Annotated in this window: 44 protein-coding genes (2 of these 44 running past the window's edge); 19 read left to right on the plus strand and 25 right to left on the minus strand. The window is 69.5% G+C overall.

Annotated elements, in window-relative coordinates; genetic code table 11:
- Positions 1–544, minus strand: partial view of a hypothetical protein gene (locus tag OCJ37_RS20645; protein WP_263111540.1) — the 5' portion only. It extends 89 nt beyond the left edge of the window; only the first 544 of its 633 coding nucleotides appear in the window; the start codon lies at positions 542–544; its stop codon lies beyond the left edge, outside the window.
- Positions 545–769: 225 nt separating this feature from the next.
- Between OCJ37_RS20645 and OCJ37_RS20650 the strand changes: the two genes are divergently transcribed.
- Both OCJ37_RS20650 and OCJ37_RS20655 read left to right on the plus strand, forming a co-directional pair.
- Positions 770–1,807 carry an SMP-30/gluconolactonase/LRE family protein gene (locus OCJ37_RS20650; protein WP_263111541.1) on the plus strand — a complete coding sequence of 346 codons (1,038 nt, stop codon included), beginning with the start codon at positions 770–772 and terminating at the stop codon, positions 1,805–1,807.
- A gap of 63 nt (positions 1,808–1,870) precedes the next feature.
- A complete protein-coding gene (locus tag OCJ37_RS20655; protein ID WP_263111542.1) occupies positions 1,871–2,359 on the plus strand; it encodes a DMP19 family protein in 489 nt (162 codons plus the stop codon).
- A 441-nt stretch (positions 2,360–2,800) separates the two neighbouring features.
- Here OCJ37_RS20655 and OCJ37_RS20660 read toward each other — a convergent pair whose 3' ends face one another.
- Entirely contained in the window at positions 2,801–3,676 is an 876-nt protein-coding gene (locus OCJ37_RS20660; RefSeq protein ID WP_263111543.1) for an aldo/keto reductase family oxidoreductase, read from the minus strand.
- A gap of 112 nt (positions 3,677–3,788) precedes the next feature.
- Between OCJ37_RS20660 and OCJ37_RS20665 the strand changes: the two genes are divergently transcribed.
- The gene (locus OCJ37_RS20665) at positions 3,789–4,685 is read left to right on the plus strand and encodes a LysR family transcriptional regulator (protein ID WP_263111544.1); all 897 of its coding nucleotides are present in this window, start codon (positions 3,789–3,791) and stop codon (positions 4,683–4,685) included.
- Between the two features lie 181 nt (positions 4,686–4,866).
- Here OCJ37_RS20665 and OCJ37_RS20670 read toward each other — a convergent pair whose 3' ends face one another.
- A complete protein-coding gene (locus OCJ37_RS20670) occupies positions 4,867–5,427 on the minus strand; it encodes a DUF6891 domain-containing protein (RefSeq protein WP_263111545.1) in 561 nt (186 codons plus the stop codon).
- A gap of 268 nt (positions 5,428–5,695) precedes the next feature.
- Here OCJ37_RS20670 and OCJ37_RS20675 point away from each other — a divergent pair, with 268 nt between their 5' ends.
- A complete protein-coding gene (locus tag OCJ37_RS20675; RefSeq protein WP_263111546.1) occupies positions 5,696–6,082 on the plus strand; it encodes a metal-dependent hydrolase in 387 nt (128 codons plus the stop codon).
- Positions 6,083–6,202: 120 nt separating this feature from the next.
- Here OCJ37_RS20675 and OCJ37_RS20680 read toward each other — a convergent pair whose 3' ends face one another.
- Positions 6,203–7,132 (minus strand): LysR family transcriptional regulator, encoded by a 930-nt coding sequence (locus tag OCJ37_RS20680; protein WP_263111547.1) that lies wholly within the window; start codon positions 7,130–7,132, stop codon positions 6,203–6,205.
- A 137-nt stretch (positions 7,133–7,269) separates the two neighbouring features.
- Between OCJ37_RS20680 and OCJ37_RS20685 the strand changes: the two genes are divergently transcribed.
- On the plus strand, positions 7,270–7,668 hold the full coding sequence (locus OCJ37_RS20685; protein ID WP_263111548.1) for a RidA family protein: 399 nt from the start codon (positions 7,270–7,272) through the stop codon (positions 7,666–7,668).
- A gap of 116 nt (positions 7,669–7,784) precedes the next feature.
- Here the strand turns inward: OCJ37_RS20685 and OCJ37_RS20690 are convergent, their stop codons facing one another.
- Together OCJ37_RS20690 and OCJ37_RS20695 are read right to left on the minus strand one after the other, a co-directional pair.
- Positions 7,785–8,147: a VOC family protein gene (locus OCJ37_RS20690; protein ID WP_263111549.1), complete on the minus strand. Its 363-nt coding sequence runs from the start codon at positions 8,145–8,147 to the stop codon at positions 7,785–7,787.
- Between the two features lie 216 nt (positions 8,148–8,363).
- Positions 8,364–9,005, minus strand: coding sequence for a TetR/AcrR family transcriptional regulator (locus OCJ37_RS20695; RefSeq protein ID WP_263111550.1), 642 nt, complete (start codon positions 9,003–9,005; stop codon positions 8,364–8,366).
- A gap of 87 nt (positions 9,006–9,092) precedes the next feature.
- On the opposite strand from OCJ37_RS20695, the gene OCJ37_RS20700 reads away from it, so the two are divergent.
- On the plus strand, positions 9,093–9,758 hold the full coding sequence (locus OCJ37_RS20700; RefSeq protein WP_263111551.1) for an O-methyltransferase: 666 nt from the start codon (positions 9,093–9,095) through the stop codon (positions 9,756–9,758).
- A 98-nt stretch (positions 9,759–9,856) separates the two neighbouring features.
- On the opposite strand, the gene OCJ37_RS20705 is transcribed toward OCJ37_RS20700, so the two are convergent.
- From OCJ37_RS20705 to OCJ37_RS20735, 7 genes are all read right to left on the minus strand, one after another.
- Complete coding sequence (locus OCJ37_RS20705) at positions 9,857–10,150, minus strand: hypothetical protein (protein WP_263111552.1); 294 nt, start codon at positions 10,148–10,150, stop codon at positions 9,857–9,859.
- 107 nt (positions 10,151–10,257) lie between these two features.
- Positions 10,258–11,715: a mannitol dehydrogenase family protein gene (locus OCJ37_RS20710; RefSeq protein ID WP_263111553.1), complete on the minus strand. Its 1,458-nt coding sequence runs from the start codon at positions 11,713–11,715 to the stop codon at positions 10,258–10,260.
- Between the two features lie 431 nt (positions 11,716–12,146).
- Positions 12,147–14,891, minus strand: a complete 2,745-nt coding sequence (locus OCJ37_RS20715) for a glycoside hydrolase family 3 protein (protein WP_263111554.1) — start codon at positions 14,889–14,891, stop codon at positions 12,147–12,149.
- A gap of 3 nt (positions 14,892–14,894) precedes the next feature.
- Entirely contained in the window at positions 14,895–16,583 is a 1,689-nt protein-coding gene (locus OCJ37_RS20720) for a glycoside hydrolase family 43 protein (RefSeq protein WP_263113756.1), read from the minus strand.
- Positions 16,584–16,618: 35 nt separating this feature from the next.
- On the minus strand, positions 16,619–17,878 hold the full coding sequence (gene manD / locus OCJ37_RS20725) for a D-mannonate dehydratase ManD (RefSeq protein WP_263111555.1): 1,260 nt from the start codon (positions 17,876–17,878) through the stop codon (positions 16,619–16,621).
- Between the two features lie 10 nt (positions 17,879–17,888).
- The gene (locus OCJ37_RS20730) at positions 17,889–19,877 is read right to left on the minus strand and encodes a sialate O-acetylesterase (RefSeq protein WP_263111556.1); all 1,989 of its coding nucleotides are present in this window, start codon (positions 19,875–19,877) and stop codon (positions 17,889–17,891) included.
- Positions 19,874–22,024 (minus strand): alpha-glucuronidase family glycosyl hydrolase, encoded by a 2,151-nt coding sequence (locus OCJ37_RS20735; RefSeq protein WP_263113757.1) that lies wholly within the window; start codon positions 22,022–22,024, stop codon positions 19,874–19,876. Before OCJ37_RS20735 ends, OCJ37_RS20730 begins: the two co-directional genes overlap by 4 nt.
- Positions 22,025–22,209: 185 nt before the next feature.
- Between OCJ37_RS20735 and OCJ37_RS20740 the strand changes: the two genes are divergently transcribed.
- Complete coding sequence (locus OCJ37_RS20740) at positions 22,210–23,334, plus strand: LacI family DNA-binding transcriptional regulator (RefSeq protein ID WP_263111557.1); 1,125 nt, start codon at positions 22,210–22,212, stop codon at positions 23,332–23,334.
- 26 nt (positions 23,335–23,360) lie between these two features.
- Here the strand turns inward: OCJ37_RS20740 and xylA are convergent, their stop codons facing one another.
- The gene (gene xylA, locus OCJ37_RS20745) at positions 23,361–24,701 is read right to left on the minus strand and encodes a xylose isomerase (RefSeq protein WP_263109531.1); all 1,341 of its coding nucleotides are present in this window, start codon (positions 24,699–24,701) and stop codon (positions 23,361–23,363) included.
- 521 nt (positions 24,702–25,222) lie between these two features.
- Between xylA and ttcA the strand changes: the two genes are divergently transcribed.
- The 3 genes from ttcA (at position 25,223) to OCJ37_RS20760 (ending at position 28,689) form a co-directional block, all read left to right on the plus strand.
- On the plus strand, positions 25,223–26,098 hold the full coding sequence (ttcA, locus tag OCJ37_RS20750) for a tRNA 2-thiocytidine(32) synthetase TtcA (RefSeq protein ID WP_263111558.1): 876 nt from the start codon (positions 25,223–25,225) through the stop codon (positions 26,096–26,098).
- Between the two features lie 117 nt (positions 26,099–26,215).
- Positions 26,216–27,124, plus strand: a complete 909-nt coding sequence (locus OCJ37_RS20755; protein ID WP_263111559.1) for a recombination-associated protein RdgC — start codon at positions 26,216–26,218, stop codon at positions 27,122–27,124.
- A gap of 785 nt (positions 27,125–27,909) precedes the next feature.
- On the plus strand, positions 27,910–28,689 hold the full coding sequence (locus OCJ37_RS20760; RefSeq protein WP_263111560.1) for a YgjP family zinc-dependent metalloprotease: 780 nt from the start codon (positions 27,910–27,912) through the stop codon (positions 28,687–28,689).
- 523 nt (positions 28,690–29,212) lie between these two features.
- Here the strand turns inward: OCJ37_RS20760 and OCJ37_RS20765 are convergent.
- Together OCJ37_RS20765 and hemH are read right to left on the minus strand one after the other, a co-directional pair.
- Positions 29,213–30,055, minus strand: coding sequence for an alpha/beta fold hydrolase (locus OCJ37_RS20765; RefSeq protein ID WP_263111561.1), 843 nt, complete (start codon positions 30,053–30,055; stop codon positions 29,213–29,215).
- Positions 30,052–31,011, minus strand: a complete 960-nt coding sequence (gene hemH / locus OCJ37_RS20770; RefSeq protein ID WP_263111562.1) for a ferrochelatase — start codon at positions 31,009–31,011, stop codon at positions 30,052–30,054. Before hemH ends, OCJ37_RS20765 begins: the two co-directional genes overlap by 4 nt.
- 166 nt (positions 31,012–31,177) lie before the next feature.
- Between hemH and OCJ37_RS20775 the strand changes: the two genes are divergently transcribed.
- The 4 genes from OCJ37_RS20775 (at position 31,178) to tatC (ending at position 33,685) form a co-directional block, all read left to right on the plus strand.
- Positions 31,178–32,080 carry a lipid-binding SYLF domain-containing protein gene (locus OCJ37_RS20775; RefSeq protein WP_263111563.1) on the plus strand — a complete coding sequence of 301 codons (903 nt, stop codon included), beginning with the start codon at positions 31,178–31,180 and terminating at the stop codon, positions 32,078–32,080.
- Between the two features lie 76 nt (positions 32,081–32,156).
- Positions 32,157–32,384: a Sec-independent protein translocase subunit TatA gene (gene tatA / locus OCJ37_RS20780; RefSeq protein ID WP_179570189.1), complete on the plus strand. Its 228-nt coding sequence runs from the start codon at positions 32,157–32,159 to the stop codon at positions 32,382–32,384.
- 15 nt (positions 32,385–32,399) lie between these two features.
- Entirely contained in the window at positions 32,400–32,948 is a 549-nt protein-coding gene (gene tatB / locus OCJ37_RS20785) for a Sec-independent protein translocase protein TatB (protein ID WP_263111564.1), read from the plus strand.
- Complete coding sequence (gene tatC, locus OCJ37_RS20790) at positions 32,945–33,685, plus strand: twin-arginine translocase subunit TatC (RefSeq protein ID WP_263111565.1); 741 nt, start codon at positions 32,945–32,947, stop codon at positions 33,683–33,685. Before tatB ends, tatC begins: the two co-directional genes overlap by 4 nt.
- 203 nt (positions 33,686–33,888) lie before the next feature.
- On the opposite strand, the gene OCJ37_RS20795 is transcribed toward tatC, so the two are convergent.
- The 3 genes from OCJ37_RS20795 to OCJ37_RS20805 form a co-directional block, all read right to left on the minus strand.
- Positions 33,889–34,788, minus strand: a complete 900-nt coding sequence (locus OCJ37_RS20795; protein WP_263111566.1) for a BPSS1780 family membrane protein — start codon at positions 34,786–34,788, stop codon at positions 33,889–33,891.
- Positions 34,789–34,835: 47 nt separating this feature from the next.
- Positions 34,836–35,585, minus strand: coding sequence for a glutamine amidotransferase (locus tag OCJ37_RS20800; RefSeq protein WP_263111567.1), 750 nt, complete (start codon positions 35,583–35,585; stop codon positions 34,836–34,838).
- A gap of 142 nt (positions 35,586–35,727) precedes the next feature.
- Positions 35,728–37,548: a GspE/PulE family protein gene (locus OCJ37_RS20805; RefSeq protein ID WP_263111568.1), complete on the minus strand. Its 1,821-nt coding sequence runs from the start codon at positions 37,546–37,548 to the stop codon at positions 35,728–35,730.
- A gap of 75 nt (positions 37,549–37,623) precedes the next feature.
- Between OCJ37_RS20805 and glyQ the strand changes: the two genes are divergently transcribed.
- Entirely contained in the window at positions 37,624–38,532 is a 909-nt protein-coding gene (gene glyQ / locus OCJ37_RS20810; protein ID WP_263111569.1) for a glycine--tRNA ligase subunit alpha, read from the plus strand.
- Positions 38,533–38,691: 159 nt separating this feature from the next.
- Entirely contained in the window at positions 38,692–40,941 is a 2,250-nt protein-coding gene (gene glyS, locus OCJ37_RS20815; RefSeq protein WP_263111570.1) for a glycine--tRNA ligase subunit beta, read from the plus strand.
- 735 nt (positions 40,942–41,676) lie between these two features.
- Here glyS and rep read toward each other — a convergent pair.
- Positions 41,677–43,653, minus strand: a complete 1,977-nt coding sequence (gene rep / locus OCJ37_RS20820; protein WP_263111571.1) for a DNA helicase Rep — start codon at positions 43,651–43,653, stop codon at positions 41,677–41,679.
- Positions 43,654–43,786: 133 nt separating this feature from the next.
- Between rep and OCJ37_RS20825 the strand changes: the two genes are divergently transcribed.
- On the plus strand, positions 43,787–44,407 hold the full coding sequence (locus OCJ37_RS20825) for a thymidine kinase (RefSeq protein ID WP_263111572.1): 621 nt from the start codon (positions 43,787–43,789) through the stop codon (positions 44,405–44,407).
- 265 nt (positions 44,408–44,672) lie between these two features.
- Complete coding sequence (locus tag OCJ37_RS20830) at positions 44,673–45,428, plus strand: SEL1-like repeat protein (RefSeq protein ID WP_263111573.1); 756 nt, start codon at positions 44,673–44,675, stop codon at positions 45,426–45,428.
- A 450-nt stretch (positions 45,429–45,878) separates the two neighbouring features.
- Here the strand turns inward: OCJ37_RS20830 and OCJ37_RS20835 are convergent, their stop codons facing one another.
- From OCJ37_RS20835 to mutM, 5 genes are all read right to left on the minus strand, one after another.
- Positions 45,879–47,483: an OpgD/OpgG family glucan biosynthesis protein gene (locus tag OCJ37_RS20835; protein ID WP_263111574.1), complete on the minus strand. Its 1,605-nt coding sequence runs from the start codon at positions 47,481–47,483 to the stop codon at positions 45,879–45,881.
- A gap of 298 nt (positions 47,484–47,781) precedes the next feature.
- Positions 47,782–48,747 (minus strand): DUF4380 domain-containing protein, encoded by a 966-nt coding sequence (locus OCJ37_RS20840; RefSeq protein WP_263113758.1) that lies wholly within the window; start codon positions 48,745–48,747, stop codon positions 47,782–47,784.
- Positions 48,748–49,296: 549 nt separating this feature from the next.
- A complete protein-coding gene (locus OCJ37_RS20845) occupies positions 49,297–52,143 on the minus strand; it encodes a serine/threonine-protein kinase (protein ID WP_263111575.1) in 2,847 nt (948 codons plus the stop codon).
- A 19-nt stretch (positions 52,144–52,162) separates the two neighbouring features.
- Positions 52,163–52,729, minus strand: coding sequence for an ECF-type sigma factor (locus OCJ37_RS20850; protein ID WP_263111576.1), 567 nt, complete (start codon positions 52,727–52,729; stop codon positions 52,163–52,165).
- A gap of 69 nt (positions 52,730–52,798) precedes the next feature.
- The gene (mutM, locus tag OCJ37_RS20855) at positions 52,799–53,611 is read right to left on the minus strand and encodes a bifunctional DNA-formamidopyrimidine glycosylase/DNA-(apurinic or apyrimidinic site) lyase (RefSeq protein ID WP_263111577.1); all 813 of its coding nucleotides are present in this window, start codon (positions 53,609–53,611) and stop codon (positions 52,799–52,801) included.
- 513 nt (positions 53,612–54,124) lie between these two features.
- Here mutM and OCJ37_RS20860 point away from each other — a divergent pair.
- Positions 54,125–57,671, plus strand: partial view of an RHS repeat-associated core domain-containing protein gene (locus tag OCJ37_RS20860; RefSeq protein WP_263111578.1) — the 5' portion only. Its footprint extends 1,130 nt past the window's final position; only the first 3,547 of its 4,677 coding nucleotides appear in the window; its start codon is at positions 54,125–54,127; the stop codon falls past the right edge of the window.

The raw sequence follows: 57,671 nt of genomic DNA on the forward strand, positions 1-57,671 counted from the left end.
CCGCGCCGCGCTCGAAATGCCAACGGCCGGGGCTGCCCAGGCGCGGCGGCGCGATCCACTGCGCGGCGAAACCGGCCTCGACCAGCGCCTGCCTGTACGGGCCGAGCGGCTGCGTGCAGTGCGCCGCCGCGGTGGATGCCGGCGCGAACGCGAAATCCAGCCGCGACGGCGGCAGCCCATCGGCATCGGCGACCGATTCCAGCGTGTAGCGGCCGCCGCCGGCCACGGGACCGGACGCGCTGAACGCATGCGCCGTGTCGCCGGCGTCCACGTGCAGGCCCGCATGCGCGGCGATCTGCGCCGGGGTCAGGTCCTGCTTGCCGCCGATCGCCAGGATCAGCCGCACTACGCCCTGTGCCAGTTGTTCTGGCGTCATCTCCGACATGGCCCGCTCCTTTGCAGTGGTAATCGATGGGGAATGGGATTGCGCACCGGCGCAGGCGGCCAGCAGCGCCGCGGCCAGCACCACGGCGCCGCGCCGCACGCGCCGGCCGCCGGCAGGTGGCGACAGCGGGCCGATGCCGTTGGGGGAAACAGGGTCCATGGTGCGCCTCTCCTTTGAATGCCCGTCGCGGGGGACGCGGCCGGGCATGGTGGCGGCGATTGTAGCCCCCGGGTCCGCGCAACGCAGCCGATCCGGCCGCGCCCATGGCGGTGCGGTTCCGCCGCCGCGCGGCAGCGGCGGGCGTGCGGCCGCGGCACGCGCCGAGGTGAAGAACCACGCCCCGCGCAATGGCATCATCGCCCGACATCACACAGGAACCTCCCGATGCGATTCCCGACCCGCGTCCTGCTCGCCGCCGCCGTGCTGGCATTGCTCGCCTGTTGTGCGAAGCGCCAGCCGCCCGCGCCGCGCTTCCCGGTCATCGGCCACATCACCGCGTTCGACCCGGCGTTTGGCGAGACGGTGGCGGCGGATGCGCGCATCGAGCGCATCGCCGAGGGCTTCACCTGGGCCGAGGGCCCGGCCTGGGTCCGCGACGGCGGCTACCTGCTGTTCAACGACGTGCCGCAGAACACCATGTACCGCTGGTCCGAGCGCGACGGCCTGTCGGTGTTCCTCAAGCCCTCCGGCTACGCCGGCCCGCCGCTGGACGCCTTGCGCGAAGCCGGCGCCAACGGCCTGCATGCCGAAGCGTCGGGGACCGTGCTGCTCGCCGATTCCGGCACCCGCGCGGTGGCCCGGCTCGATCCGGCCACGCGGCGCAAGACCCTCCTGGCCAGCGCCTACGACGGCCACCGCCTCAACAGCCCCAACGACCTGATCCAGCGCAGCGACGGCGTGGTGTTCTTCACCGATCCGCCGTACGGGCTGAAGGACGGGGACGCATCCCCGGTCAAGGAACTGCGCTTCAACGGCGTCTATCGCCTGGACACCGACGGCAGCGTGCACCTGCTCGACGACAGCCTGAGCCTGCCCAACGGCATCGCCCTGTCGCCGGACGAACGCACCCTGTACGTGGCCAACTCCGATCCGGCGCGGCCGATCTGGACCGCCTACACGCTCGACGCGCGCGGCAACGTCACCGGCAAGCGCCTGTTCGCCGATGCCTCCGACATCGTCGGCGACGCCAACCCCGGCCTGCCGGACGGCATCGCGGTGGCCAGCGACGGCCGCCTGTTCGCCACCGGCCCCGGCGGCGTGCTGGTGTTCGCGCCCGACGGCCGCCGCCTGGGCCGCATCGAGACCGGCGGCCCCGTCGCCAACTGCGCCTTCGGCGACGACGGCCGCACCCTGTACATGACCTCGCACAAGATCCTGGCGCGGGTGCGGGTGAAGGCGACGGGGCTGGGGTTTGCGCCTTAACCGACCTACGGGCTCCCGCCCGTCCATTCAAGCCGCCTCGCGGCCAACGCAGACAGTGGGTCTATGGAAATCATGCGATTCGCGGATGCAGCAAAGCAGGACGATCCCGCAGAAGCGGTCTTCATGGCTGCGCACGCCCTGGTCTTCGACAAGGGCGACGGAATCACGGAGCATATCGATCGCCTCTCTCCTGAAGCGCGCCTCGTTTACTTGCTGTGGTGCTTCGACGGAGAGGTCCATAATGGCGGCTTCGACCAACTTTTCACAAACTCGCTGGGCAATCATTGCGTCGAGATCCTTGGCCACTTGCAGACCGTAGGCGCGAGCAAGTCTCACGCCCTTCTGTCCAAGGCAGTTTCGTGGTTTCCGAACGCATCGCCATCCGGCGACCGGCGGGTCAGGTGGTCGCAACGTGAATCCTTCTCTGACACGCCTGAGTACGAGGCGGAGATGGACAGGCTGGATGCCGAGTTCTACAGGTACGAAGACAATCTGGGTTCGCTGCTGAACTCGTATGTGGCCCAGCACCCCGATGCGTCGATCAGAGCTTGATCGATTCGGGCGTTCGCCTCTCCGGAGGCATTGCATGGCGTGCCTTGATGTCCATTGCGCCCTGCCAGACGAAAATGTCGCCGCTCTTCTCTAGGCAAGGTAACGAACGCCTGGCCGTCGTCCAGGAAGAGATCGAGGGCGCTATTTTGAGCAGCCTAGAACCTACGTCCCCTTTTCCCATCGGGAGAAGGTGGCGCGCAGCGCCGGATGAGGGTACGTCCGACGGAGGAATTTACATGATGAATCCCTACCGCGGCGGGCATCCGCAAGCGGACACGCTCCGATCCAATGTGTCAGCTGCCGTGATGCCTGCCGCTTCGTTTGTCGCGGCTGAAGCCGCTCCTACAGGAAACAGGCGTCACGGCCTCGGTACGATCACCGAGGCCTTTCGCGCTTCCTGACCGACGTGCGCTTGGCCAGAGCCACCGTCAACGACCGCCGTCAGCCGCCCTCTCGGCCGATCCGATCCAACGCGGCCAGCGCGTCGTCCGACAACGACAGTTCCGCCGCCGCCAGGTTCTCCCGCAGATGCGCAACCGACGAGGTGCCCGGGATCAGCAGGATGTTCGGCGCGCGCGCCAGCAGCCACGCCAGCGCCACCTGCATCGGCGTGGCGCCAAGCGCCTGCGCGATCGACGAGAGCGAGTCCGACTGCAGCGGCGTGAAGCCGCCGAGCGGGAAGAACGGCACATAGGCGATGCCGTCGCGGCCGAGCGCGTCGATCAACGCGTCGTCGTCGCGGTGCGCGAGGTTGTAGTGGTTCTGCACGCATACCACCGGGGCGATGCGCCGGGCTTCCTGCACCTGCGCGGCGGTGGCGTTGCTGATGCCCAGGTGCCGGATCAGCCCACGCTGCTGCAGTTCCGCGAGCGCGGTGAACTGTTCTCCGATCGGGCCCTCGCTGGGCGCGTGCACGTCGCCCATCACCCGCAGGTTGACCACATCCAGGACATCCAGGCCGAGGTTGCGCAGATTGTCGTGCACCGCCTGGGCCAGCTCGGCGGGACTTTGCGCCGGCAGCCAGGAGGCGTCGTCGCCACGCACGGCACCGACCTTGGTCACGATCGTCAGCCGCTGCGGATACGGTTGCAGCGCCTCGCGGATCAGCTGGTTGGTGACGTGCGGCCCGTAGAAGTCGCTGGTGTCGATGTGGTCCACGCCCGCGGCCACCGCCTCGCGCAGCACCGCCAGCGCCGCGGCGCGGTCCTTGGGCGGGCCGAACACACCCGGCCCGGCCAGCTGCATTGCGCCGTAGCCGATGCGCGTCACCGTGCGGTCGCCGAGGGAAAAGGTGCCAGCGGTCGAAAGCTTGCTCATGATTGCCTCCAGAAGGGGTGGGCCCAAGCCCGGGTGAGGCCTGCACTGTAGGCGGCGCGCCGATGCGCGATAATCCCGTCGAATCGGTACGGGCTGTGCGGAATCCCGAACAATGACCACGGACCTGCAGGACCTCTTCGCCTTCCTGGCGGTAGTGCGCGCCGGCGGCTTCCGCGAAGCCGCGCGCGCCAGCGGCAGCTCCGCCTCCAGCCTGAGCGAGGCGGTGCGGCGCCTGGAAGCCCGGCTCGGCGTGCGGTTGTTCAACCGCACCACCCGCAGCGTGCTGCCGACCGAGGCCGGCGCACGCCTGGCCGAGCGCCTGGTCCCTGCGCTCGGCGAAGTGGAAGCGGCGCTGGACGTGGTCAACGGCTTCCGCGACCGGCCCAGCGGCACCCTGCGGCTCAACGTGCCGGGCGTCGCCGCGCGCCTGGTGCTGCCGGCGATCGTCACCCCGTTCCTGAAGGCCTATCCGGAGATCAGGCTGGAGGTGATCGTGGAGGACAGCTTCGTCGACATGCTGGCGGCCGGCTGCGATGCCGGCATCCGCTACGACGAGCGCCTGGAGCAGGACATGATCGCGGTGCCGATCGGCCCGCGCGTGCAGCGCTTCGCCACCGCCGCTTCGCCCGAGTATCTCGCCGCGCACGGACGGCCGCAGCACCCGCGCGACTTGCTGACGCACGCCTGCCTGCGCGGCCAGTTCGCCAGCGGCGCCATCCCGGCCTGGGAATTCGAACGCGACGGCGAAGTCGTGCTGATCGAACCGAGCGGCCCGCTGCTGGTACGCCTGGGCGCCGCGGTGGACCTGGCCATCGACGCCGCGGTCGGCGGCCTGGGCGTGATCCACCTGTTCGAGGACTGGCTGCGCCCGCACCTGGACAGCGGCGCGCTGGAGCCGGTGCTGGAACCATGGTGGCAGAGCTTCAGCGGCCCCTTCCTGTACTACCCAGGACGCCGCCACCTGCCCGCACCGCTGCGCGCGTTCGTGGATTTCATTCGGACGCCGTGACCGCGGAGCAGGCGGCGGTGCCACGACGACGCTCGGCATTCGGAATGCATCGCCAACCGCTGCTCTCTGCTCCCTGTAGGAGCGGCTTCAGCCGCGACCCGCCTCACCGACAATGCCCAGCGCACCAGACGAAGGCGCGCCATCCTGCATCCCCCACGACTTGCAAGAAAACTACCAGCTACTAGCGAAACCGCCGCAACCAAACAAACCCAGGCACCGCGATCCGGGTCTTCGACGTCCCATCCCACGCCAACACAAACCCCGCATCCACCAACGCCGCAGCGACCCTCTGCCCAACCGCAAGATCCGCATCCGCCCCACCCTGCAGATCGCCGAACGCAATAAACAACCCACCACCATCCACAGCGCACTCCACATCCTGCCCGTGGTAGAAACAATAGCCGTGATACTGGCCCTCCGGCGCCTCCGCCACCGCCTCGGTCACCTCGGTGTGGCCATCGGACATCGTGTAGCCGGCATTCGCCAGCGCGCAGATGCCCGCGTCGTGCAACCGATAGAACACCGCATCCAAGCGATCGCAATCGGTCTGCGCCGGCCAACCCTGCTCCGCCTGCTGCTTGGCCTGCCACTGGCTGCCGACCGCGGCACGCAGCATCGGTTCGTCGCAATCGTCTTCCAGAATGTCGTCGAGCATCTCCTCGCGGATCTCGGACTCAGAGTAGTAGCCGGACCAAACCCACTTCCGGATTGAATCGAGGACATACGCATCGGTCTCGTTCACGCTCGCTCCTTTGGAGGCCAGGCACTTGCCTGGCGCGCACGTCGATTCCTTCGATGGCACGACAGCGGCAGGCAGGCGACTTCACCACAGGATGGGATCATGAGACAGTCCTTCCGAGATCACGAGCTCGGCATACGGTTTTACCTCACATCTTAGGTCCGCGACCGAAATGCCCTTCACACCCATACATCTCGGTCCAGGACTGGCATTCAAGGCCGCAGGAGGGCGCCATTTCAGCTTTATGGTGTTTGGCGGCTCGCAAGTCCTCATGGACATCGAGCCTCTGATTGGAATCCTGCAAAACAAGCCGATCCTCCACGGCGTGACACACACACTGTTCGGCGCCATGGTCATCGGCAGCCTAGCGGCGGCCACTGGCAAACCCGTCAGCTCAGCCGTGTTGAAACTTCTCAGGATTCCCCACCCGCCACTCACATGGACTGCCGCAGTGTCGGGCGCGTTCGCCGGGACTTACTCCCATATCGTGCTTGACGGCATCGTGCATTCGGACATCATGCCTCTGTGGCCACTGGTGTCAGGCAACCCGTTGTTTCGCGTCGTTGACATCGATCAGCTTCATATCGTTTGCCTGCTCGCTGGCGTCATTGGCCTTGCGTGCCTCGGGCTGAAAGCGGCGTTCAAGCAGCGGACCTGAGGGCATGAAAGCGTTGAGCCGCAGGAAGATCACAAAACGTGGCCAGAGGAAATATCCAACCTCAGGCGCACACTCCTCCTTCTTGCGTTCTTCAGCTTTTTAGCTCGACCGCAGCCTTTCTCACCCTTCCGGCGGATGCCGAACAGGCGCATGCACCGCCATCAGCGCCGCGATCCATTCGATGAACACGCGCAACTTGGCGCTGACATGGCGGTTGGGCGGGAACGCGACGTACAGCGGCATCGGCTCCAGCTGCCAGTCGGCGAACACCGGTACCAGCTCGCCGCTGGCCACGTGCGGCCTGGACATGTAGTCCGGCAGCCACAGCACGCCCATGCCCGCCAGGCCCGCGGCGAGGTAGGCATTGCCGTCGTCCACGGCCAACACATGGCGGCCTTGCACGCTCAGCCGCTCGCCGTCGCGTTGCATGGCATAGGCGATGACCTTCCTGCCGCGGCTGGCGCCGGTGAAGCCGATGATGCGGTGGTGCGTGTCCTCCAGTTCGCGCGGATGCGCTGGCGCGCCGGCGCGCTCCAAGTAGGCCGGGGCGGCGAACACGCCGGCCTGCAGTACGCCGATAAGCCGAGCGCTCAGCGATTGCTCACTGAGCACGCCGCCGCGCACCACGCAGTCCACGTTCTCGCCGATCAGATCCACATGGCGGTCGCTGACCCCCAGGTCGAGCTGGATCTCCGGGTAGCGCGCGTGGAACGCCGGTAGCGCCGGCACCAAAATCAAGCGCGCCAGCGGGCTGGGCACGTCCACCCGCAGCCGGCCGCGTGGCGCGGCAGCTGCGCCGGACAGGCTGGTTTCGGCGTCGTCCAGATCCGCCAGCAGCTGGATCACGCGCTCGTAGAACGCCACGCCATCGGCGGTCGCGTTGACCTTGCGCGTGGTGCGATTGAGCAGCTTCACGCGCAGGCGCGCCTCCAGCTGCTGCACCGCTTGGGTGACGCTGGCCTTGCCGACGCGCAAGGTCTCCGCCGCCTTGGTGAAGCTGCCGGTTTCGACCACGCGCGCGAAGGCCAGCATCGCCTCGAACCGATCCATCCATGCTCCAGTGACGTTGGGATTGTTTGGATTCTACAAACAGTGATGCGGCGATGCGTCAGTTTATCCGCCGGTATCCTGCGCGTACCGTCTTGCCATCGTCATGACTGGCCCGCGCGGGCCGAGGAAGAAGACAGATGGCCACACGCGACGTTGTTTTTCCGCAGGGGCGACAGGCCCTGTACGAGCGCAATCGCTATTCGCCGGCGGTGCGTGCCAATGGCTTGCTGTTCGTGTCCGGACAGGTCGGCAGCCGCGAGGACGGCTCGCCCGAGCCGACCCTGGACGCGCAGGTGCGGCGCGCCTTCGACAACCTCAACGCGGTCCTCGCCGCGGCAGGTTGCACATTCGATGACGTGGTCGATGTCACCTTCTTTCTGGTCGACCCCGAAGCGACGTTCGACACGGTCTGGAAGGTCTTGCCCACGTATTGGGGCGAGGCCCCGTATCCGACCGTGACCGCCGTCGGCGTCACCTGGCTGTATGGGTTCCAGTTCGAGATCAAGGTGATCGCGACATTGCCCAAGGCGCAGTAGCAGGCATCGCGGTCGTGGTGGACCCGGCTGCGCGGCCTTCGCGCCACAGCCGCTTCAGTGCCGCCCGACCCTTGCCGTCATACCAACGCGGGCTAGCGTGGCGGCGGCGACCATGCTCAATCCTCTGCCGGCCACTCGCGAAAGTTCACGCACACCGTGGTCTTGTCCAGCATCGCGAACTCGCGCGATCCCCAGGGCCTGGGCGCGACGGTGTTGCAATTCGGGTGCAGCAGATGCGGCACGCGTGCGGACATTTCCGCGAAGATCGCATCGACATCGTCGGTGTCGATGCTGAGCTCCGGACGATCCTTCGCCGCCCACTCGGGGTTCTCGACCAGATAGGCCTTGGCGCCGTCGCGGGCGACGACGGCCATCGTTGCGTCTTGGTATTGCACGGCAAAGCCCAGGCCATCGACGAAGAAGTCGAGTCCGTCCTGCAGCTTGTCATAGAAGATCTTCGGGATGAGGTTCTTGAACATTGGCTACCTGCGTTGATGGGGGTATTTCAGCAAGGCAAGCACTGCCGCTCTACATCGGCACGAGCGCTTGCCGCCTATCACCGGGGCGTCTTCGGCTAGAGCAGCATATGCGGTCCGGGATACCTCGACCAAGCGTGTCCGCCCGCGCGGACAGGGCCCCGGTGCGCTGGCAGTGCTGCACCAGCGTTCGCAGCCGTTTCCGTGGGCCGCTCACGGCTATGCTGCAGGAGGCGACGCGAGCCGTTGCAGGTAAGCGCAGAACATGTCCGCCATGGCGTCGGCATAGGCGCGGATCTGCGCGGCGCTACGCGGCGTTTCCGAAAACTCCTTGGCCCCTGCGCCGAGCGTCGTCTTGATCAGATTGCCGGCCAGGGTGCGGGTGGCCGCCGGCGCATCCGGCAGCACCTCGCGCATGAAGCGTCGCAACGTCCGCTTTCCCGAGGCGCGCGCCTGCTGCGCCTCGGGCGCGTCGCGGTACAGCGGTGCGGCGGTGGCAAGCGCCGTGCGCATCTGCGCCTCCTCGCATTCCGAACGCACGAAGGCGTGCACCAACAGGCGCAACCGGTCCAGCGGCGGACGCTGGGTGTCCTCGAGGATGCCGCGCAGCAGGTCGCTGGTCTGCCGCCATTCGTCGCTCTGCAGCCGGAACAGGATCGCCGCCTTGTTCGGGAAGTACTGATACAGCGACCCGATGCTCACCCCGGCCTTCTCGGCCACCCGCGCGGTGGTGAAGCGCTGCATTCCTTCCTTGGCCAAAACCTGAGCTGCCGCTTCCAGGATGACCGCCACGAGCAGGTTGGAGCGCGCCTGTTGCGGCTGTTTTCTCGGGGAAATCCTGGTTTTCCGACGATCGTTCATGCGGCGGGCCAATGCGAATAGCGAATGTGACGGATCAGTCGCATTCTATTCCGGTCCGATGACGGACGCACAAAACGGCAACTATCGATGAGCACCCTGACCACTGCACCGCTCGCTCCCCTGCTCGACCACCTGTTCGATGAGGCCGCCGCGACGACGGCGACGGCGATGTCCGCATTCGCCGAAATCCCGACCGAGGAGCGGGAGCGCCTGATGCGCAGCAAGACCGACTACGTGGAGTTCTACAGCCGGCTAAAGGATCTGCCGCTGGCCGTCTCGCGCGAGACCGGCACGCTGCTGTACATGCTGGCGCGCAGCTGCCGCGCGCGCGCGATCGTCGAGTTCGGTACCTCGTTCGGCATCTCCACCCTGCACCTGGCCGCGGCCCTGCGCGACAACGGCGGCGGCCAGCTGATCGGCAGCGAATTCGAGCCGTCCAAGGTGCTGCGCGCCCGCGACAACCTGCGCGCCGGCGGCCTCGACGACCTGATCGAGATCCGCGAAGGCGACGCCTTGCAGACGCTGCGCAGCGACCTGCCCGCCAGCATCGACCTGCTGCTGCTCGACGGCGCCAAGGCGCTGTATCCGCAAGTGCTGGCGCTGCTGGAAACGCGCTTGCGGCCCGGCGCGCTGATCGTCGCCGACAACGCGGACTACAGCCCCGAGTACCTGGCGCATGTGCGCTCGCCCGACGCGGGCTACCTGTCCATCCCGTTCGCCGAGGAGGTGGAGTTGTCGATGCGCATCGGTTGATGCCGCTGCGCTGCGCACTTTCGAGAACGCATCGGTGCAGACGCGATGTTGATGCACGATCGAACGGCCCGGCGGCGCCGGCCTGCTAGAGCGGATGCCTAGCCAGACAGGTTTGTCCAGGTCTTGAGGCCCAGGTAGGCAACGAAGAGCAGCACCACGGCCACGATAATCGCGCGCGACCTGCGCCCCGCTCGCTGATGTTGCGCAACGCGTGACGCGAGCAACGGCGCACTCTTGGCCTGCGTCTCTTCGATGAGTGCATCGGCGCGCTGCGATCCTTCCTCGAGCGTCAGCCTGCCCGCGTCGATGTCGTTGGCGATGGCGTCCAGCTGACGGATCAGGTCCTGCTGCAACCGATCGTACCCGTCGTTGGTGCCGTCTGGTCGTGCCATTGGTATGCTTCCTTGCGCTTGAATAGGCCGCGCGGCGACGTCGCGCCCGCTGGACTGCATTGTCTGCAAGACTATGACAATACAGACGCTAGTGAGCAACAGCACCGTTACGCGAGCGCCTGCTGCACCTCTGTCGGGCTGGCGTCACCCAGCGCAGCGTAGGCACTTCGCAACGGCCCGATGAAACGCGTCTCCCCCGATAGCGGCGCGAACACCGTATCCAGCGCGAGGAACACGCCCACATCATGCTCGGCATCGCCAGTCGCGCTGCGCCCGATCTCGCTCAGCACCTCGTGCATCGGGTCCACCAGCGCCACGCCATCGCGCGCCTGGCGCCGCACGAACTGCATCCACGCCGCGACCGGCAGGCACAGGCGGTCGATGCGGCGGCCGGCGGCCAGGGCGTCGGCGATGGTGCCGAGCAGGCGTACCGGGATTTTTTGTGAGCCATCCCAGGCGATCTGCGCCAGGCGGTGGGCGATGGTGGGGTTGCGGAAGCGGGCGAGGATGGCGCCGGCGTAGTGCTGCGGGTCGAAGCCGGGCATCGGTTGCAGGGTGGGCGCGATGTCCTCGCGCATCAGGGTCTCGACGAAAGCGGCCAGTTGCGGGTGGCGCATGGCGTCGGCGACGGTGTCCAGATTGAGCAGCGTGCCCAGGTACGCCAGCGCGGAGTGCGGGCCGTTGAGCAGGCGCAGCTTGGCGCGGTCGTAGCCGGCGATGTCGTCGCTCAGGGTGACGCCGGCGCGCTCGAAGGCGGGGCGGCCGTTGCAGAAGCGGTCTTCGATCACCCATTGGCTGTAGCGTTCGCGCTGGACCGGCCAGGCGTCGTGGCAACCCAGTTGCGCGGCGACGCGCTCGCGCAGGGCGTCGTTGCTGGCCGGGGTGATGCTGTCGACCATCGAGCGCGGGAAGGCGGCTTCGGTCTCGATCCAGGCGGCCAGTGCGGGGTCGATGGTGTGGGCGAACTGCAGCACGGCGCGGCGCAGCTTGCCGCCGTTGTCGGGCAGGTTGTCGCAGCTGAGCATGGTGTAGGGCGCCAGGCCCAGGCGCAAGCGTTCGCGCAGGCCGGCGACGAGGTAGCCGATGGCGCTGCGCGGGGCGTGCGGGGCGGCGAGGTCGTGGACGATGTCCGGGTGCGCGAGGTCGAGATGCTCGCCGGCCAGGCAGTAGCCCTTTTCGGTGACGGTGAGGGTGACCAGGCGCACCGACGGGTCGGCCAGGCGCGCGAGGACGGTGGGTTGTTCGTCGCTTGCGCACAGCACTTCGCGGATGGCGCCGATGATGCGCAGTTCGGGGTGCTCATCCAACAGGGCGAGGGTGTAGAGGGCGTCTTGCGGGCGCAGCGCGTCGCGGACCTGCGGGCTGTGCAGGGAGACGGCGCTGATCGCCCAGTCCGGTTCGGTCGCGAGCAGGTCGTCGATATAGACGGCCTGGTGGGCGCGGTGGAAGGCGCCGGCGCCGAGGTGGACGATGCCGATGCGGGTGCGGTCCAGGACGTAGGTTGGGCTGGCGATGGCCGGCGGCAGGCTGGTGAGCGTGGCGGCGGTGAGGCGTGAGTTGGTCACGGGGGGTCCAGGAGGATTTCGGTCTGGGGCATGGTCGGTGAAGCCGTCGCGACTGAAGTCGCTCCCACAATGGAGTTGAGGGGCTGGTGGCTGGTCGGTAAGGCGGTCGGGGCTGAAGCCCCTCCTGCAGGGAGCTGAAGCGGGTTGGTGGCTGGTCGGTAAGGCGGTCGGGGCTGAAGCCCCTCCTACAGGGGAGCTGCAGTGGGCTGGTGGTTGGTCGGTAGGGTGGTCGGGGCTGAAGCCCCTCCTACAGTGGAGCTGAGGCGGGCTGGAACTTGGTCGGTGAGGCGGTCGCGGCTGAAGCCGCTCCTACAAGGGATCGCGTGGGTCCGGTGCATGGTCGGTGACGTGCCTGGGGCTGAAAGCCCTAGGCCTTCCGCAGCCACGGCTTCGGTGGTGCGAGCGTTGGCTGCCCGCACCACCGATGGCGGTCACTGGCGCGGCGTTGCTTTCGCTGCGGACGACGGCTGCACGCTGAAGCGCTGGCGCGCGCGCACGTCGGCGCTGGAGGCGCCGACCTGCAGTTCGTAGTCGCCCGGGTCCACCACGTAGGCCTTGCGCGCTTCGTCGTAGACGCGCAGGTCGGCCTGCGGGGAGATGGCGAAGCGCACTTCGCGGGTTTCGCCGGGCTGCAGGGCGATGCGCTGGAAGCCGCGCAGTTCCTTGCTCGCGCGTTCGCGCTTCGGCGCCAGCGGTTGCAGGTACAGCTGCACCACTTCGTCGCCGGCGCGCTTGCCGGTGTTCTTCACCTTGAGCGTGGCGTGCAGGCTGCCGTCGGCCTGCACCTTGCTGCGGTCCAGGCGCAGGTCGGAATAGGCGAACTGCGTGTAAGACAGGCCGTGCCCGAACGGGTACAGCGGGGTGCCGGCGAAGTAGCGGTAGGTGCGGCCGCGCATGGCGTAGTCGTCGAACGCGGGCAGCTTCTCGTCCTCCCTGTAGAAGGTGACCGGCAGGCGGCCGCCTGGGTTGGCGTCGCCGAACAGGGTATCGGCCACGGCGCTGCCGCCGCGCTGGCCGGGATACCAGGCCAGCAGGATCGCCGGCACGTGCTGTTGCGCCCAGTCGATGGCCAGCGCCGAGCCGGTGGTCAGCACCGCCACCACCGGCTTACCGGTGCCGTGCAGCGCTTCGAGCAGTTCGCGCTGCGGCTTGGGCAGGCGCAGGTCGGTGCGGTCGCCGCCGGCGAAGCCGGGATAGTTGACCTTCATCTCCTCGCCTTCCACGTCGCCGGTCAGGCCGCCGACGAACACCACCACGTCGGCGCGGCGTGCCGCGTCCAGCGCCTCTTCCAGCGGCGGCCTGGCGCCGGGCTGGCGCCAGGCCAGGCGCACGCCGGCATCGCGCTCGCCTTCGTAGTACTCCAGGCGCAGGTCGTAGCTGCGGCCGGCTTCCAGGCGCACGTCGACGCCGTCGGCGTGCAGGCGGTCGCTGGCGCTCCAGCGGTCGATCAGGCGCTTGCCGTCCAGGTACAGGCGCACGCCGTCGTCGGCCGCCGTTTCCAGGTGGTAGGTGCCGGTGGCCGGCGGCACCAGCTTTCCGCTCCAGCGGATGCTGAAATTGTCCGCGGGCACGGCCTGGCCCGGCCCGGCCTCGCCGCGGGCGAGCAGGTTGTCGGTGGGCGAACCGCGGTCCCACTTGAAGCCGATCTGCGCGTCCGTCCGCACCAGCGCCGGGGTACCGGACAGGTCGCGGTTGCGGAAGTATTCGCCGCGCAGGCCGCGCTCGGGCGAGTCGGCCGACGGGCGCAGGTACTGCGGTTCGATCAGCGGCGTGGCGGCGGGGTCGTCGCGGCCTTCGACCAAGTCGGCGCCGCGCGCGTATAGCACCTCGGCGTCGGGCGCGGCCTCGCGGATGCCCTGCAGCACGGTGACCGGCGCGGCGGGGGTGCCGTAATAGTTGCCCAGCAGCGCCATGGTGTCGTCGGCGGTCGGGCCGACCACGGCGATGCGTTTGACCTTGGCGCGCGACAGCGGCAGCACGCCGTCGTTCTTCAGCAGCACCAGCGATTCGCGCGCGGTGCGCCGGGCCAGCGCGTCGTGTTCGGGCGACTGGTTGGCCGAGATGGGAATCCGCGCCCAAGCCAGTTTTTCCGGCGGATCGAACATGCCCAGGCGCATGCGCGAACACATCAGCTTCTGCAGCGCCTTGTCGACCTCGGCTTCGCTGATCAGGCCCTTGCGCACGGCGGCCGGCAGCGTGGCGTATTCCTCGCCGCATTCCAGTTCGGTGCCGTGCTTCACCGCCAGCGCGGCGGCCTCCTCGCGGGTGGCGACGATCTTGTGGTTCTTCCAGATGTCCACGATCGCCCAGCAGTCGGACACCACGTAGCCGTCGAAACCCCATTGGTCGCGCAGCACGTCGCGCAGCAGGAACTTGCTGGCGCTGGCCGATTCGCCGAACACGCGGTTGTAGGCGCCCATCACCGCATCCACCTTCCCTTCCTTGACCAGCGCTTCGAATGCCGGCAGGTAGGTTTCGTGCAGGTCGCGCTGCGACGGATGCGCGTCGAAGTGGTGGCGGTCGGCCTCCGGGCCGCTGTGCACGGCGAAGTGCTTGGCGGTGGCGTCGAGCTTGCGGTAGGTCTCGCCCTGCGCGTTCTTCGGCGCATCCGCGCCCTCGCCCTGCAGGCCCTGCACGAAGGTCACGCCCATGCGCGCGGTGAGGAACGGGTCCTCGCCGTAGGTCTCCTGGCCGCGGCCCCAGCGCGGGTCGCGGAAGATGTTGATGTTCGGCGACCAGAACGTCAGGCCCTGGTAGCGCGCATGCTGGTCCTGGCGCAGCGCCTGGTGGTGCTTGGCGCGCGCTTCGTCGCTGATCGCGGTGGAGACCTCGCGCATCAGCGGCACGTCGAACGTCGCTGCCATGCCGATCGCCTGCGGGAACACGGTGGCGCCGCCAGCGCGGGCCACGCCGTGCAGCGCTTCGTTCCACCAGTCGTAGGCCGGCACGCCCAGACGCGGGATCGCGGGTGCGGCGTTCTGCATCTGCGCGGCCTTTTCCTCCAGCGTCATCCGCGACACCAGGTCGGCGGCGCGCTGTTCGAAACTGCGCTGGGTGTCCAGGTACGGGGGCGGCGCCTCGGCGGCAAGCGCCACGCACGGCACGATGGCCAACAGCAACGCCAGCGTCGTGACGCGGCGCCGGCTTTCCTTGTGCAGCGCAGTCTTGGTGTGCATTGCCTACTCCTTGGTGGATCGGTCCGGTTCGCGGCGGGCGTACGGCCCGATGGTGGTGCCGGTGAAGCCGCCGGCCACGGCAGTGCTGAGCATCGCCGCATCGTCGTTGCGGCGCAGCCAACGCCAGTCCTGGCCGGCGGCGGCGAAGGCGAAGGCATAGCGGCCGCCGTCGCCGGCGATCTTCAGGCGCAGCGCGCCCTCGGCATCGACCGCGCTGCGCGCCAGCGTGGTGGTGCGCTGGCCGTCGCGCTTGTCGAGGAACACTTCGGCGCGCGCGCCGCGCCGGCGCACGCCGAGCACGTACCAGGCGTCGGCGTTCTGGAACGCGGCGAGCCCGGCGACCAGGCCCGGCTGCGCCGGTATCTGCACGGCGGTGCTGGCTTCGAAGCGCATGTGCTGCTGCCGGTAGGCCAGGAAGGCGGGATTGCCGACGCCATCCAGGCCTTGCGTGTCGGGCCGCAGGGTCGCCCAGCCCGGACGCGCGCGCAGGTCCAGCCATTCGCGCCTGGGCGTGCGCAGCAACAGCCAGCGGCGATCGCGCTGCGCCGCGTCGAAGCCGTCGCGCCAGGTGAAGTTGCCGCTCAGCGGTTCGGCGTCGGCGCTGGCGTCGGCGCGCGACCCGGCCGGCCCCGGCGCCACGTACGGGATCGGCTGCCCGGCAGGCAGGATCGACGGCCAACCGTCGCGCCACGTGACCGGCAGCAGGAAGGTCTCGCGGCCGGTGTTGTAGCGGTCCTGCGCGTACGGGCGGCTGGCCAGGAACAGCGCCCACCACTGGCCGTCGGTACCTTCGACCAGGTCGGCATGGCCGGCGTTGCTGATCGGGTCGGCGCGCTCGACGGGCAGGTCGCGCTGGGTCAGGATCGGGTTGTGCGGCGCCGGCACGTACGGCCCCCACGGCGTGCGGCTGCGCAGCGCCACCTGCGAATGCTGCGGACCGGTGCCGCCTTCGGCGCAGGACAGCACGTACCAGCCGTCGCGCTTGTACAGGTGTGGGCCTTCGATCCAGATCGGCTTGCTGGCCAGATCCACGCCGCCGTTGACCAGCACCTTGCGCGGGCCCACCGGCTGCATCCGCGCCAGGTCGAAGCGCTGCATCCAGATCGCGCGATGGCCTTCGTACAACGGCGCACCGTCCGGCGGACCGTTGTTGAGCAGGTAGGCGCTGCCGTCGTCGTCGAAGAACAGCGACGGGTCGATGCCGTCGATGTCCGGCAGCCAGTGCAGCGCCGACCACGGCCCGGCCGGATCGTCGGCGGTGGCGACGAAGTTGCCGCCGCTGTCCACCGCGGTGCCGACCACGTAGAAGCGGCCCTGGTGGTGCGCGATGCTGGCGGCGAACATGCCGCGCGATACGCGCAGGCCGTCGTAATCCAGCTGCTCGGCCCGCTCGACCACGTTGCCGACCTGCCGCCAGTGCACCAGGTCGCGGCTCTCGAACACCGGGAGCGCCGGGAAATAGGCGAAGGTGGAATTGACCAGGTAGTAGCGGTCGCCGGCGCGGGTGACGCTGGGGTCGGGATAGAAGCCGGCCAGCACCGGATTGCGATAGTGACCGGGCGGCAGCGGCGTAGCGAACACCGCATCGTCGCCGCGGTATTCGAACCAGTCGAAGGCGACCGTGCCCGTGTCCGCCGCTGACGCCGGCGCGCGCTGCGCCGACGCGGCCTGCATCGCCACGATGCCGAGCACCCCCCAGGCTAGTGCGCGTCCCCAGCGCATGCGCATCACCAGTCCCACATCGCGCCGTCTTCCAGGCGCGCGACCGGCAGTTGCTTGGGCACGTAGGGATAGCGCTTGGCCAGGGCCTCGTCGATGTCCACGCCATGCCCGGGCGTCTCGCCGCAATGCAGGCGGCCGGCATGGAACGCGTAGTCGTGCGGGAACACCGCGTTGGCCTCGTCGGAATGGAACATGTATTCCTGGATGCCGAAGTTCGGCACCCAGGTGTCGAAGTGCAGCGCCGCGCCCATGCACACCGGCGACAGGTCGGTGGCGCCATGGAAGCCGGTGCGCACCTGGTGCAGCGCGGCGAAGTCGGCGAGCCGGCGCACGTGGGTGATGCCGCCGGCATGGACGATGGTGGTGCGGATGTAGTCGATCAGCTGCTGCTCGATCAGGTGCTTGCAGTCCCAGATCGAGTTGAACACCTCGCCTACCGCCAGCGGCGTCACCGAATGCTGGCGGATCACCTCGAACGCGCGCTGGTTCTCCGCGGGCGTGGCGTCCTCCAGCCAGAACAGCCGGTACGGCTCCAGGTCCCGCGCCAGCCGCGCCGCCTCGATCGGGGTCAGCCGATGGTGCGCGTCGTGCAGCAGTTCGACCTCATCGCCGTGGTCGGCGCGCAGCTGTTCGAACAGCTTGGGCACCACGCCCAGATAGCGCGGCGTGGACCATACGGTCTCGGTCGGCAGCTCGCTTTCGGCCGGTTCGTAGGGCTTGCCGCCGACGGAAATGCCGTAGGTCTTCTTGATCCCGGGCACGCCGCACTGCGCGCGGATGGCGATGAAGCCCAGTTCGCGGAAACGCCCGACTTCGTCGCTGGTCTCGGCGATGTCGCGGCCGTTGGCGTGGCCGTAGACCAGCGCGCCTTCGCGCGAGCGCCCGCCCAGCAGCTGGTACAGCGGCATGCCGGCCATCTTGCCGAGGATGTCCCACAGCGCCACGTCCACCGCCGCGATCGCGGTCATCGTCACCGGGCCACGCCGCCAATAGGCGCCACGGTAGAAGAACTGCCAGAGGTCCTCGATGCGGCCGGCATCGCGGCCGATCAGGTTCGGCACCACGTGGTCCTGCAGGTACGACGCCACCGCCAGTTCGCGGCCATTGAGGGTGGCGTCGCCCAGGCCGTACACGCCGGAGCGGGTGACGATCTTCAGGGTGACGAAATTGCGCCCCGGGCAGGTGACGATGACCCGCGCCTCGACGATTTCGCGATCGCGGGCCGAGCCTTGGGCGGAAGTAGCGCTGTCGGAAGTCTGGGTCATCGCGGATCGCTCACGGGGAAGAGGCCGCCGCCGCATGGGCCGCGGTCGGGAGGGAGAGTTCGAACGGACCGGCCGGCAGCCCGGCGCGGTCGAACAGGGTGCACACCGGGCTGTCGGCCCAGCAATAGCGCACGCGGGTGGGCGCAACACCTGCAGGAATCGGCAGGCGCACGCTGCGGTCCTGCAGCTCGGCCTGCGCATAGCGGCAACTGCCGGGCGCCGCGCCGCACAGTTCGAAGCCGATCGGTGCGGCGGCGCTGTAGGCCTGCAATGCGCCATCGACGTCGTCGAAATCGACCACCAGCGCCGAACCATCGCGGCGCAGCGCGCGCGGCACCGGCCCGGACGGCGCCAGCGCCTGGCCGTAGACCACGTGCCGCGCCGCGCGCGCCAGGCGCCGGCCGAGTTCCTGCTTGTTGGCCGGATGGATGTCGTAGCGGTCGCCGATGTCGATCGTCACCGCCAGGCCGGCATGCGGGTCGGCGGCGACGAAGCGCCGTTGCGCCTCGCGCAGCTGCGCCCAGCCGCTGTCGCCGGGTTGGGTGGGCGGTGCGCCGAAGTTGGCCAGTTGCACCAGCAGCAGCGGCAGATCCGCGCCGAAGCGCTGCCGCCAGTCGCGCTGCCAGGCGTCGAGCAGCGCCGGATAGCCCGCCGCGTCGCCGGTGTTGGATTCGCCCTGGTACCACAGCACGCCGCGCAGGCCGACCCGGCCGAGCGGGGCGATCATGCCGTTGTACAGCGTGGTCAGGCCCGCCGCGGAGGACCACGGCGCGCGCGGCGGCGTGCCCAGTTGCGGCGGCACGATGCGGTACCGCCACCCGGCCAGCGCCACGCGGGAGCCGTCGCCCAGCTGCAACGCCTGCGCCTGCGCGCCGCCGAGCAGCCCGCCGCGGCGGTAGCTGTTGTACACGTTGACCACCACGGTGTTCTCGCCCGCGTGCAACACGCCGCGCGGCAGCGGGTAACTGCGCGCCTGGTCGGCGCCGTAGCTGCTGCCCACCGCCTGGCCGTTGACCCAGGTCTGGTCGAGCTCGTCCACCGGCCCCAGCGCCAGCGTCGCCGGCTGCCGGGCCTGCTCGGCGCTCAGCGTGACCGTGCCGCGGTACCAGACCATGCCGTTGAAACCGACCAGCTGCGGCACGCCCCAGTCGTCCCAGGCATCCAATGCCGGCGCCTCGCGCCAGTCGCCGCCGGCGTCGTCCGGCTGCCATGGCGCGCCGTCGCCGCGCGCGCGCCACCACGCTTCCCACAGCCGGCCCCAGCGCGGCGCCGCCTGCTGCGGGTCGGTGGCGTAGCGCGCCAGCACGTCCAGCGCCGCGGCGTTGCCGTCCACCTTGCGCAGCGCCGCGTCGCCGATCCACGCCTGCATCTGCGAACCGCCCCAGGAGGCGTTGATCAAGCCCATCGGCACGTCCACGCTCTTGCGCAGTTCGCGGGCGAAGTAATAGCAGGCCGCGGAGAACGCCCCCACCGTCTCCGGCGTGGTCGGCTGCCACGCGGCGGGGCCGCCGAACTGCGCCTGCGGGCTCGGGCTGGACTGCGCCGGCACCTTGAACATGCGGATCGCCGGCTGCCGCGCGTCGGCGATCTCGCTGCGCGTGTCCAGCGAACGTTGCACCGACAGTTCCATGTTCGACTGGCCCGAGCACAGCCACACGTCGCCGAGCAGCACGTCGTCCACGCGCTGCGTGCGGCCGTGCGCGGTGCTGGCCTGCAGGGTGTACGGCCCGCCGGCCGGCAGCGCCGCCAGCTGCGCCTGCCAGCGGCCCTGGCGGTCGGCGCGCGCCTGCACGCGCTGCTGCGCCAGCTGCACGGTCACCGTCTCGCCGGCCGCGGCCTGGCCCCAGACCCGGATCGGCGCATCGCGCTGCAGCACCGCATGGTCCTGGAACAGCGCATGCAGCAACGGCGCCTCGCCGGCATGGGCGAACGCGGGTGCGCACAGCGCCGCCAGCAGCAGGCGGCGCGCGCGCGCGACAACGGAACGGAGCGGCGTCATTTCGGATTCCCCGGTGCGTACGGAAAACGCAATGCCTGGTAGTACGACAACGGCTGCGCCGGCGCCGCGATACCCGGCGGCAACGCGCGCCCGGACACCTGCTGCCAGTAGGCGATGCTGGCATCGCGCCACCACTGCGCCTCGCGCTGCTGGATCGCCAGGAAATCGGCGACCTGCCGATGGCGCTGCGCATCCACGTACGGCGCCAGCCCGGACCAGGTCGCACGCATCCGCGCCACCTCGGCCACGCCGTGGTCGTAGCGGCCGAGCAGTTCCTCCCACAGCGGCCGGCCCGAGGCCATGCGGTGGTCCCACGGCACGTGGTGGAACCACAGCAGATACTGCTCCGGCACCGTGCGCACGTCGCCGAAGCGGCGCGCCAGCGGCGGCGCGTACTGCGCCACCGCGTTGCTGCCGCTGGCGCTGCGGTCGAAGCCGATGCCGTTGCGGTCGGCGCGGTGGTAGTACACCGGGTCCCAGTCCGGCCGCGCGCTGCCCGCATCCCACGGCGCCGGGCCATAGTGGTGGCCGCGGCCCATCAGGTGATGCAGGCCGAGCGGGGTCATGTAGTCGACCACCGCCTGGTGCGAGGCCATCATCATGCCGACCACCGGCGCGACCAGCGCCGGGTCGTTGCCGAAGCTCATCCTTACCCACTCCTCGGCGATCGCCCGCGCATCGCCCTGCGGATCCCAGGCCAGCCGCCCGAACGCGTACCAGTTGGCCTGGTCGAAGATCGAACCGCACCAGTTGCGGTCCGCGCCGATGTTGGCCACCCCGGCGATGCCGCTGAGCGCGTGCCCGTCCACCGCGCCTTCCACCACCCGCGCCACCGTCGCGCGCCTGCCGCGCCGCGTGTCCGCCTGCAGGGTTTCCTGGTACAGCGTGCCCAGGTAGGCCAGGTGGGTGGCGAAGCCCAGGTACTCCTTGGTGATCTGGAACTCCAGCATCAGCGGCGTCTTCGGCATCGCCCCGAACAACGGGTGGAACGGCTCGCGCGGCTGGAAGTCGATGGCGCCGTTCTTGACTTGCACCACCACGTTGGCGCGGAACTTCCCGTCCAGCGGCACGAACTCGCTGTAGGCCTGCTTGGCGCGGTCGTCCGGCTGCTCGTGCGAATAGACGAACGCGCGCCACATCACCACGCCGCCATGCGGCGCCAGCGCGTCGGCGAGCATGTTGGCGCCGTCGGCGTGGCTGCGGCCGTAGTCCTGCGGGCCGGGCTGGCCTTCGGAATTGGCCTTGACCAGGAAGCCGCCGAAATCGGGAATGCGCGCGTAGATCTCGTCGGCCTTGGTGCGCCACCACTGCCGCACCGCCGGGTCCAGCGGATCGGCGGTGGCCAGCCCGCCGATCTCGATCGGGGCGCTGAAGCGCGCGCTCAGGTACACGCGGATGCCGTACGGACGCAGCGCCGCGGCCAGCGCCGCGGCCTTGTCCAGGTATGCCGGGGTCAGGCTCCAGGCATTGGCGTTGACGTTGTTGAGCACCGCGCCATTGATGCCGATCGAGGCGTTGGCGCGCGCGTAGTCGGTGTAGCGCGGGTCCACATAACCGGGCAGCTTCTGCCAGTCCCACAGCGAGGCGCCGGCGTAGCCGCGTTCCACTACCCCGTCCAGGTTGTCCCAGTGGTCGAGCACGCGCAGCTTCACCCGCGGCGCATCGCGCAACGCCAGCGCCGCCGGCGCGTGCCCGGTCTGCAGCAGGCGCAGGAAGCGGAACGCCGCGTACAGCGCGCCGCGCTCGCCGCCGCCGACGATCGCGGTCACCGGGCGCCCATCGACCACCGTACTGCGGATCAGGTAGCCCTCCTCGCCCAGGCCGCGCGTGTCCAGCCGCAGCCGCGCGACCGCCGGGGACGCCGGCGTGCCGAGCACGATCGCGCCGGCGCGCTCGGCGCGTGCGGCCAGCGCCGGTTCGGCGCCGAGCAGGCCGGCCAGGCCGCGCCGCAGCTCGTCGCGCGCGGCGCGCTGCATCGGCGTGTCGGCGTCGGCCACCAGCTGCGTGGCCGCCGCACGCCATGGCGCGGCCTGCGCTTCGGCCAGCGGCTGGTAGCGCAACCATAGCTCGTAGCCGTCCTCGGCCTGCGCCGCGGCGATCGGCAACAGGAACACCAGCCACAGGCAGGCGCCGCGCAGCCAGCGCATGGCGCGACGGCGCTGCGGCGCGCGCGGCCGGGCAATGCCGTTGCCGCTCATGCGCGCCCCCTGCGCCGCGGCGCCCGCGTGCGATGTGAGTCGCCGCTCACCCGGCTTCCCGGTACCATGCAGGCCACACTCGTGTCGGGATCCACACCGTGCCGCGGCGCCGCCGCACACGGGGCTTGGGCAGGATGGTCCCGGTCGCGATCCACGCCCGCACGCCAGCGAAGAGGCCCAGCTTGGAGAAGGTCAGGAAATCGGTTCGCCGCAAGAGCCTCGCCGTGACCATCGACGAGGTCGCCGCGCTGGCCAAGGTTTCGCCGATGACCGTGTCGCGGGTGATCAACGGCCAGGGCAACGTGCGCGACACCACCCGCGAACAGGTCATGCGCGCGGTCGACACGCTCGGCTACACGCCGAACCTGGCGGCCAGCGCCCTCGCCGCCGCGCAGAGCACGCGGGTCGCCCTGATCTACAGCGACCCCAGCGGCGCCTACCTGGGCGAACTGCTGGTCAGCGTGCTGCGCGCGGCCTCGCGCACCTCGCTGCAGGTGGTGGTGGACTACTGGGACGACCTCGGCGCCGACGCCGAACGCAAGGCCGCGCGCAAGCTGGCCAAGAGCGGCGTGGCCGGGGTGATCCTGCCGCCGCCGCTGTGCGAGTCGGATGCGGCCATCCGCGAGCTGGTGCGCGCCAAGGTGCCGGTGGTGGCGATCGCCTCCGACCGCTTCAGCGCGCAGGTGGCCTGCGTGCGCATCGACGAATTCAACGCCAGCAAGGACATCACCGCTTACCTGATCGCGCAGGGCCACACCCGCATCGGCTACATCGCCGGCCGCTCCAACCTGTCGGCCAGCGCGCGCCGCTTCGAAGGGTTCCAGGCGGCCCTGGCCGAAGCCGGCCTGCGCCTGGACCGGCACCTGCTGCAGCCGGGCGACTACACCTACCGCTCCGGCCTGGACGCCGCCGAAAAGCTGCTGTCGCGCCGCCACCGCCCCAGCGCCATCATCGCCAGCAACGACGACATGGCCGCCGCGGCGATCTCGGTGGCGCACCGGCGCGGCCTGGACGTGCCGCGCGACCTGTCGGTGGTCGGCTTCGACGACACCTCCGCGGCGACCACGGTGTGGCCGGAACTGACCACCATCCGCCAGCCGATCGCGGCGATGGCCGATGCGGCGATCGACGTCCTGCTGCGCAGCATCCGCAGCAAGGAACGCACGGCCCGGGCGAAGATCGATCATGTGCTGGCTCATCAGCTGGTCAAGCGCGATTCGGTCGCCGCGCCGTCCGCCGCGCGCGCCGGGCGGCGCTGACACGGCGGCGGCGGGCATGGTCCGCATCAGCGGATCAGGTACTGGTTGATCAGGTTCTCGTAGGCTTCCTGGCGGCCGCTGGCCTGCTTCGGTTCGCCGGCCTTGGCCGCGTGCGCCGCCAGGTCCGCCAGCGAGCTGCCGCCGGAGGCGAACGCCGCGCCGGCGCCGCTGTCGAAGCTGGCGTAGCGCTCGGCGCGCCACTGCTCCAGCGGCGAGGACGTCAGCAGCGCATGGGCCACCTCCAGGCCGCGCGCGAACGCGTCCATGCCGCCGATGTGGGCCAGGAACAGGTCCTGCGGATCGGACGACTCGCGCCGCACCTTGGCGTCGAAGTTCAGACCGCCCGGCGCCAGCCCGCCCTGCCGCAGCACCACCAGCATCGCCCCCACCGTGTCGTACAGGTCGGTCGGGAACTGGTCGGTGTCCCAGCCGTTCTGCGGATTGCCGCGGTTGGCGTCGATGCTGCCCAGCAGGCCCGCATCGGACGCCACCTGCAGGTCGTGCTCGAAGCTGTGGCCCGACAGCGTGGCGTGGTTGGCCTCGATGTTGAGCTTGAAGTCCTTGTCCAGCCCATGCTCGCGCAGGAAGCCGATCACCGTGGCGCTGTCGAAGTCGTACTGGTGCTTCATCGGCTCCATCGGCTTGGGCTCGATCAGGAAATTGCCCTTGAAGCCGATGCTGCGGCCGTAGTCGCGCGCCAGGGTCAGAAACCGCGCCATGTGCTCCTGCTCGCGCTTCATCTGCGTATTGTGCAGGCTGGCATAGCCTTCGCGGCCACCCCAGAACACGTAGTTCTCCCCGCCCAGCTCCACCGTGGCATCCAGCGCGGCCTTGACCTGCACCGCCGCGCGCGCGACCACGTTGAAGTCCGGGTTGGTGGACGCGCCGTTCATGTAGCGCGGGTGCGAGAACAGGTTGGCGGTGCCCCACAGCAGCTTGATGCCGGTGTCGGCCTGGCGCTGCTTGGCGATGCCGACCATGTGCCTGAGGTTCTTCTCGTACTGGCCCACGTCCTCGGCGTCCGGCGCCAGGTCCACGTCGTGGAAGCAGTAGTACGGCACGCCGAGCTTGGTGAAGAACTCGAACGCCGCATCGGCCTTGGCCTCGGCCCGGCCCAGCGCATCGCTGCCGGCGTCCCACGGATAGGCGCGCGTGCCCGGCCCGAACGGATCGGCGCCGTTGCCGCAGAAACTGTGCCAGTACGCCACCGCGAAGCGCAGGTGCTCGGCCATGGTCTTGTCGCCGATCTTCCTGTCGGCCTCGTAGACCTTGAACGCCAGCGGATTGTCCGAGGCCTTGCCTTCGAACGCGATGCGGCCGATGCCCGGGAAGTATTCCTTGGCGCCGATGTAGACGGAATTGCTCATGGGAGGTGGAGTCCTGTCGAGTGGGAGGAACGAAGCGCGCGTTGCCGCCGGCGGGCCGGCATGGCGATGGCGGCGGGTGCAGTCGCCGCTGCGAACGCGTGTGGAGGGGCGGCGAGCATGCGCAGCGCGCAATCGCCTTGGACGGCGGCATGCGGACGTGCGATGCGGAGCGCGCAGGTGCATTGCCCGCGGCGGCATGGCGCGGGATCGGCGCAAGCGGCGCCCGACGGCAGCGGCCGGCGTCCGCGGCCGCCGGCGAACCGTGACGCATGCAGCGTTATGGTAGCGCTACCAGAAACCGCGCTAAAAAAAGCCTCACTGCGGAGGGAAGCCGTCGGGGCCATCAGATGCGGTTCGCACGCCGGGGGACAGGCGGACTTTACCCAGCCCATCGGCGAAACGCTTGCTGCGCTGCGCCATCGGCGCGCAACGTACGCGCCAGCACGGTGCGCAGCGCGCGTCCCCTCGCCTCCTGCGCCGCTCGCCCTGGTTGCGCACGGCGCCGACTACAATGCGCGCCGATGCCGCCCGCTTCCCTTCCCCCGCTCCAGTTCCTCGCCGATCCCGCACCGCACGCGCGGCGCGCGCCCTCGGCGCTGGGCAAGCGCCTGTGCCGGCAGGTCGGCCAGGCGATCGCCGACTTCGGCATGATCGAAGCCGGCGACAAGGTGATGGTGTGCCTGTCCGGCGGCAAGGACAGCTACACGCTGCTGGACATCCTGCTGCAGTTGCAGCGCAAGGCGCCGGTGCCGTTCGACCTGGTGGCGGTGAACCTGGACCAGAAGCAGCCCGGCTTCCCCGCGCACGTGCTGCCCGACTACCTGCGCACGCTGGGCGTGGCCTGGCACGTGATCGAGCAGGACACCTATTCGGTGGTCAGCCGCGTGGTGCCCGAGGGCAAGACCCTGTGTTCGCTGTGCTCGCGGCTGCGCCGCGGCGCGCTGTACCGCTACGCCGCCGAGAACGGCATCAGCAAGATCGCGCTGGGCCACCACCGCGACGACCTCGTCGCCACGTTCTTCATGAACCTGTTCTTCCACGCCAAGCTGGCGGCGATGGCGCCCAAGCTGCGCAGCGACGACGGCCGCCACGTGGTGATCCGGCCGCTGGCCTACGTGCGCGAGGCCGACATCGCCGAGTATGCGCAGGCGCGCGGCTTCCCGCTGATCCCGTGCACCCTGTGCGGCAGCCAGGAGAATCTGCAGCGGCGCCAGGTCGGGCTGATGCTGCAGCAGTGGGACCGCGACCACCCCGGCCGCATCGAGCAGATCGCGCGCGCCATGGGCAACGTGCAGCCGGCGCAGCTGGCCGACCCGGCGCTGTTCGATTTCCGCACGCTGGGCGCGGCCGATGCCGTGGCCGCCGCCGGCTGGCCGCTGGACGACGCCGACCGCTGACGCAGCGGCCGCTGAACCGCGCGTTGCGGTATCGGGGCAGGAGCGATGCGACAATGCCCGCCGCCCTACCCGGCGCCTGGCGCCGGGCCGTTCCGTTTTCCTTCTGCTGGATGCTCGATGTTCTTTCGCAACCTGACCCTGTTCCGCTTCCCCACCACCCTGGACTTCGCCGAAATCGACAAGCTCCTGCCGGAGGTCCAGCTCAAGCCGGTCGGCCCGCTGGAAATGAGTTCGCGCGGCTTCATCTCCCCGTTCGGCCGCGACGAGCGCGAGGTGCTGTCGCACCGCATCGCCGATTTCCTGTGGCTGACCGTCGGCGGCGAGGACAAGATCCTGCCCGGCTCGGTGGTCAACGACCTGCTCGAGCGCAAGGTCGCCGAGATCGAGGAGAAGGAAGGGCGCCGGCCCGGCGGCAAGGCGCGCAAGCGGCTCAAGGACGACCTGATCCACGAATTGCTGCCGCGCGCCTTCGTCAAGACCTCGCGCACCGACGCGATGCTCGACCTGCAGCACGGCTACGTCGCGGTGGACACCTCCAGCCGCAAGAGCGGCGAGAACGTGATGTCCGAGATCCGCGGCGCGCTGGGCAGCTTCCCGGCGCTGCCGCTGAACGCGGAAGTGGCGCCGCGCTCGATCCTGACCGGCTGGATCGCCGGCGAACCCCTGCCCGAGGGCCTGAGCCTGGGCGAGGAATGCGAGATGAAGGATCCGATCGAAGGCGGCGCAGTGGTCAAGTGCCAGCACCAGGAACTGCGCTGCGACGAGATCGACAAACACCTGGAAGCCGGCAAGCAGGTCACCAAGCTGGCGCTGATCCTGGACGACCACGTTTCCTTCGTGCTCGGCGACGACCTGGTGATCCGCAAGCTGAAGTTCCTCGACGGCGCCCTGGACCAGCTGGAGAACGCCGACCAGGACGGCGTGCGCGCCGAACTGGACGCGCGCTTCGCGCTGATGAGCGCCGAAGTGCGGCGCCTGTTCCTGTTGCTGGAAGCGGCGTTGAAGCTGAGCAAGGCGGACAGCTGAGGCCGGGCCGCGGCCCGGCTGGTCGCGCCGGCGGCCACCGCTCCGGGCCTGCCGGCGCGAGGCTGCACGGCGGCGTGTCGCGGACCGCATACCCGCCACGGCCTGGCTGCCCTCCTGCATCGGGCTATCGGCCTGGGCGGGCGCCGGATCCGGCCGACTTCCTGGCCCCGTTCGTCGCGACTGAGGCCGCTCCCACAAAGAACCTCGGCGCGTCGGCTGGGTGCACTGTGGGAGGGGCTTCAGCCCCGACTGCTTCCGCAGCCGGCCAATTCCCGGCTTCGTTCGTCGCGGCTGAAGCCGCTCCTACAGGAGGAGATTGGCGCACTGGCTGGGTCAACGTTGTAGGAGGGGCTTCAGCCCCGACAGGCTACCGAAGCCGGCCGACTTCCCGGCCCCGTTCGTCGCGACTGAAGTCGCTCCCACAAAGAGCCTCGGCGCGTCGGCTGGGTGTACTGTGGGAGGGGCTTCAGCCCCGACTGCTTCCGCAGCCGGCCAATTCCCGGCTTCGTTCGTCGCGGCTGAAGCCGCTTCTACAGGAGGCGATTGGCGCACTGGCTGGGTGAACTTTGTGGGAGGGCTTCAGCCCCGGCAAGCTACCGAAGCCGGCCGACTTCCCGGCTTCGTTCGTCGCGGCTGAAGCCGCTCCTGCAAAGGCAGCGGCATGCGCTGCCCGCGTCCGCTGCCGAGCGGCCCGGAGGCGCTGCACCGGACATCCAGCTGAAGCATGCAGCGCGATCGGTGCGCGCTGTCACCGTGCGTGCGCGCATGAGCGGTATGCTGTGCGCATGCCCGATTTCCTCCGTCGCCTGATCGCGCCGCGCGCCGCGGCTGTCGAACGCGACCTCGTCCGCCTGCGGTTGGACGAGCGCGAGATCGAGGTGCTGCGCGTGCGCGACCCGCGCGCGCGGCGGATCAAGCTCAGCGTCGACGAACGCGGCGCGCGCCTGACCCTGCCGCTGCGCGCCAGCCTGGTGTCCGGCGAGCGCTTCCTGCTCGAGCACCGGCACTGGCTCGGCGAGCAGCTGGCGCGCTACCAGGACGAGGACAACGAACCGGGCCTGGAGCGCGGCGTGCCCGGCTGGCTGCCGCTGCGCGGCGAGCGCCTGCCGCTGCGCTGGAGCGAGGGCCGCTTCGCGCGCCTGCAGGTCGATGCCGACGGGGCGGAGCTGCAGTTGCCGGCGCGCGCCGGCGATGCGGCGATCGCGCGCGCGCTGCGCGAGTTCTACGAAGCGCAGGCGCGGGCCGACGTCGGCCGCTGGCTGCCCAGGTACCTGCCGTCGCTGCCGCGCGCGCCGGCGCGGGTGCGGCTGAAGGTGATGTCCTCGCAATGGGGCTCGCTGGCGCCGGACGGCTCGATGGCGCTGGACCTGGCGCTGGTGCTGGGACGGCCGTCGGCATTCGAGTACGTGCTGGTCCACGAGCTGTGCCACCTGCTCCAGGCCAACCACTCGCCGGCGTTCTGGCGCGAAGTGGAAGCGCGGTTCCCGGCCTGGCGCGCCGAGCGCGACTATTTCCACGCGCACGGGCGGCGGCTGAAGGCGCAATTGCGGCGGTTGCTGGGCTAGCCGGGTGGGCGACTGCGGTCGCGACAGGCGTCTCGGTAATGCCCTCGCGACCGATGGCCCGGAGCGACACGGCCGCTCCACATGCCGTCATCGTCCCAAGGCCCGACAGCAGCGTGCGCGAATGCGGGCGATGCTGGCCTGCGGATGCAGCCGTTCGCCGGCCGTGCCTTCGGCCGGCAGCGCGATGCCGCCTTTTGCCGATCGGCAAGCCTGTTCGGAATGGGGGATTTCGTCTTGGGGCGACGCTACGGCGTCGACGATGGAACGACAGTAGGGTCCGGCGGTTTCGCCTCAGCGCTGCGGAAGAAGAACTCCATGCGCAGCGCCCGGCAGGCCCCCCTCTCCCCGCCCACCTCACACCTGGCGCGCCTCCGGCGCCAGCGAACGATACGGTCCGAGCAGCACTACGCCGGCATGGCAGGACGCCGGGATCGGGCCGCGTACGCAAGACGTATCGCGTCTATGCCTGTTTTGTCGGCAGGCGTGGCGGGAACTTAAGCGAAATCTTTTCTACACACAAGCATCACATGAACCCGTGTAGGGCCGCGGCCACCGCCGCCGGCTGTTCCATGTGCAGGTGGTGGGTACCCGGCAGCACGTGCACGCGGCCCTGGCGCAGCCGCGCCGCGCGCTGGCGCCGCAGCGGCTCGGGGAAATACGCCTGCGCCGGGTCGGCGTAGATCACCCGGGTCGGGCACTCGATGCCGGCCAACAGCGCCTGGACCTGGGCCTCGCTCAGCCGCACCGCGGTGGGCAGGGTCAGGCGCCGGTCGCTGCGCCACACGTAGCCGCCCTCCACCGGCCGCACCCCGCGCTCCACCAGCAGGCGCGCCGCCGGCTCGCTGAGCTGGTTGGCCTGCATCCGCGCGCGCACCGGCGCGGCCAGGTCGGGGAACACGCGCAGCGGCGCGGCGCTCGCGCGGCGGGTCGCGGCGACGCTGTCGCGCAGCCGCTCCACCGTGCCCTCGACGGTCTCGGCCAGGCCGCCGAGCATTTCGATCGCGACCAGCTTCTCGACCCGCTGCGGTACCGCCGCGGCCAGGGTGCTGGCGATCGCCGCGCCCATCGAATGGCCGATCACCGCGAAACGCTCCCAGCCCAGCGCGTCGGCCGCGTCCAGCAGCGGATGCAGCGCGCCGGTCAACAGATAGTCGGCGCCGGCCGGCAGCGGATCGCTGTGGCCGTGGCCGGGCAGGTCCAGCATCACCAGGTCCAGCTGCGGCAGGTGCGCGCTCAGCGGCACGAAGCTGGCGGCGTTGTCCAGCCAGCCGTGCAGCGCCAGCACCTTCGGGCCGTGCGGATCGCCGCTGCGCAGCCCGGCCAGCGTGCCCACCCGCGACGGGCAGGCGAATGCGCGCAGGCTCATGCGGCGCGCGCGGCCAGCTGGGCCAGCGCGCGCGCGTGCGCCGGGGCGTCGTTGAGGCAGGGGATGTAGCGCACCTGCATGCCGCGCGCGGCGCAGGTCTCGACGAAGCCCATCGCCACTTCTTCCAGCGTTTCCAGGCAATCGGTGGCGAAGCCGGGGCAGATCACGTCGACCCGCTTGGTGCCGCGCGCGGCCAGTTCCCACAGCCGCGGCTCGGCGTAGGGCTGCAGCCAGCGCTCGGCGCCGAAACGCGACTGGTAGCCGAGCTGCCACTCGCCGGCGTCCAGCCCCAATGCCGCGGCGATCGCCTGCGCGCTGGCCTCGCAGCGCTGCGGGTACGGGTCGCCGTTGTCGGCCACGCGCTGCGGCAGGCCATGGAAGGAGAAGAACAGGATCTCGCCGCGGCCGTGCTGCGCCCAGTGCGCGCGCACGCTGTCGGCCACCGCCGCGACCCAGGCCGGGTCGGTCGGATAGTCCTGGATCAGGGTCACCGGCAGCTGCGGGTTGCGCGCCTGCCAGGCCTGCACCACGTCCTCGATCGAGGCGGTGGTGGTGGTCGAATACTGCGGGTACAGCGGCAGCACCACGATCCGGCGCACGCCGCCGTCGCGCAGCGCGTCCAGCGCCGGCGCCAGCGCCGGCTGACCGTAGCGCATCGCCCAGGCCACGCGCTGGGCGGGCAGTTCGCGCTGCATGCCCTCGGCCAGGCGCCGGGTGTACACCGCCAGCGGCGAGCCTTCCGGCAGCCACACCAGGGCGTACTTCTCCGCCGAGCGCGGCGAGCGCCGCGGCAGGATCACCCAGTTCAGCAACGGCCACCAGAACAGCCTGGGGATGGCGACCACGCGCTTGTCGCCGAGGAACTCGGCCAGGTAGCGGGCGACCGCAGGCGCGGTCGGCGCCTCGGGCGTGCCTAGATTCACCACCAGCACGGCGGTCTCGGGTGCGTCGGACATGCGCGCATTGTGGCAGAGGCGCCCGCCGCGCGCGTCGCGATCGTGTCTATCGCAACGATCGGCGTGCCCGCACGTGGGCCGCCACCGCTCATTGCCGATTCATTGCGCTGTGACTAAGTTCAAGGACTTGCAGTATCTTGCTGTGGACCTCTCTGGGAACCCCGCCATGCCCCGCCTGCCGCGCATCGCCCTGTTGTTGAGCACCACGCTGTTCGTCGGCCATGCCGTGGCCGGCCCGGAGGAGGACGAGCGCGCCCGCAACGCGCTGCGCGTGCTGACCGACATCCAGGAGATCCCGGAGCAGTCCATCCCCGACAAGCTGCTCGACGAGGGCCGCGCGATCGTGGTGATCCCGGACACGCTCAAGGCCGGCCTGGTCATCGGCGGACGCCGCGGCCACGGCCTGATGTCGGTCAAGCGGCCCGACGGCACCTGGTCCAACCCGGTATTCGTCAAGCTCACCGGCGGCAGCATCGGCTTCCAGGTCGGCGTGCAGTCCTCCGACGTGGTGCTGGTGTTCCGCAACGACCGCAGCCTGGACAACATCGTCAACGGCAAGTTCACCCTCGGCGCCGATGCCGGCGTGGCCGCCGGCCCGGTCGGGCGCAACGCCGCCGCGGCCACCGACGGCCAGCTCAAGGCCGAGATCTGGTCGTGGTCGCGCGCGCGCGGCCTGTTCGCCGGCGTGGCGCTGGACGGCGCGGCGCTGCAGATCGACGATGCCGCCGACCTCAACGTGTACGGCAGCAACACCACCCCGCGGATGATCTTCGAAGGCCGCACCACCAGCCTGCCGTCCAACGACGTGGTCGCCTTCCGCGACAAGCTCGAGGAAGCCACCTACGCGGCGCGGCAGAACCGCGGCACCGACGGCGGCGGCGCGCGCACCGCCAGCGCCCCTCCGCCGCCGCAGCCTTCGGCGCAGGCCGCACCGCCGGCGACCGCCGAACCCGCCAACGGCGCCAGCACCGCACCGCTGCAGGCGGCGCCGCAGACCCCGCCGCAGCAGGGCTTCCAGCCGGTATCCGAAGGCGAGATCCGCACCGAGTCGCTGGACGGCAATCGCTGACGGCGCGCGGCACCGAACGCACCGCGGCGCGGTGCGTTATCCTCCTCGTTCCTTACGACTTCTCTGCGAGCGGATCATGGGCGGTTTTAGCATCTGGCACTGGCTTGTGGTGCTGGTGATCGTGCTGCTGGTGTTCGGCACCAAGCGGCTGACCAGCGGCGCCAAGGATCTGGGCAGTGCGGTCAAGGAATTCAAGAAAGGCATGCGCGACGAGGACAAGCCCGCCGGCCAGCTCGGCGACGAGTCGCGCAGCAGCGAACAGTCCCGCGAGACCCAGGCCGAACGCGACCGCGACGCGCGCTGAACAGGAAGCCGCGGCGTGTTCGATATCGGATTCAGCGAACTGCTGCTGATCGCCGTGGTGGCGCTGGTGGTGCTCGGCCCGGAACGCCTGCCCAAGGCGGCGCGCTTCGCCGGGCTGTGGGTGCGCCGCGCGCGCGCGCAGTGGGACTCGGTGAAGCAGGAACTGGAGCGCGAACTGGAGGCGGAGGAACTCAAGCGCAGCCTGCAGGACGTGCAGGCCTCGCTGCGCCAGGCCGAATCGCAGCTGCGCGACAGCGGCCAGCAGCTGCAGCGCGAGACCGAGGCATTGCGCCGCGAGATCGACCCGACCGGGCCGGAACCGCCGGCCGAGGCCGCGCCCGCGGCCGCCGGCCCGGATGCACCGGCGCTGCCGGCGGAGCAGCCGGCGCCGACCGGCCAGCCTGCGCTCGCCGAGCCGTCGCCCTTGCCGACGGCCGCGCCGCCCGCCGCGGCGCATCCGCCTGTACCTGCCGCCACGCCGCGGCCCACCCTGCACGACGCGGCCCCGACACCACCGGCGCCTGGCGCCACCGCGCCCAGCGGCGATCCTGAGGCGCCGCGATGAATCCGGAAGCCGAAAGCAGCCTGATCGAACACCTGGTGGAACTGCGCGCGCGGCTGATGCGCGCGCTGATCGGCCTGGGCGTGGTGGTCGTGGCGTTGCTGCCGTTCTCCAAGCGCATCTACACCTGGCTGGCCGCGCCGATGCTCTCGCAGCTGCCGATCGGCCAGAGCGTGATCGCCACCCATCCGGCCGGCGCGGTGCTGGCGCCGATCAAGCTGACCTTCTTCCTGGGCGTGTTCATCGCCGTGCCGTGGCTGCTGTACCAGGCCTGGGCGTTCGTCGCGCCGGGACTGTACCAGCGCGAGAAGCGCCTGGCGCTGCCGCTGCTGGCCTCGGCGGTGGCGCTGTTCTACGTGGGCTGCGCCTTCGCGTATTTCCTGGTGCTGCCGTCGGTGTTCCATTTCCTGACCACCTTCAAGCCGGACATCATCCAGCTCACCCCCGACGCGGGCTCCTACCTGGACTTCGTGCTGGCGATCTTCTTCGCCTTCGGCGCCAGCTTCGAACTGCCGGTGGCGCTGGTGATCCTGGCCCTGCTCGGCTGGGTGACCCCGCAACAGCTGCGCGAAGGCCGCGGCTACGCGGTGGTGGGCATCTTCGTGCTGGCCGCGGTGCTGACCCCGCCGGACGTGGTCTCGCAGCTGATGCTGGCGATCCCGATGTGCCTGCTGTACGAGCTGGGCATCCTTGCTGCCAGTGCGGTGGTGAAGAGGCCGGGATTGGAGATTCGGGATTAGGGATTCAACCGCGGGCCGGCGGTGCCCTCGGCATGGGGAACGGCGCTAGCCGCGATCGAGGCGTCGGTACCGAAGCCCCTCCTGCAGATGCGAGCGACCTGCCAAGGCCGACAACGCCCTAGCCAGCCATGCACGCGAAGCGACCGGAACCCATCAGCCGCCGCTTCCACGAATCCCCAATCCCAACTCCCCAATCCCGGCCCTCAGGCCACGAACACGTTGGAAGGCGGCGGCGGCACCGCCGGCGCGGCGTCGCCGCTGTGCACGAACATCTGCTTCCACGCCGCGTACACCGCGCCGGCCAGGGCCGGCATCGCCAGCGCCATCAGCAGCAGCTGCGCGACCAGGGCGGCGATGGTCGGCCCGGCCAGCGCCTGCAGCAGCAGGATCACCAGCACCAGGGCGAAGTACAGCGCGAACATCGCGATGAAGGCCAGGATGAAGAACACCAGCATCGCCGGCAGGTTGTGCAGGCAGGCGCGCAGGCTGTTGCGCATCGCCGCTAGGCCGCCGCGGCCGTCGAACATCACCTGCGGGGCGAGCACGAACAGGGTCAGGGTCACCGCCACGAAGCCGACGAACACCAGCAGCAGCCACAGCAGGATGCGCATGGCCGGCAGCGTGGCCACCAGCTGCTCGACCTGCGCCGGATCGGGCTGGGCGCTGGACTGGCCGAGTTCGTTGAGCTTGGTCATCACCGTGCCCAGCTGCTCCCAGCCGCTCTGGCCGACCACCACCAGCGCCAGCGCGCCCAGCGCCAGGCCCACCAACACCTGCGGCAGCAGCGCCACCAGCAGGCTCGGCGCGCGGCCGTCGTGCACGCCCTGCAGCAGGTGCGCCGGCTGCGCGGTCCGGCCCTGGTCGACCTCGCGCACCGCCCACACCAGCCCGCCGAACAGCAACGGCCCGGCCAGGCCCAGCAGCAATTGCGCGAGCATGCCCAGGGTCGGGTTCAGCGCGCCCATCAGCAGCGCCAGCAGCGCCGCCAGGCCCCAGATCACGCCCAGCAGCCCCAGCGCCAGCGGCGCCCGGCGCAGCAGCGCGATCCCGGTCAACAGCCATTCCGCGCCGGCCGAGGCCGGCAGCTTGCGAATCTCGATCATTGCCAATCCGAAGTGGGGGGCGCCGTACGACGCGGCGCCTGCGCAGATTATCGCGGTTTTGCCGCGCCGCCGGCAGGTTGCTGGCCGCGCGCGTGCTGAACGAAGCGCCGCAGCAGCTTGCGCGCCAGCGGTGCGGCGCTGACCTCGCGGGCGATGGTACGGGCGCAGCGCCCGGCGCTGCGTAGACACTCGGCGCGGGCATGCACGTAGCCGCGCATGTGGTGGGTGGCGAACTCCGGGTGGAACTGCACGCCCCAGGCCGCTTCGCCCCAGCGGAAGGCGTGGCACTGGTCCTGCGCCGAGCGCGCCAGCACGGTGGCGCCGGCCGGCGCGCGCAGCACCGTCTGCAGGTGCGTGGCGTGGGCCGGGAAGCGCCCGGGCAGGCCGGCGAACAGCGGATCGTCGAACGCCGGCGGGTGCAGGTCGATGTGCACGGTGCCCGATTCGCGCCCGGCCGGGTTGTAGGCGACCTCCCCGCCCAGCGCGTGCGCCAGCAGCTGGTGGCCGTAGCAGATGCCCAGCAGCGGCGTGCCTTCGTGGGCGGCCTCGCGCAGCCAGTCGGCCGAGCGCTCGCTCCACTCGGCGCGGTCGGTGACGAAGGCGGCCGAGCCGGTGACGATGACCCCGGCGAAGCCGGCGCGCGCCGGCAGCGCCGCGCCGGCGGCGACATTGGCGACCACGGTATCGCGCTCGGCCAGGCCGGCGGCGACGCGGATCCAGTGCGGGAACCGCCCATAGCGCCGCATCGTCGCCACCGGTTCGCCGGTTTCGAGGATCAGGAAGGGCGCAGCGGGCATACGGAGAGGTCCAACGGCATTGCCCGATTCTAGACGCCAACGCACTGCGCGTTACAGGCGCCACCGTTGCCGATGGCATAGCGAGATAACCGCGGCTCATCAGAAGGGCCGGCAGCCCCTGCCTGTCCGGGCCAGCGCGGGCTCACTCGCGCGGCGGCAGCACCGACAGCACTTCCTCGATGGTGGTCAGCCCGGCGGCGACCTTTTCCAGGCCGGCGCGGCGCAGGCTGCGCACGCCCTCGGCCTGCGCGGCACGGCTGAAGCCGGCCAGGTCCATGTCGGCGCGGATCAGCGCGCGCAGGCGCGGCGTCACCGGCAGCAGTTCGTACAGGCCGACCCGGCCCAGGTAGCCGGTGCGGCGGCATTCCAGGCAGCCGACCGGGGCGTGGGTCTGCAATGCGTCCGGCAGCGCCTCGCCCGGCTCGCGCAGCGCGTCCCATTCGAGGTCGTCGAGCGTGTGCGGGCGCTTGCAGTGGCTGCACAGCGTGCGTACCAGGCGCTGCGCCAGCACCCCGTTGAGGGTGGAGGCGACCAGGTAGTGCGGCACGCCCAGGTCGAGCAGGCGGGTGATCGCCGAGGGCGCGTCGTTGGTGTGCAGCGTGGACAGCACCAGGTGCCCGGTCAGCGAGGCCTGCACCGCCATCTGCGCGGTCTCCAGGTCGCGGATCTCGCCGATCATGATGATGTCCGGGTCCTGCCGCAGCAGGGTGCGCACGCCGCTGGCGAAGTCCAGGTCGATGTTGGTCTGCACCTGCATCTGGTTGAACTCCGGCGCGATCATCTCGATCGGGTCCTCGACGCTGCACACGTTCACGTCGGGCGTGGCCAGACGCTTGAGCGTGGAATACAGCGTGGTGGTCTTGCCCGAGCCGGTCGGGCCGGTGACCAGCACGATGCCGTGCGGGCGCTCGACCAGCGATGCCCAGCCGGCCGCCTCCTGCGCGCTGAAGCCGAGCTGGTCCACGCTCTTGAACGCCGCGTCCGGGTCGAAGATGCGCATCACGCACTTCTCGCCGAACGCGGTGGGCATCGTGGACAGACGCATCTCGGTCTCGCGCCCGCCCGGCGAGCGGGTCTTGATGCGCCCGTCCTGCGGGCGCCGGCGCTCGGCCAGGTCCATGCGCCCGAGCACCTTGATCCGGCTGACGATGGCGGTCATCACCGCCGGCGGCACTTCCAGCACCTTGTGCAGCACGCCGTCGATGCGGAAGCGCATGCGCCCGGCCTCGCGCCGCGGTTCCAGGTGGATGTCGCTGGCGCGCTGCTCGAAGGCGTACTGCAGCAGCCAGTCGACGATGTGCACGATGTGGTGGTCGTCGGCGTTGACGTCGCCGCCGCGGCCCAGTTCCACCAGCTGCTCGAAGCTGGGCAGGCCGCTGCTCTGCTCGGTGCGGCCGTCCTTGGCCCCGCGCACCGAGCGGGTCACGCCGAAGAACTCCATCGTGTAGCGGTGCAGGTCCAGCGGGTTGACCACCGCGATCTCGATCCGGCGCCGCGCCAGGTGCTGCACGTCGGCCAGCCAGTCCAGCGCCAGCGGCTCGCTGGTCGCCACCAGCACGCGCTCGGCGTCCAGCGCCAGCGGCAGGATGCGGTGGCGGCGCGCATAGGCGTGCGAGACCACGCCGGTGACCGCGGCCACGTCGACCCGGGTCGGGTCGATGCGCAGGTAGCGCAGGCCGCAGCGCTGCGCCAGCCATTCGGTCAGCCGCTCCAGGCCCAGCTCGCTGCCCGGCGGGCGGGTCGCGGCCAGTTTCAGGTTGGACAGCAGCACCAGCGGATGCACGTCGCTGACCGTGCGCGCGGACTGCGCCGAGAACTGCATGCGGCCGCGCTCGGCCGGCGCGACCAGGCCGTCGGCGAGCAGCGCCGCGGCCACGCGTTCGAAACTCAGGCGCCCCGGCGGCAGCGACACGGCGGCAGGAACAGGCACGGCGGGCGGCTGCGCGGCAGGTCGCGAATCCATGGTCAGGTCCGGTGCGCGGAAGTCCCCGCAAGTCGGTCGCTATACTAGCGCACCCCCTTTGCCGGCCTTTGCTGCATGCCCGACTCCCGGTCCGTTCCGATCACGTTCCAGGGTCTGATCCAGACCCTCAACCAGTTCTGGGCGCAGCACGGCTGCGTGCTGATCCAACCGCTGGACCTGGAAGTGGGCGCCGGCACCTTCCACCCGGCCACGTTCCTGCGCGCGCTCGGGCCCGAGCCGTGGAACGCCGCCTACGTGCAGCCCTGCCGCCGTCCCACCGACGGCCGCTACGGCGAGAACCCGAACCGCCTGCAGCGCTACTACCAGTACCAGGTGGCGATGAAGCCCAACCCGGACAACATCCAGCAGCTGTACCTGGATTCGCTCAAGGCGCTGGGCATCGACCCGCTGGTGCACGACCTGCGCTTCGTCGAGGACAACTGGGAATCGCCGACGCTCGGCGCCTGGGGCCTGGGCTGGGAGGTGTGGCTCAACGGCATGGAGGTCACCCAGTTCACCTACTTCCAGCAGGCCGGCGGGCTGGAGTGCAAGCCGGTGCTGGGCGAGATCACCTACGGCCTGGAACGGCTGTGCATGTACCTGCAGAACTGCGACAACGTCTACGACCTGGTGTGGACCTACGGTCCGGACGGCGCGCCGGTCACCTACGGCGACGTCTACCACCAGAACGAGGTGGAGCAGAGCGCGTACAACTTCGAGCACGCCGACGTGGCCGAGCTGTTCCACCGCTTCGACGCCTGCGAGCGCGAGGCGCAGCGGCTGGTCGAACTCGGCCTGCCGCTGCCGGCCTACGAGCAGGTGACCAAGGCCAGCCACGCCTTCAACCTGCTCGACGCGCGCCGCGCGATCTCGGTGACCGAACGCCAGCGCTACATCCTGCGCGTGCGCGCGCTGGCGCAGGCGGTGGCCAAGGCCTACCACGCGCAACGCGAGAAGCTGGGCTTCCCCGGCGTGAAGCGCTGAGGCCGCAAGCCCCTCCCCCATCGGGAGAGGGGTTGGGGTGAGGGTACGGGGCGAAGCCCCGCAGACCTGAACTTCCAAAAGCGTCGCCCGAACCCTCATCCGCCCCTTCGGGGCACCTTCTCCCGCAGGGAGAAGGGAACCGCTAGCAAGGTCTGACACATGAGCGCACTACACCCCCTGCTGATCGAACTGGGCACCGAGGAACTGCCGGTCAAGGCGCTGCCGGGCCTGGCGCAGGCGCTGTTCGACGGCGTGATCGCCGGGCTGGAGAAGCGCGGCATCGCCTTCGAGCGCGGCGACGCCAAGCCGCTGTCCACGCCGCGCCGGCTGGCGGTGCTGCTGCCGGGCGTGGCCGCCGAACAGCCCGAGCAGCGCTCGGAGGTGCTCGGCCCCTATCTCAACATCGCGCTGAACGCCGACGGCCAGCCGACCAAGGCGCTGGCCGGTTTCGCCGCCAAGGCCGGCATCGACTGGACCGCGCTGGAGCGCACCAGCGACGCCAAGGGCGAGCGCTTCGTGCACCGCGCGCTGACCCCGGGCGCGCAGACCGCCGCGCTGCTGCCGGAGATCCTGCGCGAGGCGATCGCGGCGATGCCGATCCCCAAGCCGATGCGCTGGGGCGACCACGACTATGGTTTCGCGCGGCCGGTGCACTGGCTGGTGCTGCTGTTCGGCAACGAGGTGGTGCCGGTGCAGTTGTTCGGCGTGCAGGCCGGCCGCGACAGCCGCGGCCACCGCTTCCTGCACGACGCGCCGGTGCCGCTGGCGCAGCCGGGCGATTACGTCGCCGCGCTGGAGGCCGCGCAGGTGCTGGTGGACCCGGACACGCGCCGCGCGCGCATCGTCGCCGAGGTCGAGCAGGCCGCGCGCCAGGCCGGCGGCAGCGCGCGCATCTCCGAGGACAACCTGGAGCAGGTGGTGAACCTGGTCGAATGGCCGTCGGCGGTGCTGTGCCATTTCGAACCGGCGTTCCTGGCGGTGCCGCAGGAAGCGCTGATCGAGACCATGGAGAGCAACCAGAAGTTCTTCCCGGTGCTCGACGCCGGCGGCAGGCTGACCGAGCATTTCATCGGCATCGCCAACATCGTCTCGCGCGACGTGGCCGAAGTGGCCAAGGGCTACGAGCGGGTGATCCGCCCGCGCTTCGCCGACGCCAAGTTCTTCTTCGACGAGGACCTCAAGCAGGGCCTGCCGGCGATGGGCGCAGGGCTGGCGAGCGTGACCTACCAGGCCAAGCTCGGCAGCATCGCCGACAAGGTGCAGCGCGTGGCCGCGCTGGCCGAGGCGATCGCGCCGCTGGTCGGCGTGGACGCCGCACAGGCGCGCCGCGCCGCCGAACTGAGCAAGAACGACCTGCAGTCGCGCATGGTCAACGAGTTCCCCGAACTGCAGGGCATCGCCGGGCGCCACTACGCCACCGCCGCCGGCGAGCCGGGCGAGATCGCGCTGGCGATCGACGAGGCCTACCAGCCGCGCTTCGCCGGCGACGACATCGCGCTGTCGCCGCTGGGCAAGGTGCTGGCGATCGCCGAGCGCCTGGACACGCTGGCCGGCGGCTTCGCCGCGGGCTTGAAGCCGACCGGCAACAAGGATCCGTTCGCGCTGCGGCGCAATGCGCTGGGGTTGGCGCGGACGGTGATTGAGAGTGGGTTTGATGTGAATCTGAAGACCCTGCTGGCCGACACGTTGGAATCCCTCCGTGTCGAAAGAGAAGCAAAGGCGGCCGAAGAAACCGTGCGCAAGATGAAAGAGCTTCAATCGAAGGGCATGGACGTAAAGTCGGCGGAAGTGAAGCCTTTGCCGGTTGATGTCCAAGCGCATTCCGCTGAACTGTTCGACTTCGTCCTCGACCGCCTGCGCGGCTACTACGCCGACAAGGGCGTCCCGGCGACGCATTTCAACGCGGTGGCGGCCTTGTTCTCGGTCGCGGCTGAAGCCGCTCCTACAGGGAGCGCCGCGGCGTCGGTGGGAGCGGCTTCAGCCGCGGCCGCCACGCACGGATCGCTGTACGACTTCGACCGCCGCATCGACGCGATCGGCATCTTCGCCACGCTGCCGGAGGCCGAGGCGCTGGCCGCGGCCAACAAGCGCATCCGCAACATCCTGCGCAAGGCCGAAGGCGCGATTCCCGCGCAGATCGACCCGACCCTGCTGCGCGAGCCGGCCGAAAGCGCGCTGGCCGAAGCGGTGGAAGCGGCGATCGTGGAGACCGACGGCGCGCTGCGCCAGCACGACTACGTCACCGTGCTGAACTTCCTGGCGCGGCTGCGGCCGCAGGTGGACGCGTTCTTCGACGGCGTCATGGTCAACGTCGACGACCCGGCGATCCGCGGCAACCGCCTGGCCCTGCTCAAGCGCCTGGGCGACCGCCTCGGCAGCGTCGCCGCGATCGAGCACCTGTCGTCATAAGCCACGCCACGAGTGGATACATGGAGAGGCCGCGAAAGCAGCCTCTGCTTTTCTGTAGGAGCGACTTCAGTCGCGACGAACGAAGCCAGCAGTCCACCGCCAAGTGAAAAGCGCCGGGACTGAAGTCCTCCCACAGTGCACCCGGCCGGCTACCTCCGAGTGCTTGCCGAGCGAATCCGCTTGAAAGCCACTGCCTCTGGCGGCACTGCTTCATGTAGGAGCGACTTCAGTCGCGACGAACGAAGCCAGCAGTCCGACAGCCAAGTGAAAAAGCGTCGGGACTGAAGTCCTCCCACAGTGCACCCGGCCGGCCACCTCCAAGCGCTTGCCGAGCGAATCCGCTTGAAAGCCACTGCCTCTGGCGGCACTGCTTCATGTAGGAGCGACTTCAGTCGCGACGAACGGAGCCGGCAATCCCGCAGCCAAGTGACAAGCGCAGGCACTGAAGCCCCTTCCACAGTGCACCCGGCCGACCGTGTACACGCACTGTGTCTTAGCCCCTCTCCCCGGGAGAGAGGTTGGGGCGAGGGTCCGGCGCGAAGCGTCTCGTGGAATTCGGCTGCACGAGGCTGCGCCCGTGCCTCATCCGCCCGTTCGGGGCTCCTTCTCCCGCCGGGAGAAGGGAACGGCCAGCCGGTTGCCGCCTGAGCGCACTGCCCTACCCCAGGCCCGCCGCTCTCAGCCCACGCACAACCGGCGTTACCAATCCCAAATCCCCACTCCCCAATCCCGGCCTCAATCGAACAACGCCTGGATCGCCGCCAACCCTGCCGTTGCACGCTCCTTCTTGCGCTCGGCGTCGGCCACCGGGTCGGCGCCGTCCCGCTGCATCTCCTCGGCGGGAATCTCATCGAAGAAGCGGCTGGGCTTGAGCCGGATGTGCTCGCCGAACTTGCGGGTCAGCTTGCTGTAGCTCATCCACAGCTGCTCCTTGGCGCGGGTGATGCCCACGTACAGCAGGCGCCGCTCCTCCTGCAGGTTGCCCTCCTCCAGGCTGACCTCGTGCGGCAGCACGCCGTCCTCGCAGCCGACGATGAACACGTAGCGGAACTCCAGGCCCTTGGACGCGTGCATCGTCATCATCCGCACCTGGTTGCCGCCGTCGTCCTTGTCGTTGCGCGACAGCAGCGCCAGCTGCGCGGCCAGGTCGCCGACGGTGGCGCCGCGCGGGCCGCCCTCGAACCACTTGGCCAGTTCCTCCAGATTGTTGCGGCGGCGCTGGAAGCTCGCCTCGTCCTTGCACTGGCTGCGCAGTTCGCGGATCAGCCCGGACTGCTCGGCGAGCTGGCGCACCACGTCGGCCGAGGACAGCGTGGCCGAGGCGCGGCGCAACTCGTGCAGCACGTCGACGAAATCGCTCAGGCCGTTGGCCGCGCGCGGCGGCAGCTGCTGCAGCGCGCCCATCGACTCGGCCGCGCGCGACATCGGCAGGTGCTTGGCCGCGGCCAGCTCGGCCAGCTTGGCCAGCGAGGTGGCGCCGACCTCGCGCTTGGGCGCCTGCACCGCGCGCAGGAACGCGGCATCGTCGTCGGGATTGACCAGCAGCCGCAGCCACGACAGCACGTCCTTGACTTCCTGGCGCTCCAGGAACGCGGTGCCACCGGTGATGTGGTACGGCACGCCGGCCAGCTGCAAGGCCTTTTCCAGCGGCCGCGACTGGAAGTTGCCGCGGAACAGGATGCAGAAGTCGCTCCACGGCGCCTGCTTGGCCGCGCCCAGGTAGGCGATCTCGGCGGCCACCTTCTCCGCCTCGTGCTCGCTGTCGCGACACTCCCACACGCGGATGCGCTCGCCGTCGGCCTGGTCGCTCCACAGGGTCTTCAGGTGCTCGTGCGGGTTGTGCGCGATCAGCGCATTGGCCGCACGCAGCACGCGGTTGGAGCAGCGGTAGTTCTGTTCCAGCTTGATGATCTGCAGCGCCGGATAGTCGCGCCCCATCTGCATCAGGTTTTCCGGGTTGGCGCCGCGCCAGGCGTAGATGCTCTGGTCGTCGTCGCCCACGCAGGTGAAGTTGCCGCGCGGGCCGGCCAGCATCTTCAGCAGCCGGTACTGCGCGTCGTTGGTGTCCTGGCTCTCGTCCACCAGCAGGTAGCCGATGCGCTCGCGCCAGGCCATGACGATGTCCTCGTTCTCCTCCAGCACCTGCACCGGCAGCCGGATCAGGTCGTCGAAGTCCACCGCGTTGAACGTGCTCAGCCGCGCCTGGTAGCGCGCGTACAGGCTGGCCGCTTCCTGCTCGCGGTTGCTGCGCGCCGCGGCCATCGCCTGCTCCGGCGACAGCCCGGCGTTCTTGGCGCGCGAGATCAGGTTCTTGGCGTCGTCGATCGCGTCGGGCTTGGCGCCGTGCATCAGGTCCTTGATCTGCGCGGCGGCATCGTCGGCGTCGAAGATCGAGAAGCCGCGCTTGAGGCCCACCGCGGCGTGCTCGATCTGCAGGAACTTCAGCCCCAGCGCGTGGAAGGTGCAGATGGTCAGGCCGTCGGCGGCGTCGCCGCGGATGCGCTTGGCCACGCGCTCGCGCATTTCCTTGGCCGACTTGTTGGTGAAGGTGATCGCGGCGATGCGCTTGGCCGGATAGCGGCCGGTGGCGATCAGGTGCGCGATCTTCTCCACGATCACGCGGGTCTTGCCGCTGCCGGCGCCGGCCAGCACCAGCAGCGGGCCTTCGCAATGCAGCACCGCGGCGCGTTGGGGGGGATTGAGACCGTGCATGAAGACTTCCCTGGGCCGCGCATTGTAACGGGCGCCGGCGCGCGGCGATGCCGGGCCGGCGCGCCGGCGCTGAACGGGTTTCCCCGGCCGTTCCGGCCTGCGGCGCGGCCGGCCGCCGCGCTAGAATCGGGCCATGGCGAAACTGTATTTCTACTATTCGGCGATGAACGCCGGCAAGACCACGACGCTGCTGCAGTCGGCGCACAACTATCGCGAGCGCGGCATGCGCACCGCGATCCTGACCCCGCAGCTGGACCACCGCGACGGCAGCGGCGTGGTCGCCTCGCGCATCGGCCTGCGCGCGGACGGCAACACCTTCGTGCCCGGCACCGACCTGCTGGCGCTGCTGCAGGAGGACATCGCCGCCCACGGCGCGCTGCATTGCGTGCTGGTGGACGAGGCGCAGTTCCTCAGTCGCGCGCAGGTCTGGCAGCTCAGCGAGGTGGTCGACCGGCTGCGCATCCCGGTGCTGTGCTACGGCCTGCGCACCGATTTCCGCGGCGAACTGTTCGAGGGCAGCCAGTACCTGTTGGCCTGGGCCGACGAGCTGCAGGAGATCAAGACCATCTGCCACACCGGCAGCAAGGCGACGATGACCGTGCGTGTGGACGCCGACGGCCATGCCGTGCAGGACGGCCCGCAGGTGGAGATCGGCGGCAACGAACGCTACGTGTCGGTGAGCCGCGCGGAGTTCAAGAAGATCATGCGCGGCGAAGGCCGCATCGATCCGCTGCAGATCGCGCTGCCGCTGTAACGCGCATCGCCGAACCGGTGGCGACGGTGCTGCTCCGGCGCTGCGCCGTGGTCGCGCAGCGCCGGAGCAGCGCGCAGGGCGGACTGCCCGCGCCGCCATTCGCAGCGGGGCGGTTCCGACCGGGCCCGCCGCTGCGTGCGGGCCTGGTGTCGCGGTCGTGAACGTCATCGGAAACGCCAGGCCGGCATAGGCCATCAGTCTATGGATCGCGGCTGCGGCGCGCGTCTAGAATTGGCGGCGATCGCACTCATGGGAAGAGAGAGACATGCATCCGTTCAAGGGATATGCCGTCGGCGGCTGCACCGCCCTGGCCGTTGCGGTTCTGCTCGCGCTGTCCGGCACGGCCGCCGCCGCCGACAATGCGCGCACGTTCGAAGACATCCCGGCGCAGGTACTGACCGACGGGTTTCTCGAAGCGCATCTGGACCTGTTCTACCGCCGCGCCGGGATCCGCGCCGACAAGAAGGGCGAGTTCGCCGAGGCCAAGAAGAACTACCAGCTCGCCGCGCGCTATGCCGACAAGCCCTCGCAGGCGCGGCTGGGCGAGATGTACTGGGAAGGCCAGGGCGGAGCGCAAGACCGCGCGATGGGTTTCCTGTGGATGGCCCTGGCCTCCGAGCGCGGCTACGAGGCATTCACCGCGCGCAAGATGGAGTACTGGAGCCAGCTGACCCCGGAAGAGCGCCAGCGCGCGATCAAGCAGGACAAGAAGATGCTGGCCGAGTACGGCGACCAGGCGGCCAAGCCGCGCCAGGAAGCGGTCTTGCGCCGCGAAGCCGGGCGCAGCACCGGCAGCATGCTCGGCCACTCCGGCGCCTCCGGCCTGCAGATCAACGGCCCGCGCGGCGGCAGCATCGACCCGGAAGTGTTCTACGCCAAGGAGTTCTGGGAACCGGCGGCGTACTGGAAGCTGCAGGACCGGGTCTGGGACGGGCGCACGCCCGGCCGCGTGGACATCGGCGATGTCGAGGACATCACCCAGGAGACCGCGCCGAAGCCGCAGGAACCGGCCAAGCCCTGAGCCGGCTGCAATGCGCGGCGCCGGACACGCCGCGGCGCCGCCAAAAGCGTCGGGACTGAAGTCCCTCCCACAGTGCATCCGGCCTGCCCTGCGCAAGCCTCTGCAGGAGCGGTTTCAGCCGCGACGAGCGAAGCTCGGCAAGTTCAGAGCATCGAGGTTGCCCGCCGCAGCGCATCCGGCCTGCTCTCCGCAGACCCCTGTAGGAGCGGCTTCAGCCGCGACGAGCGAAGCCCGGCAGTTTCAGCGCACCGCAAAAAGCACCGGGTGAGACCTCTCCTGCAGTGCACCCGGCCGTCTCCGCGCAGGGCCCTGCAGGAGCGGCTTCAGCCGCGACGAAAGAAACCCGGCAGCATCAGCCGCACCGGATCGCGCGCCGCATCGCGCGGCGATCCAACGCACGCACCGATGCCGCACGGCGACACCGCGCCAGGCGGCATCGCCCGGCCGCACTCAATACAGCTTGCGCTCGGCCGCCGGCGGCGGCGTCCACTGGTACAGCCAGGTCTCGGTCAGCGGCTTGCCGCCGGCGCGCAGGAACAGGCGGATGTCGATCTGCTGCGTGCCCGCGTCCGGCGGCACCACGTCGAACATCGCGCGATAGCCGGAGAGCTCGTGCAGCGGCCGCGCCGAGACGATCTCGGTGCTGCCGCGGCTCAGTTGCAGCACTGCCTCGACCTTGGCGTCCTTGTCCTTGCCCAGCGCGGCCAGCTCGCCGCCGACGAAGTCCACCGCGAAGCGCCAGGAGAAGTGCTCGCGCTTCTTCCCGACCACGCCGCCCAGGCCGGTACGCGTGGCCACGCAATGCGCCAACGGCGAGGCCGCCGGCGGCTGCGCGCCCCAGTACAGGCGATAGCCGAACAGCAGTTCCTGCCCGGGCTGCGGCTTGTCCTGCGGATTCCAGAACGCGACGATGTTGTCGAAGGTCTCGTCGACGGTGGGGATCTCCACCAGCTGCACCGAGCCCTTGCCCCAGCCCTGCTTCGGTTCCACCCACAGGCACGGGCGCTTCTCGTAGTACACGCCGTCGTCGTGGTAGTGGTCGAAGTTGCGGTCGCGCTGCAGCAGGCCGAAACCGCGCGGGTTCTCGTCGACGAACATGTTGAAGCGCAGCTGCGGCGGATTGCACAGCGGCCGCCAGATCCATTCGCCGCCGCCGGTCCACATCGCCAGGCCGTCGGTGTCGTGGATCTCCGGGCGCCAGTCCCAGTCCATGCGGCGGTCGTTCTCGCCGACCTGGTACATGCTGGTGCACGGCCCCAGGCCCAGCCGCTCGATGGTCTTGCGCGGGTACAGCGCGCTGTCGATGTCCATCAGCAGCACGTCGCCGTTGGTGATCGCGAAGCGGTAGGCGCCGGCCACGCTGGGCGAGTCCAGCAGCGCGTACACCACCACCGTGTCCGAGCCGGCCTTGGGCTGCTCCAGCCAGTAGGCGATGAAGTCGGGGAATTCCTCCGGCCCGCCGGTGCCGGTATCGATCGCCAGGCCGCGCGCGGACTGGCCGTACTGGCCTTCCTTGCCCACCGCGCGGAAATAGCTGGCGCCGAGGAACGCGGCGAAGTCGCGGTCGGTGTCCTGCTTGGTGTTGAGGCGGAAACCGGCGAACCCCAGTTCCTTGGGCAGGTGCTTGCCCTGCAGGCCGCTCTTGCCGTAGTCGAATGCGGCGCCGTCGTAGGCCAGTTCCTGCGCCTGCCCGTCGACCAGGTCGAACATGTGCACCGGCGTCTTGAAGTACAGGCCCAGGTGGAAGAACTTGGCCTGGAATTTCGGCCCCTGGTCGGCCGCCCACAGCGCGTGGTCCTGGCGGTAGCGGATCGACTGGTACTGGTCCCAGTCCAGCGCTTCCAGCGGTCCCGGCAGCGCCCGCTTGTGGCTCTGGTACGGCGCCTGGGCCATGGCCCGGGCGTGGCCCTTGAGCCAGGCGTAGTCGAAGGGCTGCGGCTTGCCCAGGCGGCGCAGGCCGACCGCGGGCGCGGCCTGGCCGAGCATCGGCATCGCGGGCAAGCCCATGGCGGCGAAGGCGGCGGCGGCGTTCTTGAGGAAATCGCGTCGTTGCATGGGCCGGATCGAAGCGGAGAGGGGCTCCATCATAGACAAGCGGCGTTCAAGACGTGTCACCCGCTGCCGCGCAGATCGCGCCGCGGTGGCATGCGCACCGGCGAGGAAAGAGGACGCGAGCGCATGTCCATGCCGAACGATGGCGCGGTCGCAGGCACGCGCAGCGGCCGCCTGCGGCTTGGGCCTGGCGGGCGACGCGCGACCCGATCACCAACCAGGCGCCGCGCACGCAGCGCCCGCCGACGCTACCGGAGCCAACGCGAATCGGGCGGGTGGCGCACGCCGAACGCGCCAGGCGCTACGGCGTGGCGCAGGCGCCCTCCAACGCCAGCGCCGCGGCATGCCGGCACAGGAAGCGGCGCTGCTGCGCCGGATCGTCGCCGCCGGCATAGTCCAGCAGCGTCCACTGCTCCTCGGCCTGCATGCGCTGGCCCGGCGCCAGGGTCCGGTACGGCGCATGCACTTCGATTTCCAGCAGGCCGCTGCCCGGATCCGCCGCCGGCGCATCCAGGTAGAACTCCACCTGGCCCTGCTCGGGATGGATGCGCGCGCGCGGCTGGTGCGCGAAGCGGATCACCCAGGCCTGGCCGCCGGCGAAGGCGGCGATCCAGCCGGCCGACGGCTGCAGCAGCAGCTTGCCGCGCTGCCCGGCGCTGCCCGGCGGCGGCGCGGCGGCCAGTGCCATCATGCCGTCGCGCAACGCGTACTGCGGCGGTGCGTAGCCGGCGCCATCGCTGGGCTGCACGCGGATGTCGGTGGCGGCGGCGACCGGCACCAGCACCCGCGTGGCCGCGGCGACCCGGGTGTTGAACCACAGGTCCCAGGCCACCGCGGTCTTGCGCACGTTCTGCGCCTGGACCTGCAGCAGCACGCTGTCGGCGCGCTGCGGCGACAGCGCGAAGGTCTTGTGCAGGCGCACGCCGCTGACCGGGCTGTCCACGCCGCGCAGTTGCAGGCGGCGCGGGGAACGCGCGGTGACGGTGGTGGTGGCGAAGCTCAGGTACGGGTCCGGCGGCCAGTTCGCGTGCGCCGCGCGCCGCGCCGGATTGGCGTCCTGGTGCTGCCACCAGGCGCTCTGCGGCCCGACCCAGACGTCGTGGCCGAAATAGGGGATATCGCCGGCCATCGCATCGACCGGCGGCGTCGGCTGGCGCTGCACCGCCTCGCCGACCTTGACCAGGTTCGGCCCGGTGCTGCGCTGGAACCCCAGCACGCGCCCGCCCAGGGTCGGAGTGACGGTGAGCCGGATCACACCGTTGTCCATGATCCACGGCGTATTCGCAGCGACGCCAGGCGCCGACGCCGGCGCGGCGGCCGCGAGCAGCGGCCAGGCACCCAGAAGCGCGAGCAGCGCCACGCGCGGGCGCCATCCATTGGGCGTGTCGGTCTGCATGGGCGGCCTGCGATCGAGGAAGGGAAGCGCGATTGTGGCCGCTGCGCGGCGCCGGCGACAGCCGAGGCGCCGTTCACCTCCGCGGAGCGCCGGGTGGCCGCAGGCCATCGGTTGCGACAGGCGCCATCGCCGCACCGCGCCGCGACGTCGGCGACAACGGCGACGACGTCGCCGCCGTCGATGGCGGCAGGTCGTCCGGCGCGCCGGCCCGGGACATGGCGATGATCCCCACGATCTCTGCGCGTCGTTGTGGCCGTGCGTACAGCCCGTGTCCACGGCGGCCTGCACGCGCCGTGCCGCCGCTGCTGCCGGGCCGCACCATGGTGGTGACGCTGGGCGCGATGGCCGCAGCCGCCCTCCAGACGGCGACATCTGCCTCAAGCGCTCGCGAAGGTGTGATCGCGGCGCTCGCCCCCGGCCTCAGCGTGCGGAGGCCAACGTCCGCGCCGCGCCGCAGGCCGCACGCAGCGCTGACACTTCATCGACCAGCGTGCCGCCCTGCGGCTGCGCCTGCGCCAGTTCGCGCTGCAACGCCTGCAGTTCGCCGCGCCCGTCGCCCGCCGCGCCGTGGCGCCGGCAACGCAGTTCGGCGGCGTAGGCGCGGGCGCGCCAGCGCAGCTTGCGGTTCTCGATGCCGTCCCCGCCCAGCCGCGCCTGCGCCTCCAGTTCGCGCAGCGCCTGCGCGTCGCGGCCGAGCCGCCCCAGGTTGCGGGCCCAGGCCACCCGTACCGCGCGGGTGCGCGGATGGACCGGGCCGTAGCCGCTCTCGGTGCGGCGCAACGCCTGCGCCAACAGCGCGTCGGCCTGCCGCGGTTCGCCGAGCGCCGCGCGCGCCTCGGCGATCAGCCGCTCGCTGTCGCCGACCGCCGGGTTGTTCTGGCCCAGTTGCGCGATCCAGCGCGCGCGCGCTTCGTACAGCGGCGCCAGGGCGTCGCGGTAGCGGCCCGCCGCCGACAGCGCCAGGCCCTGGTTGAGCAGCATGTACGGCAGCAGCGCCTGGCTGTCGGGCGCACGCAGGATCGCGACCGAGCGGGCCATGTCGGCGATCGCCTGCGCATCCTGGCCGCGCTCCAGTTCCAGCATCGCCAGCGAGCTCCAGCTCATGCCGGTGTCGCGGTGCGCCGGCCCCAGCCGCTCCACGGTCAGCGCATGCGCGGCACGCAGTTCGCGCTCGGCGACGTCGAGGTGGCCCTGGTCGATCATCACCGCAGCCCGCAGCCGCCGCAGGCCCAGGCTGACCGGGTGCCGGTCGCCGTTCAAGCTGTGCGACAACGCCAGCGCCGCGCCCACCGCCTGCTCGGCCTGGTCGACGTCGCCGCGATCGCGGTAGGCCACGCCCAGGCTGCGCAGCAGGTTGATGCTCAGCGGATGCCGCGGGCCGGCCTGGCGCTCGAGCAGGGCCAGGGCCTGCAGGTAGCCGGCGATCGCCGCATCGGTATGGCCGATGTCGCTGTCCAGCGAGGCGACGTCGGTCATGCTCTCGACGATGCCGGCCGGATCCTTGAGCGCGTCGCGGTGCAGCGCCAGCGCGCGCTCGAACCAGACCCGCGCCGCCGCGCGGTGGCCGAGGGCGCGCCGGCAGCGCCCCAGTTGCGAGAAGAACCCCGCGGCCTGAAGGGGCAGCTGCGCCTGCGCCTGCTGCGCCTGCGCCGCCAGCGGCTGCAGCACCGCCAGGCACTCCTGCGAGCGGCTCAGCAGGCGCAGCGCGCGCCCGTGCTGGGCCGCCGCTTCCAGGCGCAGGGCCAGCGGCACGTCGTCCTGCGCGGCCAGCAGCGCACGCTGCCGCTCCAGCAACTGCAGCGCTTCGCGGTAGTCGCCCAGGCCGATGCGCAGGCGCGCGATCACGCCCTGCAGTTCCGCGCGCGCCAAGGGCTGCCGCAGCAGCTCGCGCTCGCCGCGCTGTTCGCCGCTGGCCAGCAGGCCGCGCAGGTCGAAGCCATCGCCGCGCTGCGCGTTGCCGGCGCGGTCGAACAGGCCGATCACGAAATCCTGCATGGCCTGCGCGCGCACCGTCTCGCGGTGCGCCTCGCGCGCCTGCCACAGCGCCACGCCCGCAGCGCCGAGCAGGGCCGCGGCGGTGATGCTGCCGAACACCACGCTCCAGCGGTGCCGCTGCAGGTATTTCTGCAGGCGGTAGGCCACGCCCCGCGGCCGCGCCTGCACCGGCCGGCCCTGCAGGTAGCGGCGCAGGTCCTGGGCCAGCGCCTCGGCCGAGGAGTAGCGTTGCGCCGGCGGCTTCTGCAGCGCCTTGAGCAGGATGTTGTCCAGGTCGCCGCGCAGCCGCCAGGCCAGACGCCGCGCCTCGGCCGGATCGCGCTGCCCGTGCTGCGCCGCGCGCGCCACCGCCGCCGACGGCCGCGGCGCTTCCACCGCCAGGATCGCGCGCTCCCATTCGGCGTCGCTGCTGCGGCACAGGTGATAGGGCTTCTGGTCGGTGAGCAGCTCGTACAGCACCACGCCCAGCGAATACACGTCGGTGAGCGTGGTGATCGGCTCGCCGCGCACCTGTTCCGGCGCCGCGTAGTGCAGGGTGAACGCGCGTATCTCGGTGCGCGGATGCGGATCGGCCGCCGTCTCGGCCTCGGTGTCGAGCAGCTTGGCGATGCCGAAGTCGAGCAGCCGCACTTCGCCTGCGGCGTTGACCAGGATGTTCGACGGCTTCAGGTCGCGGTGCACGATCAGGTTGGCGTGCGCGTGGCTGACCACCTCGCAGACCTGCAGGAACAGCCGCAGCCGCGCGCTCACCGACAGGTGCAGGCGCTGGCAGTGGTCGGTCAGTGGTTCGCCTTCGACATAGGCCAGCGCCAGGTACGGGCGCCCATCGTCCGCGATGCCGGCGTCGAGCAGCCGCGCCAGGTGCGGATGCTCCAGCCGCGCCAGGATCTCGCGTTCGCGGGTGAAGCGCTGGCGCAGCGCGGCGTCGGCATAGCCGGGACGCAGCAGCTTCAGCGCGACCCGGCGCTGGTACAGGCCATCGGCGCGCTGCGCCAGCCAGACCTGGCCCATGCCGCCTTCGCCGAGCAACCGCTCCAGCGCGTACGGCCCGACCCGGCCGCCGGCGCACAAGGACGGCGGGGCGGCGGCCAGCAACGGCTCGCTGAGCAGGTCCGAGCCGGCCGCGTCCAGCGCCAGCATCCGCACCAGTTCGTCGGCCGTGGCCGGATCGTGCGCGTGCAGCCGCGCCAGCCGTGCCGCGCGCGCGTCCGCGGTCAGTTCCAGCAATTGGTCGAGCAACGGCGACAGGCGTTGCCACTGCAGCGCGTCCATGCGGTGCTCCGGTCGGGGTCTAGTGGTCCTGCATCGCCGCCAGCAGGAAGATGCGCGCCTTCTGCCAGTCGCGGCGGATGCTGCGTTCGGAGCGCTGCATCAGCTCGGCGATCTCCTGTTCCGACAGGCCGGCGAAATACCGCAGCTCCACCACCTGGGCCAGGCGCTCATCGAGCGCCTGCAACCGGTTCATCGCCACGTCCAGCGCCAGCAGGTCCTCGTCCAGGCGCACCCCGCCGCTGTCCTCGGGGATCTCGGCGACGCGCTTGAGATCGCCGCCGCGCTTGCGGGTCAGGCGGTTGCGCGCGTAGTCGACCACCACGCTGCGCATCGCCGAGGCGGCATAGGCGAAGAAGTGCGCGCGGCCGTCGAAGCGGGCCATGCCGCGCGAGCCGAGCAACTTCAGGTAGGACTCGTGGACCAGCGAGGTGGCGTCCAGGGTCTGGCCGTGCTGCCCGGCCAACTGGCGCCGGGCCATGCCGTGCAGTTCCTGGTAAAGGGTGCTGAGCACGCGATCCAGCGCCGCGCGGTCGCCGCCGCGCGCGGCATCCAGCCACACGGTGATCTCGGGTGCGGTCTCTACCACGGCGGTCTCTCCTCCGGCCGGGAGTCGCGCGGACTATAGCGCGCGGCGGCGGCCAGCGGCCGCCGTCCGTCAGCGCTGGCAGCTCCCGCACCAGACGCTGGCGCGCTGGCCGATGCTGGCATGGCGCAGCGCCCGCCCGCAGCGCTTGCAGGCCTCGCCCTCGCGGCCGTAGACCGCCAGCTCCTGCTCGAAATACCCGGGCGCGCCGTCCGGACTGATGAAGTCGCGCAGGGTCGTGCCGCCGCGGTCGATGGCGTAGCCCAGGATCGCCTTGGCCGCCTCGGCCAGGCGCGCATAGCGCGCCCGCGAGACCTCCCCGGCCTCGCGCAGCGGACTGATTCCTGCCTGGAACAGGCTTTCGGCGGCATAGATGTTCCCGACCCCGACCACGATGCGTTGGTCCATCAAGAACGTCTTTACCGGCGCACTCCGGCCACGGCTGCGCCGGAACAGGTAATCCCCGTCGAATTCCGGCGACAGCGGCTCCGGCCCGAGCTCCTCGAGCAGCGGGTGGATCTGGCCCGGCGCCTGCCACAGCAGGCAGCCGAACCGGCGCGGATCGTTGAAGCGCAGCACGCGCCCGTCTTCCAGGCTGATGTCGACATGGTCGTGCGCCCGCGGCGGCGTGTCCCCGGGCAGCACCCGCAGGCTGCCGGACATGCCCAGGTGCAGCAGCGCGCTGCCGGCCGCGGTGTCCATCAGCAAGTACTTGGCGCGGCGGCGGATGCCGTCGATACGCTGCCCGGGCAACTGCTGCGCCACCTCCGCCGGGATCGGCCAGCGCAGGTCCGGCCGCCGCAGGATCACGCCATGGATGCGGCGCCCCAGCAGATGCGGCTCCAGGCCGCGCCGGGTGGTTTCTACTTCGGGGAGTTCGGGCATGGGAGCTGGAAGATGGTGGAATTCGATAGGCAAGCTTAGCCGGCGAAGTGGGTTCGAGTTAGCGGGTACGACGTCGATGGGATCCGGACAGAGGACAGGGGCCGAATAAACCCCCGTCCATGACATCGCGGGTCAGTGCTCCCAATTGGACACGGTGTGCAGGCACTTACGTGCCGTTCGAAACGTGCACTGCCGGCCTCCATCGAGCAAGGAGAGGTGCATCACAAAAAAGAATACGGACAATTTCATCGCCATTTGATGTCCTGTAGCGTGTGTTTCACTCGTTGGACCGAATGGATTTCTGGAATAGACAGCTGCAAAGGCTGTTATAAAAAGGATTTTAGTCAGTACGCGATTGTGGGGGGGTACGCGCGAAATTCTATAAAGTCGCCCAGGAGAGCCTGCGCTCTCAAGCTACGGTGTCTTGTGCTTTGATCTGAATGTATTTTACATACGTCTGTTATGGATCTGGGCTAGCGGCCAGGTCTAAAGTCAAACTGACAGGGAAGAGTCATGACATACGAGAACAAGAAGTACCAGGCTTTTGGTCTCCCCGCTATGTTGAAATTGATTTGGCCAAGAGCGGCCGTTGCTGCTCTTATGCTTTTTGCTTGGCTACCCTCCTTGGCAATTGCGCAGGAAGCCGATCAAAAATTTAGCGTACAAAAAAGCGATGGCACCTCAGTTGGAAGTTACGAGACTCAGGAACAGGCCGAAGCCGCAATTCGAGCCATTCCGGGGCCTGCAAACGCGCCCGACGCGTACCAGTACGTAACTGAAATTAAATCGACCTCGCTCTCTGCAGACGGCCATATTTCAATAATTTATTGGATGGGTAAAAAAGAGCGGACGCTCCAATATTTCGGGATCAACGGACAAAGTGCCGACACGGAAGAGGAGCTAATTAGCGAATCTATTGGCATGCTCAATCAAGGTGGCAGCCCGCCATGTGCATCGTCAACATTTTTGCGCACAAGCGAGTGGAGCCCGTTTTCTCCAGACTTTGAAGGCATGGAAATCGCGAATTACCATTACACCTATCCAGACTATGATGCCGATGATGGAACCTGCAGCGTAGAATCGGGCGACGCGCAAATCATGAGGATTTCGATTTGTCCGAACCCCTATATGAGTTGGAAAGATGACCAAAACGCCTGCATAAATGAGGAATTTACGGCAACTGTAGTCACCACTCAAATGGAATGCACTCACGGCACCACCGGCCCGTCTGGACTTTTTGGAAACCCGTGCGATGTTAAAACAGGCGACAAATACGAGGCGGAAAAAGACATTGATCTCGGCTGGATCGAACTGGAGCGGTACTACCATTCTGGTGTCGTGGCGTCGTCGGGGCGCTGGGGATTGGGCTGGTCGGACTCCCACCAAATCCATCTTTCCATAGCTTCCCCGTATTTCGGGGTCATTGAGGGAAGCGGTTATGTAACTCTTTTCATGGCAGCCAGTGGAGAATATCTGGCTGCTAATGGAAGCGGCGAACGCATAATCGCTGACGGAAGCAGCTGGAAGTTGTATCGCCAAGATGGTGTCTACACATTTGATGGAGAGGGCCGCCTTATTTCGCGTGAAAACGAGGACGCAAACAAGCTCTTCTACAGCTATGACCAGCGCGGAAGGCTGCAGTCAATAATTTCCGCACAAGGACGCTCCATCGAATTCGCTTATGCAGATACGTCGAGCGATGCACAGATTACGGGGGTAAGTTCCCAAGGGTCTGTATTGGCCTCGTATGCATACGATAACGGCCGACTCAGCGCCGTGACATATTCAGATGGGGGACAACGCACGTACCACTATGAGGATGCTCGTTTCCCACGACATTTGACCGGTATCACCGCAGAGGATGGTCAGCGGTTCGGCACATTTGCGTACGATGACAAAGGGCGGGCTGTATCCAGCACACACGCAGGCGGGGCCGATGCCAGCAGTTTTGTTTATACGCCGGCGGGTACGATTGCCACCGATGCGCTTGGCGAGCAATCCACCTTCACCATGACAGGCGCTGGCGACGGATCGCCCAAGATATCCTCGATAACGAATAGCGCCGGTACGGAAACCTACTCGTACTACGATGCTTCCACCGATTTTCGGCGCCGTCTTAGCGCTAAAACCGATCGCGGCGGGGTGGTTACCAAGCATACTTACGGTGACGTGGTCGAGTCCGGCGTGAGAATGAGCGTACACACGGTTCAAAGAGCTTTCGGGCTTCCGGAACAGAGTACAGTCGTTACCCATACCGCTACCGATTCGAACCGTCTATTGCGTCTCCAGTCTGATCGTGCAATCGTCAGCTATGCGCGTAATGCCAGACTGCAGCCGCAGGCCGTAACCACGACCGACATAGACACCAACCAAGTCCGGGTCACCGCAATCAGTTACTGCGAAACAGCGGATGTTTCAGCGCCGGGAAGCACTTGCCCCATCCTTGGGCTGATCAAGGCAGTTGATGGCCCTCGCACCGATGTCGCCGACAGTCTGCAATACACTTATTACCCCGGCGACGACGCGGGCTGCACGAGCCCTGGTGGAGTTTGCCGTTATCGAAAGGGCGACCTATGGAAAGTCACCAACGCTCTTGGTCAGGTGACCGAGTACCTGTCCTACGACGGCGTCGGTCACCTGCTGGCGATGAAGGATGCCAATGGACTCGTGACCGACTACACCTACCATCTGCGCGGCTGGCTGACCGGCAGCAAGGTTCGCGGTGGCGATGCTGCCAGCGAGAACGATGACCGCATCACCCTGATCGACTACTGGCCGACCGGGCTGGTCAAGCAGGTGACCCAGCCGGACGGTACGTTTACCTATTTCACCTACGACGCGGCGCAGCGCCTGACCGATATCACCGACAATGCCGGCAACACCCTGCACTACACCACCGACCTCGCCGGCAACCGGGTCAAGGAAGATACCAAGGACGCCTCGGGCACACTCAAGCGCACGCTGTCGCGGGTGTACAACCAACTCGGCCAGCTGGCCACGCAGGCCACCGCTGGCGGCGACCCGACCGACTTCGGCTACGACGCCAACGGCAATACCGAAACGGTGACCGACGCACTCGGCCACGTCACCCAGAACGACTACGACCCGCTCAACCGTCTGGCCCGCACGCTGCAGGACGTGGGCGGCATCGCGGCGGAGACCAAGTTCTCTTACGACGCGCTCGACAACCTGACCAAGGTCACCGATCCGAAAGGCCTGGACACGACGTACGCCTACAACGGCCTGGGCGACCTGACCACGCTGACCAGCCCGGATACCGGCACGACGACCTACACCTACGATAGCGCCAGCAACCGCGCCAGCCAGACCGATGCGCGCAACGTCACCACTACGTACAGCTACGACGCCCTGAACCGGCTGATCCAAGTCGGCTATCCGACCAGCAGCCTCAACGTCACCTATGCCTACGACGTGAACCAGGCTGTCTGCACCAGTGGAGAGACCTACGCGGTCGGCCGACTGACCCGCATGCAGGACGGCAGCGGCACCACCGACTACTGCTACGACCGCTTCGGCGACTTGGTCCGCAAAGTGCAGACCACCAACGGCAAGGTGTTCGTGCTGCGCTACGCCTACACCAAGGCCGGCCAGCTGAGTCGGCTGACCTATCCCGACGGCGCAGCGGTGGACTATGTGCGTAATGCCCAGGGCCAGACCACCGAAGTCGGCGTGACCCCGGCCGGCGGGACACGGCAGGTGTTGCTGGGCAACGCGACCTACTACCCGTTCGGCCCGGTGGCGAGTTGGTCCTACGGCAATGGCCGCCCTATGCAGCGCGTTCTGGATCAGGATTACCGTCCGCTGGCAGTCAGCGACACCCGCACTGATGGCCTGAGCACCGGCTTTGCCTTCGACCCGGCCGGCAACCTCAGCGCCCTGACCGCGGCGGGCAACACTGCCCCGGTGATCAGCCTGGACTATGACGCCCTGGGCCGGCTGACTGCGTTCAAGGACGGCCCGACCGGCACGGTGATCGACGGCTACAGCTACGACGCCACCGGCAACCGGCTTGGTGCCAAGGTCAATACCACCACGCAGA

The sequence above is a fragment of the Xanthomonas sp. AM6 genome, from assembly GCF_025665335.1.
Classification (GTDB): domain Bacteria; phylum Pseudomonadota; class Gammaproteobacteria; order Xanthomonadales; family Xanthomonadaceae; genus Xanthomonas_A.

What these genes read in the sequence shown, in the direction of transcription:
- OCJ37_RS20660 (WP_263111543.1), bottom strand. Translation starts at nt 3,676, where the DNA reads ATGAGCAAGCTTTCGACCGCTGGCACCTTTTCCCTCGGCGACCGCACG.
- OCJ37_RS20700 (WP_263111551.1), top strand. Translation starts at nt 9,093, where the DNA reads ATGAGCACCCTGACCACTGCACCGCTCGCTCCCCTGCTCGACCACCTG.
- manD (WP_263111555.1), bottom strand. Translation starts at nt 17,878, where the DNA reads ATGACCCAGACTTCCGACAGCGCTACTTCCGCCCAAGGCTCGGCCCGC.
- OCJ37_RS20655 (WP_263111542.1), top strand. Translation starts at nt 1,871, where the DNA reads ATGGAAATCATGCGATTCGCGGATGCAGCAAAGCAGGACGATCCCGCA.
- OCJ37_RS20680 (WP_263111547.1), bottom strand. Translation starts at nt 7,132, where the DNA reads ATGGATCGGTTCGAGGCGATGCTGGCCTTCGCGCGCGTGGTCGAAACC.
- OCJ37_RS20830 (WP_263111573.1), top strand. Translation starts at nt 44,673, where the DNA reads ATGCATCCGTTCAAGGGATATGCCGTCGGCGGCTGCACCGCCCTGGCC.
- tatC (WP_263111565.1), top strand. Translation starts at nt 32,945, where the DNA reads ATGAATCCGGAAGCCGAAAGCAGCCTGATCGAACACCTGGTGGAACTG.
- OCJ37_RS20735 (WP_263113757.1), bottom strand. Translation starts at nt 22,024, where the DNA reads ATGCGCTGGCTGCGCGGCGCCTGCCTGTGGCTGGTGTTCCTGTTGCCG.
- OCJ37_RS20730 (WP_263111556.1), bottom strand. Translation starts at nt 19,877, where the DNA reads ATGACGCCGCTCCGTTCCGTTGTCGCGCGCGCGCGCCGCCTGCTGCTG.
- OCJ37_RS20760 (WP_263111560.1), top strand. Translation starts at nt 27,910, where the DNA reads ATGCCCGATTTCCTCCGTCGCCTGATCGCGCCGCGCGCCGCGGCTGTC.
- glyS (WP_263111570.1), top strand. Translation starts at nt 38,692, where the DNA reads ATGAGCGCACTACACCCCCTGCTGATCGAACTGGGCACCGAGGAACTG.
- glyQ (WP_263111569.1), top strand. Translation starts at nt 37,624, where the DNA reads ATGCCCGACTCCCGGTCCGTTCCGATCACGTTCCAGGGTCTGATCCAG.
- OCJ37_RS20825 (WP_263111572.1), top strand. Translation starts at nt 43,787, where the DNA reads ATGGCGAAACTGTATTTCTACTATTCGGCGATGAACGCCGGCAAGACC.
- rep (WP_263111571.1), bottom strand. Translation starts at nt 43,653, where the DNA reads ATGCACGGTCTCAATCCCCCCCAACGCGCCGCGGTGCTGCATTGCGAA.
- OCJ37_RS20740 (WP_263111557.1), top strand. Translation starts at nt 22,210, where the DNA reads ATGGTCCCGGTCGCGATCCACGCCCGCACGCCAGCGAAGAGGCCCAGC.
- OCJ37_RS20845 (WP_263111575.1), bottom strand. Translation starts at nt 52,143, where the DNA reads ATGGACGCGCTGCAGTGGCAACGCCTGTCGCCGTTGCTCGACCAATTG.
- OCJ37_RS20840 (WP_263113758.1), bottom strand. Translation starts at nt 48,747, where the DNA reads ATGGACAACGGTGTGATCCGGCTCACCGTCACTCCGACCCTGGGCGGG.
- OCJ37_RS20665 (WP_263111544.1), top strand. Translation starts at nt 3,789, where the DNA reads ATGACCACGGACCTGCAGGACCTCTTCGCCTTCCTGGCGGTAGTGCGC.
- tatA (WP_179570189.1), top strand. Translation starts at nt 32,157, where the DNA reads ATGGGCGGTTTTAGCATCTGGCACTGGCTTGTGGTGCTGGTGATCGTG.
- OCJ37_RS20650 (WP_263111541.1), top strand. Translation starts at nt 770, where the DNA reads ATGCGATTCCCGACCCGCGTCCTGCTCGCCGCCGCCGTGCTGGCATTG.
- OCJ37_RS20835 (WP_263111574.1), bottom strand. Translation starts at nt 47,483, where the DNA reads ATGCAACGACGCGATTTCCTCAAGAACGCCGCCGCCGCCTTCGCCGCC.
- OCJ37_RS20775 (WP_263111563.1), top strand. Translation starts at nt 31,178, where the DNA reads ATGCCCCGCCTGCCGCGCATCGCCCTGTTGTTGAGCACCACGCTGTTC.
- OCJ37_RS20690 (WP_263111549.1), bottom strand. Translation starts at nt 8,147, where the DNA reads ATGTTCAAGAACCTCATCCCGAAGATCTTCTATGACAAGCTGCAGGAC.
- OCJ37_RS20805 (WP_263111568.1), bottom strand. Translation starts at nt 37,548, where the DNA reads ATGGATTCGCGACCTGCCGCGCAGCCGCCCGCCGTGCCTGTTCCTGCC.
- OCJ37_RS20755 (WP_263111559.1), top strand. Translation starts at nt 26,216, where the DNA reads ATGTTCTTTCGCAACCTGACCCTGTTCCGCTTCCCCACCACCCTGGAC.
- OCJ37_RS20800 (WP_263111567.1), bottom strand. Translation starts at nt 35,585, where the DNA reads ATGCCCGCTGCGCCCTTCCTGATCCTCGAAACCGGCGAACCGGTGGCG.
- OCJ37_RS20705 (WP_263111552.1), bottom strand. Translation starts at nt 10,150, where the DNA reads ATGGCACGACCAGACGGCACCAACGACGGGTACGATCGGTTGCAGCAG.
- mutM (WP_263111577.1), bottom strand. Translation starts at nt 53,611, where the DNA reads ATGCCCGAACTCCCCGAAGTAGAAACCACCCGGCGCGGCCTGGAGCCG.
- OCJ37_RS20795 (WP_263111566.1), bottom strand. Translation starts at nt 34,788, where the DNA reads ATGATCGAGATTCGCAAGCTGCCGGCCTCGGCCGGCGCGGAATGGCTG.
- OCJ37_RS20765 (WP_263111561.1), bottom strand. Translation starts at nt 30,055, where the DNA reads ATGAGCCTGCGCGCATTCGCCTGCCCGTCGCGGGTGGGCACGCTGGCC.
- ttcA (WP_263111558.1), top strand. Translation starts at nt 25,223, where the DNA reads ATGCCGCCCGCTTCCCTTCCCCCGCTCCAGTTCCTCGCCGATCCCGCA.
- OCJ37_RS20715 (WP_263111554.1), bottom strand. Translation starts at nt 14,891, where the DNA reads ATGCACACCAAGACTGCGCTGCACAAGGAAAGCCGGCGCCGCGTCACG.
- OCJ37_RS20675 (WP_263111546.1), top strand. Translation starts at nt 5,696, where the DNA reads ATGGACATCGAGCCTCTGATTGGAATCCTGCAAAACAAGCCGATCCTC.
- OCJ37_RS20685 (WP_263111548.1), top strand. Translation starts at nt 7,270, where the DNA reads ATGGCCACACGCGACGTTGTTTTTCCGCAGGGGCGACAGGCCCTGTAC.
- hemH (WP_263111562.1), bottom strand. Translation starts at nt 31,011, where the DNA reads ATGTCCGACGCACCCGAGACCGCCGTGCTGGTGGTGAATCTAGGCACG.
- OCJ37_RS20695 (WP_263111550.1), bottom strand. Translation starts at nt 9,005, where the DNA reads ATGAACGATCGTCGGAAAACCAGGATTTCCCCGAGAAAACAGCCGCAA.
- xylA (WP_263109531.1), bottom strand. Translation starts at nt 24,701, where the DNA reads ATGAGCAATTCCGTCTACATCGGCGCCAAGGAATACTTCCCGGGCATC.